This is a genomic window from Microbispora sp. H10670, from assembly GCF_014161385.1.
Taxonomy (GTDB): Bacteria; Actinomycetota; Actinomycetes; order Streptosporangiales; family Streptosporangiaceae; genus Microbispora; species Microbispora triticiradicis.
The window spans coordinates 1-55,187 of the sequence record NZ_JABBWW010000032.1 but is presented as its reverse complement, the minus strand read 5'-3'; the positions used below and the strand labels follow the sequence as shown (position 1 = coordinate 55,187).

Annotated in this window: 59 protein-coding genes and 1 pseudogene (1 of these 60 running past the window's edge); 28 read left to right on the top strand and 32 right to left on the bottom strand. The window is 72.0% G+C overall.

All coding sequences use genetic code 11. From position 1 onward, the window contains the following. From HHX33_RS30575 to HHX33_RS30560, 4 genes are all read right to left on the bottom strand, one after another. Positions 1-669 carry the 5' portion of a hypothetical protein gene (locus tag HHX33_RS30575; RefSeq protein WP_182877618.1) on the bottom strand. It extends 51 nt beyond the left edge of the window, so 669 of the gene's 720 nt are visible here — the first part of the coding sequence; its start codon is at positions 667-669; its stop codon lies beyond the left edge, outside the window. 298 nt (positions 670-967) lie between these two features. Further along, the gene (locus HHX33_RS30570; protein WP_182877617.1) at positions 968-2,032 is read right to left on the bottom strand and encodes an AI-2E family transporter; all 1,065 of its coding nucleotides are present in this window, start codon (positions 2,030-2,032) and stop codon (positions 968-970) included. A 352-nt stretch (positions 2,033-2,384) separates the two neighbouring features. Next, positions 2,385-3,326, bottom strand: a complete 942-nt coding sequence (locus tag HHX33_RS30565; protein ID WP_182877616.1) for a YihY/virulence factor BrkB family protein — start codon at positions 3,324-3,326, stop codon at positions 2,385-2,387. After that, positions 3,327-3,761, bottom strand: a complete 435-nt coding sequence (locus HHX33_RS30560; RefSeq protein ID WP_111697379.1) for a CBS domain-containing protein — start codon at positions 3,759-3,761, stop codon at positions 3,327-3,329. It lies immediately after the preceding gene. A 141-nt stretch (positions 3,762-3,902) separates the two neighbouring features. On the opposite strand from HHX33_RS30560, the gene fbp reads away from it, so the two are divergent. Beyond that, entirely contained in the window at positions 3,903-5,027 is a 1,125-nt protein-coding gene (gene fbp, locus HHX33_RS30555) for a fructose-1,6-bisphosphate aldolase/phosphatase (RefSeq protein ID WP_182877615.1), read from the top strand. Between the two features lie 16 nt (positions 5,028-5,043). Next, positions 5,044-5,256 (top strand): DUF1918 domain-containing protein, encoded by a 213-nt coding sequence (locus tag HHX33_RS30550; protein ID WP_182877614.1) that lies wholly within the window; start codon positions 5,044-5,046, stop codon positions 5,254-5,256. A gap of 4 nt (positions 5,257-5,260) precedes the next feature. Here HHX33_RS30550 and HHX33_RS30545 read toward each other — a convergent pair whose 3' ends face one another. After that, positions 5,261-5,896 (bottom strand): phosphoribosyltransferase, encoded by a 636-nt coding sequence (locus HHX33_RS30545; protein ID WP_310741594.1) that lies wholly within the window; start codon positions 5,894-5,896, stop codon positions 5,261-5,263. Positions 5,897-5,995: 99 nt separating this feature from the next. Here HHX33_RS30545 and HHX33_RS30540 point away from each other — a divergent pair, with 99 nt between their 5' ends. Then, complete coding sequence (locus tag HHX33_RS30540) at positions 5,996-7,030, top strand: LacI family DNA-binding transcriptional regulator (RefSeq protein WP_182877612.1); 1,035 nt, start codon at positions 5,996-5,998, stop codon at positions 7,028-7,030. A gap of 17 nt (positions 7,031-7,047) precedes the next feature. Here the strand turns inward: HHX33_RS30540 and HHX33_RS30535 are convergent, their stop codons facing one another. Beyond that, a complete protein-coding gene (locus HHX33_RS30535) occupies positions 7,048-8,046 on the bottom strand; it encodes a DUF418 domain-containing protein (protein WP_182877611.1) in 999 nt (332 codons plus the stop codon). 221 nt (positions 8,047-8,267) lie between these two features. On the opposite strand from HHX33_RS30535, the gene HHX33_RS30530 reads away from it, so the two are divergent. The 9 genes from HHX33_RS30530 (at position 8,268) to hypE (ending at position 14,308) form a co-directional block, all read left to right on the top strand. Beyond that, complete coding sequence (locus HHX33_RS30530; protein WP_310741593.1) at positions 8,268-9,440, top strand: histidine kinase; 1,173 nt, start codon at positions 8,268-8,270, stop codon at positions 9,438-9,440. Between the two features lie 35 nt (positions 9,441-9,475). After that, positions 9,476-10,099 carry a response regulator gene (locus tag HHX33_RS30525; protein ID WP_182877633.1) on the top strand — a complete coding sequence of 208 codons (624 nt, stop codon included), beginning with the start codon at positions 9,476-9,478 and terminating at the stop codon, positions 10,097-10,099. A gap of 75 nt (positions 10,100-10,174) precedes the next feature. Then, on the top strand, positions 10,175-10,447 hold the full coding sequence (locus HHX33_RS30520) for a GlsB/YeaQ/YmgE family stress response membrane protein (protein WP_182877609.1): 273 nt from the start codon (positions 10,175-10,177) through the stop codon (positions 10,445-10,447). Between the two features lie 145 nt (positions 10,448-10,592). Continuing rightward, positions 10,593-10,844 (top strand): HypC/HybG/HupF family hydrogenase formation chaperone, encoded by a 252-nt coding sequence (locus tag HHX33_RS30515; protein ID WP_182877608.1) that lies wholly within the window; start codon positions 10,593-10,595, stop codon positions 10,842-10,844. After that, positions 10,841-11,476, top strand: a complete 636-nt coding sequence (locus HHX33_RS30510; protein ID WP_182877607.1) for a hypothetical protein — start codon at positions 10,841-10,843, stop codon at positions 11,474-11,476. The genes HHX33_RS30515 and HHX33_RS30510 overlap by 4 nt, the downstream gene beginning before the upstream one ends. 5 nt (positions 11,477-11,481) lie before the next feature. Next, the gene (locus HHX33_RS30505; protein ID WP_182877606.1) at positions 11,482-11,874 is read left to right on the top strand and encodes a hydrogenase maturation nickel metallochaperone HypA; all 393 of its coding nucleotides are present in this window, start codon (positions 11,482-11,484) and stop codon (positions 11,872-11,874) included. Continuing rightward, complete coding sequence (locus HHX33_RS30500; protein ID WP_182877605.1) at positions 11,822-12,109, top strand: HypC/HybG/HupF family hydrogenase formation chaperone; 288 nt, start codon at positions 11,822-11,824, stop codon at positions 12,107-12,109. The genes HHX33_RS30505 and HHX33_RS30500 overlap by 53 nt, the downstream gene beginning before the upstream one ends. Positions 12,110-12,113: 4 nt before the next feature. Further along, on the top strand, positions 12,114-13,238 hold the full coding sequence (hypD, locus tag HHX33_RS30495; protein ID WP_182877604.1) for a hydrogenase formation protein HypD: 1,125 nt from the start codon (positions 12,114-12,116) through the stop codon (positions 13,236-13,238). Beyond that, a complete protein-coding gene (hypE, locus tag HHX33_RS30490; protein ID WP_310741591.1) occupies positions 13,235-14,308 on the top strand; it encodes a hydrogenase expression/formation protein HypE in 1,074 nt (357 codons plus the stop codon). The genes hypD and hypE overlap by 4 nt, the downstream gene beginning before the upstream one ends. Here the strand turns inward: hypE and hypF are convergent. The 6 genes from hypF to HHX33_RS30460 form a co-directional block, all read right to left on the bottom strand. Beyond that, on the bottom strand, positions 14,291-16,615 hold the full coding sequence (gene hypF, locus HHX33_RS30485; RefSeq protein WP_182877603.1) for a carbamoyltransferase HypF: 2,325 nt from the start codon (positions 16,613-16,615) through the stop codon (positions 14,291-14,293). The two genes, hypE and hypF, sit on opposite strands and share 18 nt — an antisense overlap. 24 nt (positions 16,616-16,639) lie before the next feature. Then, a complete protein-coding gene (locus HHX33_RS30480; protein WP_182877602.1) occupies positions 16,640-16,966 on the bottom strand; it encodes an STAS domain-containing protein in 327 nt (108 codons plus the stop codon). Beyond that, a complete protein-coding gene (locus tag HHX33_RS30475; RefSeq protein ID WP_182877601.1) occupies positions 16,966-18,036 on the bottom strand; it encodes a cobalamin B12-binding domain-containing protein in 1,071 nt (356 codons plus the stop codon). Before HHX33_RS30475 ends, HHX33_RS30480 begins: the two co-directional genes overlap by 1 nt. Before the next feature lie 74 nt (positions 18,037-18,110). Next, complete coding sequence (locus tag HHX33_RS30470) at positions 18,111-19,193, bottom strand: cobalamin B12-binding domain-containing protein (RefSeq protein WP_259403035.1); 1,083 nt, start codon at positions 19,191-19,193, stop codon at positions 18,111-18,113. Beyond that, on the bottom strand, positions 19,190-20,836 hold the full coding sequence (locus tag HHX33_RS37525; protein WP_182877600.1) for a PP2C family protein-serine/threonine phosphatase: 1,647 nt from the start codon (positions 20,834-20,836) through the stop codon (positions 19,190-19,192). The genes HHX33_RS30470 and HHX33_RS37525 overlap by 4 nt, the downstream gene beginning before the upstream one ends. 102 nt (positions 20,837-20,938) lie before the next feature. After that, positions 20,939-21,865: an ROK family protein gene (locus HHX33_RS30460; protein ID WP_182877599.1), complete on the bottom strand. Its 927-nt coding sequence runs from the start codon at positions 21,863-21,865 to the stop codon at positions 20,939-20,941. A 271-nt stretch (positions 21,866-22,136) separates the two neighbouring features. Here HHX33_RS30460 and HHX33_RS30455 point away from each other — a divergent pair, with 271 nt between their 5' ends. Then, positions 22,137-23,150, top strand: a complete 1,014-nt coding sequence (locus HHX33_RS30455; protein WP_182877630.1) for a sulfite exporter TauE/SafE family protein — start codon at positions 22,137-22,139, stop codon at positions 23,148-23,150. Positions 23,151-23,177: 27 nt separating this feature from the next. Here HHX33_RS30455 and HHX33_RS30450 read toward each other — a convergent pair whose 3' ends face one another. From HHX33_RS30450 to HHX33_RS30435, 4 genes are all read right to left on the bottom strand, one after another. Then, the gene (locus tag HHX33_RS30450) at positions 23,178-23,777 is read right to left on the bottom strand and encodes a TetR/AcrR family transcriptional regulator (protein WP_182877598.1); all 600 of its coding nucleotides are present in this window, start codon (positions 23,775-23,777) and stop codon (positions 23,178-23,180) included. After that, positions 23,774-24,583, bottom strand: coding sequence for an SDR family NAD(P)-dependent oxidoreductase (locus HHX33_RS30445; RefSeq protein WP_182877597.1), 810 nt, complete (start codon positions 24,581-24,583; stop codon positions 23,774-23,776). Before HHX33_RS30445 ends, HHX33_RS30450 begins: the two co-directional genes overlap by 4 nt. A gap of 68 nt (positions 24,584-24,651) precedes the next feature. Further along, complete coding sequence (locus HHX33_RS30440) at positions 24,652-25,617, bottom strand: LLM class F420-dependent oxidoreductase (protein WP_111697333.1); 966 nt, start codon at positions 25,615-25,617, stop codon at positions 24,652-24,654. A gap of 54 nt (positions 25,618-25,671) precedes the next feature. Continuing rightward, positions 25,672-26,769: an NADH:flavin oxidoreductase/NADH oxidase gene (locus HHX33_RS30435; RefSeq protein ID WP_182877596.1), complete on the bottom strand. Its 1,098-nt coding sequence runs from the start codon at positions 26,767-26,769 to the stop codon at positions 25,672-25,674. Positions 26,770-26,879: 110 nt separating this feature from the next. Between HHX33_RS30435 and HHX33_RS30430 the strand changes: the two genes are divergently transcribed. From HHX33_RS30430 to HHX33_RS30420, 3 genes are all read left to right on the top strand, one after another. Further along, on the top strand, positions 26,880-27,224 hold the full coding sequence (locus tag HHX33_RS30430) for an ArsR/SmtB family transcription factor (protein WP_182877595.1): 345 nt from the start codon (positions 26,880-26,882) through the stop codon (positions 27,222-27,224). Positions 27,225-27,316: 92 nt separating this feature from the next. Beyond that, a complete protein-coding gene (locus tag HHX33_RS30425; RefSeq protein ID WP_165900421.1) occupies positions 27,317-27,478 on the top strand; it encodes a hypothetical protein in 162 nt (53 codons plus the stop codon). A 45-nt stretch (positions 27,479-27,523) separates the two neighbouring features. Further along, a complete protein-coding gene (locus tag HHX33_RS30420; RefSeq protein WP_182877594.1) occupies positions 27,524-28,582 on the top strand; it encodes a sulfite oxidase in 1,059 nt (352 codons plus the stop codon). 153 nt (positions 28,583-28,735) lie between these two features. On the opposite strand, the gene HHX33_RS30415 is transcribed toward HHX33_RS30420, so the two are convergent. Next, positions 28,736-29,356: a hypothetical protein gene (locus tag HHX33_RS30415; protein WP_182877593.1), complete on the bottom strand. Its 621-nt coding sequence runs from the start codon at positions 29,354-29,356 to the stop codon at positions 28,736-28,738. Between the two features lie 73 nt (positions 29,357-29,429). Here HHX33_RS30415 and HHX33_RS30410 point away from each other — a divergent pair, with 73 nt between their 5' ends. After that, on the top strand, positions 29,430-31,562 hold the full coding sequence (locus HHX33_RS30410; protein ID WP_182877592.1) for a hypothetical protein: 2,133 nt from the start codon (positions 29,430-29,432) through the stop codon (positions 31,560-31,562). Between the two features lie 10 nt (positions 31,563-31,572). Here HHX33_RS30410 and HHX33_RS30405 read toward each other — a convergent pair whose 3' ends face one another. Then, a complete protein-coding gene (locus HHX33_RS30405; protein WP_182877591.1) occupies positions 31,573-32,562 on the bottom strand; it encodes a zinc-binding dehydrogenase in 990 nt (329 codons plus the stop codon). A 169-nt stretch (positions 32,563-32,731) separates the two neighbouring features. On the opposite strand from HHX33_RS30405, the gene HHX33_RS30400 reads away from it, so the two are divergent. The 3 genes from HHX33_RS30400 to HHX33_RS30390 all read left to right on the top strand — a co-directional run bounded on the left by HHX33_RS30400 (position 32,732) and on the right by HHX33_RS30390 (position 35,177). Beyond that, positions 32,732-33,547 carry an SAM-dependent methyltransferase gene (locus tag HHX33_RS30400; RefSeq protein WP_244301638.1) on the top strand — a complete coding sequence of 272 codons (816 nt, stop codon included), beginning with the start codon at positions 32,732-32,734 and terminating at the stop codon, positions 33,545-33,547. A gap of 100 nt (positions 33,548-33,647) precedes the next feature. After that, positions 33,648-33,923, top strand: a complete 276-nt coding sequence (locus HHX33_RS30395; protein ID WP_111697340.1) for an isoamylase early set domain-containing protein — start codon at positions 33,648-33,650, stop codon at positions 33,921-33,923. Positions 33,924-33,995: 72 nt separating this feature from the next. Then, positions 33,996-35,177 carry a zinc-dependent alcohol dehydrogenase gene (locus HHX33_RS30390; RefSeq protein WP_182877590.1) on the top strand — a complete coding sequence of 394 codons (1,182 nt, stop codon included), beginning with the start codon at positions 33,996-33,998 and terminating at the stop codon, positions 35,175-35,177. Here HHX33_RS30390 and HHX33_RS30385 read toward each other — a convergent pair. The 6 genes from HHX33_RS30385 to glnII form a co-directional block, all read right to left on the bottom strand. Continuing rightward, positions 35,167-35,994: a metal ABC transporter permease gene (locus HHX33_RS30385; RefSeq protein ID WP_182877589.1), complete on the bottom strand. Its 828-nt coding sequence runs from the start codon at positions 35,992-35,994 to the stop codon at positions 35,167-35,169. The genes HHX33_RS30390 and HHX33_RS30385 overlap by 11 nt on opposite strands. After that, entirely contained in the window at positions 35,991-36,890 is a 900-nt protein-coding gene (locus tag HHX33_RS30380; protein WP_182877588.1) for a metal ABC transporter permease, read from the bottom strand. Before HHX33_RS30380 ends, HHX33_RS30385 begins: the two co-directional genes overlap by 4 nt. Positions 36,891-36,903: 13 nt before the next feature. Next, positions 36,904-37,665, bottom strand: a complete 762-nt coding sequence (locus HHX33_RS30375; RefSeq protein WP_111697344.1) for a metal ABC transporter ATP-binding protein — start codon at positions 37,663-37,665, stop codon at positions 36,904-36,906. Further along, a complete protein-coding gene (locus tag HHX33_RS30370) occupies positions 37,662-38,603 on the bottom strand; it encodes a metal ABC transporter substrate-binding protein (protein ID WP_111697345.1) in 942 nt (313 codons plus the stop codon). Before HHX33_RS30370 ends, HHX33_RS30375 begins: the two co-directional genes overlap by 4 nt. 211 nt (positions 38,604-38,814) lie before the next feature. Continuing rightward, entirely contained in the window at positions 38,815-39,921 is a 1,107-nt protein-coding gene (locus HHX33_RS30365; protein WP_259403034.1) for a glycerophosphodiester phosphodiesterase, read from the bottom strand. Positions 39,922-40,041: 120 nt separating this feature from the next. After that, entirely contained in the window at positions 40,042-41,055 is a 1,014-nt protein-coding gene (gene glnII, locus HHX33_RS30360) for a glutamine synthetase (protein WP_111697347.1), read from the bottom strand. A gap of 222 nt (positions 41,056-41,277) precedes the next feature. Between glnII and HHX33_RS30355 the strand changes: the two genes are divergently transcribed. Further along, on the top strand, positions 41,278-41,832 hold the full coding sequence (locus tag HHX33_RS30355) for a hypothetical protein (protein WP_182877587.1): 555 nt from the start codon (positions 41,278-41,280) through the stop codon (positions 41,830-41,832). Between the two features lie 48 nt (positions 41,833-41,880). Here HHX33_RS30355 and HHX33_RS30350 read toward each other — a convergent pair whose 3' ends face one another. Next, complete coding sequence (locus tag HHX33_RS30350; RefSeq protein ID WP_182877586.1) at positions 41,881-42,669, bottom strand: DUF72 domain-containing protein; 789 nt, start codon at positions 42,667-42,669, stop codon at positions 41,881-41,883. 210 nt (positions 42,670-42,879) lie between these two features. Here HHX33_RS30350 and HHX33_RS30345 point away from each other — a divergent pair, with 210 nt between their 5' ends. From HHX33_RS30345 to HHX33_RS30325, 5 genes are all read left to right on the top strand, one after another. Beyond that, positions 42,880-43,425: a type 1 glutamine amidotransferase domain-containing protein gene (locus tag HHX33_RS30345; protein WP_182877585.1), complete on the top strand. Its 546-nt coding sequence runs from the start codon at positions 42,880-42,882 to the stop codon at positions 43,423-43,425. A 91-nt stretch (positions 43,426-43,516) separates the two neighbouring features. Further along, positions 43,517-44,395 (top strand): sugar kinase, encoded by an 879-nt coding sequence (locus HHX33_RS30340; protein WP_182877584.1) that lies wholly within the window; start codon positions 43,517-43,519, stop codon positions 44,393-44,395. 61 nt (positions 44,396-44,456) lie between these two features. Further along, the gene (locus tag HHX33_RS30335; RefSeq protein ID WP_182877583.1) at positions 44,457-45,263 is read left to right on the top strand and encodes an SAM-dependent methyltransferase; all 807 of its coding nucleotides are present in this window, start codon (positions 44,457-44,459) and stop codon (positions 45,261-45,263) included. Between the two features lie 102 nt (positions 45,264-45,365). Next, positions 45,366-46,283, top strand: coding sequence for a phosphotransferase (locus tag HHX33_RS30330; protein ID WP_182877582.1), 918 nt, complete (start codon positions 45,366-45,368; stop codon positions 46,281-46,283). An 11-nt stretch (positions 46,284-46,294) separates the two neighbouring features. Beyond that, positions 46,295-47,878, top strand: a complete 1,584-nt coding sequence (locus tag HHX33_RS30325) for an amino acid permease (protein ID WP_182877581.1) — start codon at positions 46,295-46,297, stop codon at positions 47,876-47,878. A 52-nt stretch (positions 47,879-47,930) separates the two neighbouring features. On the opposite strand, the gene HHX33_RS30320 is transcribed toward HHX33_RS30325, so the two are convergent. The 3 genes from HHX33_RS30320 to HHX33_RS30310 form a co-directional block, all read right to left on the bottom strand. Continuing rightward, on the bottom strand, positions 47,931-48,395 hold the full coding sequence (locus HHX33_RS30320) for a tetratricopeptide repeat protein (RefSeq protein ID WP_182877580.1): 465 nt from the start codon (positions 48,393-48,395) through the stop codon (positions 47,931-47,933). A 35-nt stretch (positions 48,396-48,430) separates the two neighbouring features. After that, positions 48,431-49,069 (bottom strand): lipoyl(octanoyl) transferase LipB, encoded by a 639-nt coding sequence (gene lipB, locus HHX33_RS30315; RefSeq protein ID WP_182877579.1) that lies wholly within the window; start codon positions 49,067-49,069, stop codon positions 48,431-48,433. Positions 49,070-49,138: 69 nt separating this feature from the next. Further along, a complete protein-coding gene (locus HHX33_RS30310; protein WP_111697358.1) occupies positions 49,139-49,354 on the bottom strand; it encodes a PspC domain-containing protein in 216 nt (71 codons plus the stop codon). Between the two features lie 172 nt (positions 49,355-49,526). Between HHX33_RS30310 and HHX33_RS30305 the strand changes: the two genes are divergently transcribed. Beyond that, positions 49,527-50,105 (top strand): hypothetical protein, encoded by a 579-nt coding sequence (locus HHX33_RS30305; RefSeq protein WP_111697359.1) that lies wholly within the window; start codon positions 49,527-49,529, stop codon positions 50,103-50,105. Positions 50,106-50,423: 318 nt separating this feature from the next. After that, positions 50,424-51,533, top strand: a pseudogene (gene rho, locus HHX33_RS30300) (transcription termination factor Rho); the annotation flags it as partial. Here rho and HHX33_RS30295 read toward each other — a convergent pair. From HHX33_RS30295 to deoC, 4 genes are read right to left on the bottom strand one after another with little or no spacing between them, the layout of a single operon-like run. After that, complete coding sequence (locus HHX33_RS30295; protein WP_111697361.1) at positions 51,530-52,405, bottom strand: aldehyde dehydrogenase family protein; 876 nt, start codon at positions 52,403-52,405, stop codon at positions 51,530-51,532. The pseudogene rho and the gene HHX33_RS30295 sit on opposite strands and share 4 nt — an antisense overlap. Beyond that, on the bottom strand, positions 52,398-52,637 hold the full coding sequence (locus HHX33_RS30290; protein ID WP_138459369.1) for a hypothetical protein: 240 nt from the start codon (positions 52,635-52,637) through the stop codon (positions 52,398-52,400). Before HHX33_RS30290 ends, HHX33_RS30295 begins: the two co-directional genes overlap by 8 nt. After that, on the bottom strand, positions 52,627-54,054 hold the full coding sequence (locus HHX33_RS30285) for an aldehyde dehydrogenase family protein (RefSeq protein WP_182877577.1): 1,428 nt from the start codon (positions 54,052-54,054) through the stop codon (positions 52,627-52,629). Before HHX33_RS30285 ends, HHX33_RS30290 begins: the two co-directional genes overlap by 11 nt. A 10-nt stretch (positions 54,055-54,064) precedes the next feature. Then, positions 54,065-55,003 carry a deoxyribose-phosphate aldolase gene (deoC, locus tag HHX33_RS30280; protein WP_182877576.1) on the bottom strand — a complete coding sequence of 313 codons (939 nt, stop codon included), beginning with the start codon at positions 55,001-55,003 and terminating at the stop codon, positions 54,065-54,067. Positions 55,004-55,187: the final 184 nt, after the last annotated feature.

Here is a 55,187-nt window from a genome sequence, read left to right as displayed (position 1 = left end):
CCCGGTGGCGGCGAGGCCGGCGCCCACGAGGCTGAGGCAGATGGACAGCACGCAGCCGTGGCCTCCACGCATCGGGCTGAGGATCGGTTTCTGCGGCTCCAGCCCGTACCAGAGGGACCGCGGCTCCAGGAGAAGAAACAGGATCGCGCCCACCTCACCCACCCAGAAGAGCCAGAACCAGGCCCATCTGTTGCCCCAGCGGGGCTGGCCCGCGCCCAGCATGGTGAGGAGAGCGGCGAGCCACGCGCCGCCGACGATCCAGGGCGCGCCGGGGAAGGGCACCTGGAAGGGCCATGACGGATAACGCGGGTTGTTCTGATTGCTGGTCCAGCGCCAGATGACCAACGGGTGCTGATCGGCGGCCTCGGATTCACGCACGAGTTCACGGCGGACGCGGGCCGCGTCCGTGACCCGATCGACGCTGTACCACAACAAAGGGCCGGTGGACCACCGTAACCGCACCGGATCGCCCTCGAAGAAGATCACGCACGTGACCTGATCCGCGCGCAGCGCCGCCTGGAGCTCGGCGACCGTGCTCTCACGCGGGAAAATGCTCAGAACGGTCAGAAAAGCGCCCCAGAGCAGGATGACAAGCAGCACGACGCGTATCCACAGGGCCGCGATCCGAAAGGGAACCCGCATGACCGGCGGCCCCTCCTGCGGATACACGTCCCTCCGATCGTCGAGGCCCGTACGGACGTCACTCCCGGACCACAGCGGCCAGGCTTCACCCGCCTCAAGGCGATGTCGGAGGGCGGCTACGGTGCCACGGCAACGGGCCGTTCGAGTGCCCGGCCGACGCGCCTTTCACAGACCCCGGCGCACAAACGCCGACGCACAAAACGCCGCCGCGCAGACACCGGTGAAAACCGCCGAGAGTGCCCATGCCGAAAGCGTACGTTCTCGTCACCCGGAGCGCGTGCGCCGTTCGGAACAGATATGAACGGAGACAATCGGATAAGACTTGCTACAACCGATCCTGGCGGGGCAGCACGACCTCGCGGGCGATCAGGAGCAGGGCGGCCGCCAGGGGGATCCCGAGCAGCGCTCCGACGATGCCGAGCAGGGCGCCGCCGAGCAGCGCCCCCAGGATGGTCGCCACGGGCGGTACGTCGACCGACGACTTGAAGACCTTCGGCGAGATCCAGTAGTTCTCCACCTGCTGGTAGACGATGAAGAACACGGCGCAGGCGATGCCCACCTGGACCGACACGAGGAAGCCCACCCCGGAGGCCACCACCGCGCCGATGACCGCGCCGGCCAGCGGGATCAGGTCGGTGACCGCGACGAAGATGGCCAGCGCCAGCGCGTACGGCACCTTCATCATGGACAGGAACAGGAAGGTCACCACTCCGGCGATCAACGAGATGATCAGGTTTCCGGCGACGTAGCCGCCGATCTGGTTGATGATCTCGTCGCCGAGCAGGCGGACCCGCGTACGGCGCGAGCGCGGCACGAACCGGTAGGCCGTCTCCTTGATGGAGTTGAGGGACCCGAGGAAGTAGAGCGTCAGCACGAGCACGGTGAACCCGCTGAACAGCGCACTGATCAGCACGCTCGCCACGCCCAGGAGGCCGCCGAACATCTGGGTGGCCAGCCTGTCGCCGGTCACGTACTGCTGGAGCTTGTCCAGGACCTGATAACGCTCGTCCACCGAGCGGATCAGCGGGTGGTTCTGCAGTTGCTGCACGTATTCCGGCAGGTGGCCGAAGAACCCGGACGTCTGCTCGGTCAGCGGCGGCACGACCGCGAGGCCGAAGGCGACGAAGAACGCGATCACCGATCCGAACACGATCGTGATCGCGACGCGGCGGGACAGGTTGCGGCGCTGGAGTGCCTCGACCGCGGGGTTGAGGCCGATGGCGAGGAACAACGACACCACGATCAGCACGAGCGCCGAACCCGCGCTGGCGATCGTCTGGACCAGCAGCCACGCGGTGAGCACGCCGAGGGCTCCGGTCAGGCCGAACATGAACGGGTTGCTCCGCAGAGGGCGCCCCGGCATGCCGAACGGCCGGTCGAGGGGCGTCATCGCGACTCCGTCGCCCGTGCCGTCGTCCGTACCTCCGCCGGTGCCACCGTCCGTGCCGGCGCTTGTGTCGGCGCGCGTGTCCCGGTCCGCTTCACCGCCGCCCTCACCGCCGCCCACGCCACCGGTGTCGGCAGCCGGCTCGGGCACCGGCCGGTCGGGGGACGGCCGGTCAGGAGACGTCGGAGAGTCGGCCGGCTCGAGTGTCCCTTCACTCTGACCAGGGAGTGAGGGGAAGACGCTGGAGATGCCGTTGCCTGGGGAACGACCGGTGTCGGGCACGCCTCCCCTACTGCCCAAACAATCTACGATTTATCGCGACAAATGCCGTGCAGTGCACCACCATCCCGACGCGTCAGGAACGGTCATTCGAGGGGCGGTCCGGGGCACGCTTGGGACTCGCCTCTCGCGCATGACGTTCGATCGCGCCGTTGATCTCCGCGCCGAACAGCACGACCAGCGAGGAGAGGTACAGCCAGAGCATGAGCACGACCACCGCGCCCAGAGCGCCGTACGTCTGGTCAAAGCGGCCGAAGCCGCTGACGAAGACCGACAGGCCCACCGAGACCAGCAGCAGGGCCGGTACGGCGAGCCCCACGCCCCAGCCGACCGTGTGCCACCCGGGGCGCCGTCCGGGTTCCAGCCGGGCGCCGGGGACATACCGGTAGAGCAGCGCCAGCCCCGCACCGAAGAGCAGGACGAGCATCAACCAGCGCCCGGCCGAGACGGCGGCGCGGGCGGCCGTGCCGAGCCCCAGGTGCCCCAGCACCACCGGGAACGCGGCCACGAGCGCCAGCAGGACGGACGTCCCGGCGATGGCCGCGACCGTGAGCAGCAGGGCCGTCAGCCGGGTACGGAGGAAGCCGCGCTCCCGCCGGCCGCTGTAGACCGCGTCGACGGCCCGGACCAGCGCCTGGACGGCACGGGACGACGCCCACAGCAGCGCAACGAGGCTGAGCGCCAGGGGCGCGCCGAAACCCTGGCGCCCGGCGCGCACCGCGTGGGTGAGCTGGGAGACGAGCAGCCGGCCGACGTCCGGGGGCAGCGGGCGGGTGAACGACGCCAGTTGCCCGGCCACCTGCCGGGGGTCGGCAACCAGCCCGTAGACCGCCACCACGACCATCAGACTCGGGAAGACCGACAGCGTTCCCCAGAAGGCGATGCCCGCGGCCAGCAGAGACAGGCGCTCCCGGGACGCCTCCTCCCGCACCCGCCGGATGATCTCCCGCCACTCCTCGGCCGGAGGCCACGCCCGCGCCCGCGCCCGCCCCGTGATCACGCCGTACCGGCGCCGCATCTAGTCGCTCTGCCGCTGCGGCTCGCTGATCTCCTTGACCACGGGCGTGAGCAGGTCGGCGGTGAGCTGATGCATCTGGAGGAGCAGGTCGTCGATGGTCAGCATGCCGACCACCCCCTCCTCCTCGTCCGCCACGGGCAGCCTGCGGAAGGAGTGGTGGCGGAAGGTGTCGAACGCCACCTCCACCTCGTCGCCGGGCCGCACCACGACGGGACGCTCCGACATCACCCGGCCGACGGGCGTGTCCGCGTCCTCCCCGCGGGCGAGTACGCGAAGGGTGAGGTCGCGGTCGGTCACGACGCCCGTGACGCCCTGCCCCTCCGAGACGACGACGCATCCGACGCCCGAGTAGTCCATGTGCCGTGCGACGTCCCGCACCGGGGTGACCGGCGGGACGACCACCACGGGCGTGGACATCACATCTCTGATCTTCATGGCGGCACTCCCCCCGCGCCCGCCCAGGGCCCTGTCCTCAGCCCACTCCTACCCGCCGTACGGAAGACCCGCCCTATTTGTGACCTAGTGCTCTTTTTATTCCCAAAAATACAGATAAGAGTGTATTTGGAGGTGATGACCATGATCACGCTGAGCGTCATCAAGGCCGACACCGGAGGCTTCGTCGGCCACTCCGCCGTGCACCCCCGATTGATCGCCGAGGCCAGGCGGGAGATCGAGCGGGCGAAGTCATCGGGGCTGCTCGTCGACGGCTACGTCGAAAGCTGCGGCGACGACATCTCGCTCATCATGACCCACACGTACGGCCCTGAGGCGGGGTTGATCCACTCCTTCGCCTGGGACACCTTCCAGGCGACCACCCACATCGCCAAGGATCTCGGCCTGTACGGCGCCGGGCAGGACCTGCTGTCGGACGCCTTCTCCGGCAACCTGCGCGGCATGGGCCCGGGCTACGCGGAGATGGAGTTCGAGGAGCGGCCGTCCGAGCCCGTGCTGTGTTTCCTCGCGGACAAGACCGAGCCGGGCGCGTGGAACCTGCCGCTCTACAAGATGTTCGCCGACCCGTCCAACACCGCCGGCCTGGTGATCGACGAGAAGATGCACGCCGGGTTCGCGTTCGAGGTGTACGACCTGTGCGAGGACCGCCGCATCGTCTTCGACTGCCCGGCCGAGCTGTACGACATGCTCATGTACATCGGCGCCCCGGCCCGCTACGTGGTCCACGACGTACGGTCCAAGACGCTGGGCACGACCGCGGCGGCGACCAGCACCCAGCGGCTGTCGCTGATCGCCGGGAGGTACGTCGGCAAGGACGATCCGGTCATGATCGTACGCTGCCAGTCGGGCCTGCCGACCGTCGGCGAGGCGCTGGAGCCGTTCGCCTTCGCGTACTCGGTGGCGGGCTGCATGCGCGGCTCGCACCACGCTCCGTTCATGCCGGTGCCCGTCGGGCAGGCGCACCCGTCCCGCTTCGACGGCCCGCCCCGGGTGGTCGCGCTGGGCTTCCAGATCAAGGACGGCAGGCTGGTCGGCCCGCGCGACATGTTCGACGACCCGGCCTTCGACGGCGCGCGCCGGCAGGCGACCGAGGTGATGGACTACCTGCGCCGCCACGGCCCCTTCGAGCCGCACCGGCTGCCGCTGGAAGACCTGGAATACACCACGACGGCCTCTCTCGCCAGGCGCCTGTCGCACCGCTGGACGCCGATCACGACCGAGGTCGCCACACCGGCAGGGTTGCGATGAGAGGACTGTGATCAGAATGAAGGCAGCGGTCGGCGACCGGCTGGTCGTCGAGAGCGTCCAACGGGGCAGGCTGGGTCGCGTCGGGATCGTGCTGGCGCTCTACCACACCGACGGCTCACCGCCCTACCTCGTGCGCTGGCTGGACGAGGAACGGGAGACGCTGTGCTTCTACCCGGGCCCCGACGCCCGGATAGAGCACTACCTGGAGTGGTGCCCGCAGAGCCCGTGAGGCGCTAAGCCCGGTGGAGGCATTCCATGACGTCCTCGTCGCTCGTCTGGGTGAAGTCCTCGTACCAGGCGCCGATGGCGTAGAAGTGGTCCGGGGTGTCCAGGCAGACGATCTCGTCGGCGTCCCCGCGCAGGCTCGCGATCGTCTCCGGCGCGCCCACGGGCACCGCCAGGACCACCGTGGACGCGCCGTGCGCGCGGGCGACCTGGCAGGCGGCGCGGGCCGTCCCGCCCGTCGCGATCCCGTCGTCCACCACGATCACGGTACGGCCGGCCAGGTCGACGGGCTCGCGGGCGCCGCGGAACCGGCGGGCACGGCGCTCCAGTTCGGCCCGCTCACGGCGTTCCACGGCCGCCATCTCGTCGTCGGTGAGCCGGGCGAGCCGTACGACGTCGGGGTTGACCACCCGCACCCCGCCCTCGCCGATGGCGCCGAACCCCAGTTCCGGCTGGTACGGCACGCCCAGCTTGCGTACGAGGATCACGTCCAGGGGGGCGCCGAGGGCCCGGGCGACCTGGAACGCCACGGGCACCCCACCTCGGGGCAGCCCGACGACGACCACGTCTCCCACGCCATCCTTCGCCTCACGGAGGTCACGCAAGCGCTCGCCGAGGAGGAGCCCGGCGTCACGACGATCCACGAACACGACATTCACCCCCAAAACCTGACGGTACGCGGCCTCTCGTGAGCGAGGAGAGCCGCGGGTGAGTCCTGATCGCCTGTCCTGCATACTGGGGCGGTGACCGCGACCGACCGGGCCCCCGGCGGGGAGCTTCCCCGGCACCGGCCGACTCTGGCCGAGATCGCCCATCTGGCGGGTGTGTCTCCGCCGACCGTGTCGAGGGTGCTCAACGGGCAGGCCGGGGTCGCCCTGGCCACCCGGCAGCGCGTGGAGGCGGTGCTCCGGGAGCACGGCTACCGGCGGCGCGACAGCGAGCCCGCCGCGATCCTGGAACTGGTCTTCCACGCCCTGGAGAGCCTGTGGGCGCTGGAGATCATCCAGGGCGTCGAGCAGGTCGCGCGGGAGCGCGGGCTCGCCGTGGTGCTGACCGAGATGCAGGGCAGGCTCACCCCCGGCAGGGCCTGGACCGAACAGGTGCTCGCCCGCCGTCCCACCGGGGTCGTGGCGGTCTTCTCCGAGCTCACCGTGCAGCAGCAGTCCCAGCTCGCCACCCGTTCGATCCCCCTGGTCGTGCTGGATCCGACCGGGGAGCCGCTGCACCAGACGCCGTCCGTCGGGGCCACCAACTGGAGCGGCGGGATGGCCGCCACCCGGCACCTGCTCGACCTGGGCCATCACCGCATCGCCATGCTGAGCGGGCCCACCCAGTGGCCGTGCTGCCGGGCCCGGCTCGACGGTTTCCGCGCCGCGATGGACGCGGCGGGCGTGTACGTGGACCCCGCGCTCCTGCGGATCAGCACCCTCTATGTGGAGGGCGGGTTACGCGACGGTGCCGAACTGCTGCGCCTGCCCGACCCGCCGACCGCCGTCTTCTGCGCCAACGACCTGCAGGCCCTCGGCGTGTACGAGGCCGCCAGACGGGCCGGGCTGCGCGTCCCGGAGGACCTCAGCGTGATCGGGTTCGACGACCTGTCGTTCACCCAGTGGGCCGGGCCGCCCATGACGACCGTACGGCAGCCGCTTGTGCAGATGGGGGCCACCGCCGCGCGGATGGTCCTCCACCTCGCCGACGGCGAGCCGCTCGAACAGCACCGCGTCGAACTCGCCACCACCCTCGTCGTACGGGAGAGCACCGCGCCGCCCCGTTCCTGACCTTTCTACGGCTCCGTTCACGGCCGGCGGCCCCAGGTGGCCCACCGCCACAGCCACTCCAGCGGGCCGTACCGGTGCGTGCGCAGCCAGAGAACGGACCACAGCCACTGGACGGCGAGGATGGCGGCCGAGGTCAGTGCCACTCTCGCCGAGGACCAGGCCTCCGGTGAGCACCCGCAGAGGCGGGCGGCGAGCAGGACGAGGACGGTCGCGGTCAGGTAGTTGGTCAGCGCCATCCGGCCGAGCGGCGCGAAGACGGCCGTCAGCGCCGTCCGGAGCGGCGTCCGCAGCAGCACGAGCAGGGCGCAGACGTAGACCCCCGCGAGCAGCAGCCCGGAGAGGGCGAGCGCCCGCCCGAATCCGGGGTCGTCGCCCTCCTGACCGGCCGACCACCACAGGGCGGGCGCCGCCGCGGCCGCGAAGGCCAGTCCGAGCAGCGCCGGCACCCGGGTGGACCGCTCGATCCGGGCCGTCACGCCGTATCTGGTCAGCGCGGATCCCAGCAGGAACAGTCCGGCGACCAGGGTGAACCTCTCCCCGCCGAGGAACAGCGCCACCGCGACGAGCACGGGGGCGAGCCCGGCGACCACCCGGCGCGGCAGCCAGGTCGAGGGCAGCAGCACCAGCAGGCCGATGACGGCGTACGTGCTGAGGATGTCGCCGGGCCAGAGCAGGAGGAAGTGCGCCAGCCCGGCCGCGAGCAGCACGAGGAGCCGGCGCAGCAGGATCACCCTCGGGCGGGCGGCCCGGGCGGCGGCCGACTCCAGCAGCAGCGAGAACCCGACGCCGAACAGCAGCGAGAAGATCGGGAAGAAGCGCTGCTCGACGAGCAGGCCCATCCAGGCGTCGTCGGGGGTCGCGGGGGCGGCCGCCCGCAGGACGTCTCCGGTGTGGGCGATGGGTTTGACGTTGGCGAGCAGGATCCCGCACAGCGCGAAACCGCGCACCACGTCGAGCGCGGTGATGCGCTCGCGTCGCGTTCCGCGGGCTGCGGGAGGTTCCGTGAGAGCTTCCATGAAAGCCGCATCCTGCGCGGACCCGTACGCCTCCGGCATCGGCCGCAAGCGGGAATCGGGCGGCACGGGACCATACTTTCGGCTGGTTCTGCGCGGCCCGCCCATCTCGTAACCTCGGCCCTGTGTTTACTGAGGGCACTCGTAACCTCGGCCCTGTGTTTACTGAGGGCACTCGTAACCTCGGCCCTGTGTTTACTGAGGGCGCTGCAGCCGGGGGCCGGGTGCGGAGATGGGCGGCCGACGCCGGGCTGGGCGCCGTGTTCGCCGTGGTCCTGGCCTTCTGGGCCTCTCTCATCGCCGACAGCTGGGGCGGGGGCTACTGGCGCTTCGACTGCGCCGCCGGCGCCGCGGTCTGTGTCATCGCCCTGTTCCGGCGGCGCGACCGGGCATGGGCGGCGGTGGCGGGCCTGGCCGTGGCGGCGACCGCCGTCCTGGCCGCCAGGTTCGCCGATCTGCCCGCCGAACCGGGTCCCGGGATGGCCCTCGGCCTGGCCGTGCTGGTCGCCGCGGCGGTCAGGAGACTGCCGGTCCGTACGGCCTGCGGCGTGGCGGCCGGCGGGCTGGCCGTGGCCGTCGGCAGCCTGCTCACCGCGCACACGTCCGCCGCCGGGGTGCCGTCGGTCACCGCGATGAACGTCGCGGCCTGGGCCGCCGCCGTCGTGGCCGGGCTGAGCCCGCGACTGCTCGACGCCCGCAGGCGGGCCGTCGCGGAGGCGGTGCGCCAGGCCGAACGGCTGGCGCTGGCCCGGGAGTTGCACGACGTCGTCGCCCACCACGTCACCGGCATCGTGGTGCAGGCGCAGGCCGCCCGGCTCGTCGCGCGGCGGAGCCCGGAGAAGGCGGGCGACGCCCTGGGCCAGATCGAGGCGGCCGGGTCCGACGCACTGGCCGCGATGCGTCGCGTCGTCGGCCTGCTGCGCGTCGCCGGGGCGGACGGCCCCGACGCCGGTCCGGGTGTCGCCGAGCCCGGCCGCCTCGGCGACCTGGTCGGGCGGTTCGAGGCCGGGGGTCGCCCGGTGCGCCTGCGGCTGCCGCGCGAGGAGGAGACGGCGGCGTGGCCGCCCGAGGTGGCCTCGACGGTCTACCGGGTGGTGCAGGAGTCGCTGACCAACATCGCGCGCCACGCGCCGCGGGCCCGCGAGGTCACGGTCAGCGTGGAGCGGGACCGGGACGTCGTCGTCGTGGAGGTCGCCGACGACGCTCCGCCTGGGTCGCAGGGGGGATCGCGCGGAGGGTACGGCCTGCTCGGGATGCGTGAGCGGGTCGAGGCGCTCGGCGGCACGTTGCGGGCCGGGCCGCGCCCCGGATCCGGCTGGTCGGTGCTCGCCACCCTGCCTGCCCCACTGCCCGCCGCCCTGCCCGGCCCCCGCCAAGAGTCCCGGCGCGACGCGTGACGACGATCAGGGTCCTGGTGGCCGACGACCAGGCGATGGTACGCGGCGGCCTGCGGCTCATCCTGGAGGACCAGCCCGACATCGAGGTGGTCGCCGAGGCGGCCGACGGCGCCGAGGCCGTCGAGCTGGCCCGGCGGCTGCGGCCGGACGTGTGCCTGGTCGACGTGCGGATGCCCCGGCTCGACGGCATCGAGGTCACCCGTCTCCTGGCCGGCCCGGGGGTCCCCGAGCCGCTCAAGGTGGTCGTGGTCACCACCTTCGACCTGGACGAGTACGTGTACGGCGCGCTGCGGGCGGGCGCGGTGGGCTTCGTGCTGAAGGACTGCGGCCCCGCCCTGCTGGTGGAGGCAGTGCGGGCCGCGGAGGCCGGGGACGCCCTCGTCTCCCCCTCGGTCACGCTGCGGCTGCTGCGCCACCTCACCACCAACTGGACCACCCACCCGGCCACCCGTCTGGAACATCCCCTCTCGAACCGGGAGATCGAGGTCGTCCACGCTGTCGCGCGGGGCCGTACCAACCAGGAGATCGCCGCGGAGCTGTTCATCTCGCTCAGCACGGTCAAGACCCATGTGTCGGGCATCCAGGCCAAGCTCGGGGTGCGCAACCGCGTCGAGATCGCCGCATGGGCCTGGGAGAACCGACTCATAGGACGTACGTGACACAACAGCCCAAAATGTGTCAAATCACCCGGAACGGGCAGGAGGTGGGCAGCAGAACTAGAGAAGGGTGGCAGCATGGCCGTAAGCGGCATCATCTCCGCCATAATCATCGGACTCATCATCGGCGCTCTCGGCCGACTGGTCGTGCCCGGGCGTCAGGCCATCCCGATCTGGCTGACCATGGTGATCGGCGTCGTCGCCGCCCTCATCGGCACGGCGATCGCGCGAGGCCTCGGAGTGGCGACCACCCCCGGCATCGACTGGCTGGAACTGATCATCCAGGTGGCGCTGGCGGCCCTGGGCGTCGTCGCCGCCGTGGCCGTCTTCCGGCGCGGAAGCGTCGGATAGGCCCTCTCCGACGGCCCCGGCACATGCCGGGGCCGTCGGCGCGTTCCCGGACTTCACCGACCTTTACGTAATCACCGACTTCCTTTGAATTCGCCCGGCCCGGGGCGGCGTACGGTCGTCTTTCGGGGGCGTTTCGGGGGTCGTGATGAACTGCCGTGATGAGACGTGTGTCACCTGCTCGGACGAGGCGGTCGCGGTCACCGTCGTACGGCTCCTCGACGCCGGCCTCGCGCTCGCCGACACCGGCCGCGGCCGGGAGGTGGTGAGCGTCGCCCTGGTGGACGTCCGGCCGGGCGACGTCGTGCTGGTCCACGCCAAGGAGGCCATCGCCGTGGTCCCCAATGGCGTGGTGTCGGGTGGTGTGGTGTCAGGTGAGCCCGGAGGGAGGCGCTCGTGAAAGAGGCGGGCCCGATGACGGCGCCGGTGGAGCACCGCATGCGCTGGCAGTTCGGCGTGCTCGCGCCGCCGGGCTTCCCCGGCGAGCCGTCGGCCGGCGTGACCGAGTGTCTCCTTGAGGCGGACCCGGACGCGACGATCGACCTGCGGCTGCGGTTCCTGCACGTCAGGTGCAGGACCGTGGAGCGGGAGGAGGACGACGGCTACTGGCCGGTGCCGAAGCTGACCGTCGCCGGGCACGACTACCTCGGCTTCGACGAGGCCGTCGAGCGGGAGACCCGGGCCGTCATCCCCCTGACGGGCGGGCGGCGCACGATCGAGGTCCACGTGCCCGGGGGCCGGGAGATCGAGCCGATCCTCTCCCCGAGCGGTGAGCGCACGGGCCGCGTCATCTGCGAGCACCAGCCGATCCACGCGGAGCTGCGGGTCTCCGCCGAGCGGCTGGCCGATCCGTACGGGCTGGTCAGGTTGAGGGTGGAGGTGCACAACACGGCCCGCTGGGAGCGTGCGGACGCGCCGCGCGAGGAGGCCCTGCGGCACTCGCTGGTCGCGGCTCACCTGCTGATCGGCATCAGCGGAGGAGCGTTCGGCCCGGGCCCTGTCGACGAGGGCCCGCAGGTCAGGGGGGTGTGACGGCGATGCACGAGTTCGGGATCGCCGAGGCCGTTCTGGACGCCGTGGAGCACCGCGCGAAGGGCAGGCGGGTACGGCGGGCCCAGGTGCGGGCGGGCGCCCTGCTCCGCATCTCCCCCGCGGTCCTGAAGCAGGCGTTCGGCCTCGCCGCCACCGGCACGGTGGCCGAGGGGGCGACGCTCGACCTGGTCGTCGAGCCCGTCCGGCTCGTCTGCCGGGGCTGCGGGCACAACGCCCTGTGCGACAACCCGATGACGATCTGCGGCAAGTGCGGGGGCATCGACATCGACGCCGAGGGCGGGGACCGCCTCGTCCTGGAGTCGGTCCAGATCGTGGAGGCGGCCCATGTGCCTCGGGATTCCGGGCGAGATCGTGGAGATCCCGTCCGATCGGCCTGACCTCGCCACGGTCGACGTGAGCGGGGTCCGCCGGGCCGTCAACATCGACCTGCTCGACGGTCAGCCGCTGCGGCCCGGCGACTGGGTCCTCATCCACGTCGGTTTCGCCCTGTCGAAGATCGACGAGGACGAGGCCAGGGCCGCGCTGGAGTTCCTGGAAAGCATCGGCCAGGCGTACGAGGACGAACTCGCGGCGCTGCGCGACTCGGGCCCGGACGCGGGCGCGGAGGGGTGACATCATGCGCTTCGTCGACGAGTACCGCGACGCGGACAAGGCACGGGCGCTGTCGGCCGCGATCGCGGGCCTGTGCGAGCCGGGCCGGACCTACACGTTCATGGAGGTGTGCGGCGGCCACACGCACACCATCTACAAGCACGGGCTGGAGGACCACCTGCCCGAGTCGATCAGGCTGGTGCACGGTCCCGGCTGCCCGGTGTGCGTGATCCCGATGGGCCGGGTGGACGACGCGATCCACATCGCCGAGCGGCCCGGCGTCATCATGACCTCGTTCGGGGACATGATGCGGGTGCCCGGCGGCCGGGGGTCGTTCCTCGACGCCGCCGCCCGGGGCGCCGACATCCGCATGGTCTACTCCCCGCTGGACGCGCTGAAGATCGCCCGGCGTCACCCGGACCGGCAGGTGGTCTTCATGGCCATCGGGTTCGAGACCACCACGCCGTCGACCGCCGTGACCGTGCTGCGGGCGGCGGCCGAGGGCGTGCGGAACTTCTCGGTCATGTGCAACCACGTAATGATCATTCCGGCGATCACCGCGATCCTGGACTCCCCCGGCCTGCGTCTCGACGGGTTCGTCGGGCCCGGCCACGTGTCCACGGTCATCGGCTGCCGGCCGTACGGCTTCGTCGCCCGTGACTACGGCAAGCCGCTGGTCGTGGCGGGTTTCGAGCCGCTCGACATCCTCCAGGCGATCCACATGCTGCTGCTCCAGATCTCCGAGGGGAGATCGGAGGTCGAGAACCAGTACGCCAGGGTCGTCCCGTGGGCGGGCAACCCCAGGGCGCTGCGGGTCGTCGACGAGGTGATGGAGCCGCGGCCGCGCTTCGAGTGGCGCGGCCTCGGGTTCATCCCCTGCTCCGCCCTGCGCGTCCGGGAGAAGTACGCGGCGTACGACGCGGAGCGGCTGTTCGGCGTGCCCGGCGGCCGGGTGGCCGACCCGAAGGCGTGCCAGTGCGGCGAGGTCCTCAAGGGCGCGCTCAAGCCGTGGGAGTGCAAGGTGTTCGGCACGGCCTGCACCCCCGAGACGCCGATCGGCACGTGCATGGTGTCGTCCGAGGGCGCCTGCGCGGCCTACTACAACTTCGGCCGCTTCTCACGGCGGCGGATGCGGGAGGCGTCGAGGTGACGAGCCGCGAGGAGCGGGTGCTCGAACGCGTCGACCGGGCGCGGCGGCGGAAGGCCCGGGTGCGTGAGGAGCACATCACGATGGCCCACGGCGCGGGCGGCAGGGCGACGCAGACGCTGATCGAGGCGGTCTTCCTCGACGCGTTCCGCAACCCGCTGCTGGAACCGCTGGAGGACGGCGCGGTGTTCGACGCCGCCGGTGCGAGGTTCGCGTTCACCACCGACTCCTACGTGGTCTCGCCGCTGTTCTTCCCCGGCGGCGACATCGGCGACCTCGCGGTCAACGGGACCGTCAACGACCTGGCCGTGTGCGGGGCGAGGCCGCTGTATCTGTCCGCCGGGTTCGTGCTGGAGGAGGGCTTCCCGGTCGAGGACCTGCGGCGGGTCGCCGCCTCGATGGCCCGGGCCGCCGCCGCGGCGGACGTGGCGATCGTGACCGGGGACACCAAGGTGGTGCAGCGCGGCAAGGCCGACGGCTGCTACGTCACCACCGCCGGGGTGGGCCTGCTCGACCGGGGCACGCGGCTCGGCGTCGCGCGCGCCCGTCCCGGCGACGCCGTGCTCGTGTCCGGCCCGATCGGGGAGCACGGTGTGACGATCATGCTGGCCCGGGGCGGGCTGGACATCGAGGCCGACGTCACGTCGGACACCGCCCCGCTGAACGGGCTGATCGCCGCGCTTCTCCAGGCCACAGGGGCCGTGCGGTGCCTGCGGGACGCGACCCGGGGCGGCGTCGCGACGATACTCAACGAGATCGCCCGCGCCTCCGGCGTCGCCGTCGTCGTCGACGAGGACGCCGTGCCGGTCCGGCCGGTCGTACGCGGGGCCTGCGAGCTGCTCGGGATCGACCCGCTCTACGTCGCCTGTGAGGGCCGGGCCGTCGTGGTCGTGGCCGGGGACGCGGCGCGGGACGCGCTCGCCGCCCTGCGCGCCCACCCGCTCGGCGCGGGCGCCGCGATCGTCGGCCGCGTCGCGGACGATCCCCCGGGCCTGGTGCTGCTCAGGACCGCCTTCGGCGGCACCCGGATCGTCGACGTGCTGGTCGGCGATCCCCTACCGAGGATCTGCTAGCCGGTCGCGGGCGGCGGCCACGGCGGCCTGGCCGAGGCTGACGCCGCCGTCGTTCGGGGGGACGCGATGGTGGGTCAGCACGGTGAAGCGGCGTTCCTCCAGCAGGGTGACGGCCCGGTCGAGCAGGAGCAGGTTCTGGAAGACGCCGCCGGAGAGCGCCACCGCCGACAGGCCGGTGGTCTCCCGCAGGTGGTCGCAGCCTTCGGCGACGACGCGGGCGAGAGTGTTGTGGAAGCGGGCGGCCACCACCTCGCGCGCGACGCCCGACCGCAGGTCGTCGGCCGCCGCGCGGACCAGGTCCACGCCCGGCATCCTGAACGGCGCCTTGAACGGCCCTTCACCGACGGTGAGACGGCACGCGTACGCGTCGTCCACCCGGGGATCGGCGATCTGCTCCAGTTCGACGGCCGCCTGTCCCTCGTAGGTGATCTCGTCGCGCGTTCCCACGAGCGCGGCGACCGCGTCGAACAGCCGGCCCGCGCTGGACGTGCGCGGCGCGTTCACGCCCTGCCGGGCCATCGCGGTCACCACCGCCCACCGGCCGGCGTTGCGGCGTACGACACCGAGATCGCCGGGGACGGCGCCCTCGTAGGCGAGGTCGAGGTAGGCCGCCGCCATCCGCCAGGGCTGCCGGATCGCCGCCGCGCCTCCCGGCATCGGCACCGTCGCGAGGTGGCCGGCCCGCTCGAACCCGGCGAGGTCGGCGACGAGGAACTCCCCGCCCCACAGCGTGCCGTCGAGGCCGTATCCGAGGCCGTCGAAGGCCACCCCGATCACCGGTCCGGCGACGCCGTTGTCGGCCAGGCAGGACGCGACGTGGGCGTGGTGATGCTGCACGCCGACGAGGTCCGCGTCCCGGTCGAGGGCCCGATCGAGGGCGTACTTCGTGGACAGGTAGTCGGGGTGCAGATCGTGCGCGACCACCTCGGGCGCCACGTCGAACAGCCGCATGAAGTGGGTGACGCCCTCGGTGAACGACCTGAGGGTCTCGTGGTTCTCCAGGTCGCCGATGTGCTGGGACACGAAGGCCCGGTCGCCCCTGGCCAGGCAGAAGGTGTGCTTGAGCTCCGCCCCGCAGGCGAGCACGGGCCGCGGGGCGCCCCCGGCGAGCGGCAGCGGGTGGGGCGCGTAGCCCCGGGACCTCCTGATCGGCAACGCCCGCCCCCGGAAGACGCGCACGACCGAGTCGTCCGTACGGACGTGGATGGGCCGGTCGTGGGTCAGAAAGGCGTCGGCGACGCCGCCGAGCCGCTCCCGGACCTCCTCGTCCCGGTGGACGATCGGCTCGTCGGAGACGTTCCCGCTGGTCAGCACGATCGGCTCGGCCAGCGCCCGGAGCAGCAGGTGATGCAGCGGGGTGTAGGGCAGCAGCACGCCCAGCCACCGGTTCCCCGGCGCCACGGAAGGGGCGACTTTCGCGGCCGGCAGGCGGCGCAGCAGCACGACGGGCCGGGCGGGGCCGGTCAGCAGGTGTTCCTCGGCCGCGTCCACCTCGCACAGGCGCCGCGCCTCGGCGAGGTCGCCCGCCATCACCGCGAAGGGCTTGTCCTCGCGGTGCTTGCGGGCCCGCAGCGCCGCGACCGCGCTCTCGTCCCCCGCGAGCGCCGCCAGGTGGAAACCGCCGAGCCCCTTCACCGCCAGCACCCCGCCGTCCCGGAGCAGCCGTACGGCCCCCTCCAGCGGGTCTCCCCCTGGTTCGGCGGTCCGTCCGGCGCCGCCGGGGAGCAGTCGCAGCCGGGGCCCGCAGGCGGGGCAGCACACCGGCTGGGCGTGGAAGCGCCGGTCGGCGGGGTCGTGGTACTCCCGGGCGCAGTCCGGGCACATGCGGAAGGCGGCCATCGTGGTGTTCGCCCGGTCGTAGGGCACGTCACGGACGATCGTGAAGCGCGGGCCGCAGCAGGTGCAGTTGGTGAAGGCGTAGCCGTACCTGCGGCCGGCCGGGTCGGCGACGTCGCGAAGGCACGCGTCGCAGGTGGCCACGTCGGGGGAGACGAGCGCGCGCCGGTCCCCACGGCTGAGACTCCGGCTGAGGCTCGGCGCGATGACGAAGTCGCGGCGGCCGGTCACGGCGGCCGGGCCGGTGCTGATCCGGTCGATCACCGCGAGCGGCGGCGGGTCGCCGGCCAGCGCGGCCAGGAACTCCTCGACGAGCGCGCCGCCGCCCTCGATCTCGATGAACACCCCGCGCTCGTCGTTGCCGACCAGCCCGGCGAGGCCCAGCCGCGTGGCGAGGCCGTACACGAAGGGCCGGAAGCCGACCCCCTGCACGATCCCCTCGACCCGGACGGCGACGGCACGCCTGCTCACGGGCCCATTGTCTCAGGCGGCGGTTCAGTCGGGCAGGTCGAAGACGTCGTCGAGGGCGATGACCCGCAGCAGATGGCGCAGGTAGGCGGTCAGCGCGACGATCCGGAAGGCCGCTCCGAGTGCCTCGGCTCTCCGGTAGAGGTTCATCACGACGGCGATGCCCGAGGAGTCGACGAACCTCAGCCCGGCCAGGTCGAGCTCGATCATCCGCGGGTTGTCCGCGAGCACCTTGTCCGCCTCTTCGGCCGCCTCGTCCACGGTGGTGTAGTCGAGCTCGCCGGTCAGCACCAGGCGCGCGGTGCCTGGCTCGGGGGTGACGTACTCGACCAGTAACGGCGGCGTGTCCTGCATCAGGGGCTCGTCTCTTCGGGTTCGGGGTGATCGGGGGCGCCGTGGGCCACGCCCGCCGCTCTCATACCCTCGGCGAGGAACGCCCGGGTGCGAGGGCAGTCTGTCAGCTCACCGCGCAGGACGGCCAATCCGAGCACGACGGACTCGCTCGGCACTCCGCGCGCGGCCAGCACCATGCAGGCCCAGGTGACGAAGTCCGTGAAAACCGACACGTCGCCGAGATACAGCGCGGCGCCGAGGAAGTCGGCGACGTACCCGAGATCCTCCGTCATCTGCTCCATCTGCCAGGGGCCGTAGTCCCGCATGGGCGGGTAGGAGGCGGCGAGCAGCTCAAGCGCCCGCGGCAGCAGCTCGCCCCGGCGCCGGGCGAGGCAGGCGTACTCGCCGTCGGCCGGCAGCTCGGCGCCGTTCTCACCGGCGAGCGGCAGCGGCCCGGTGTCGAGCAGGTCGGCCGCGATGTCGGCGGCCGGGGCCCAGGCGTCCGCGCCGAGCAGGCGGGCGATCCGGTCGTCGGCGCCGAACGCGGCCCCGCCCACCAGGACGGGGACGCCGGCGGCCCGGCAGGCGCCGACGGCCCGGTGCGCGCGGGGCAGCCACACGGGCAGCGTGCAGCCGAGCGCCACGAGCTCGGGGCCGGCCTGCCCGATCCATTCGACCAGATGGGGCGCGGGCACACTGGCGCCGAGGAAGTCGGCCCGCCATCCGTGCAGGCGCAGCACCTCGGCCAGGAGGCGGGTGGGCAGCGCGTGATTCTCTCTCTCCACGCAGGCGACCACGACCCGCCCGCGGGTGGGGGGCGGGCTCACCCTGCGGGCGACGGCGGCGACGACCCGCTCGCTGACCGCGGACGCCGCGTGCTCCTGGGCGACGGACCACCGGTTGACCGCCCAGAGCCGGCCGACCCGGCGCTGGGCCGGACCGATCACCCGCAGCAGCACGTCCTGCGCGGAAACGCCCTCGTCGAGCATCCCGAAGACCAGGTCGACGGCGCCGGACTCGTCGGCCTCCTCGATCTCCCGCAGATAGCGGACGATCTCGCTCGTGAAGCCGGCCGCCGGGGCGCTCACCATCGCACGTCCACCGGCCGAGGGGGGAGCCGCCGGGGTCTTCCCACGTCACGCCCCCTTCAGCTGAGTCGTCTCTCTCACGTTACCTGTGGGGGTGAGCCGCCGGACGGGCGGGCGGCGGTCACCGCCTCTATGCCCTCGGCCAGCAGCGCGCGGGCGCGCGGGCAGTCGGCCAGCACGTCCCGGAAGAGCCGCAGCCCGAGCACCACCGACTCGGCGGGCACCTTCCGGGCCGACAGCACCTCGCAGGTCCACGTGACGAAGTCGGTGAACAGGCTCGCGTCGTGGACGTAGAGCGCGGCGGCGAGGAAGTCGGCGATGTGCCCGAGGTCCTCCGCGGTGTGCTCAAGCTGCCGCTCGCTGTATCCGCCCATCGGGGCGTACGACTCCCTGAGCAGGTCCAGCACCCTGGCCAGCACCTCGGCGCGGTGCCGGGTCAGGTATCCGTACTCCTCGTCGCCCAGGTGGACCGCCCCGTCACTGCCGGCGGCGAACGACGGCAGCCCGGCGGCGAGCCGGTCGGCCGCCGCGTCGGCGGTGGGCGCCCACGCGTCCGCGCCCAGCAGGCGGGCGAAGCGGCCGTCGACGCCGAAGGCGGCCCCGCCCGCGAGCACCGGGACGCCCACGGCGCGGCAGGCGGCGATCGTGGCGTGCGCCCGGGGCAGCCGCGTCGCGATCATGCAGCCGAGCGCCACCACGTCGGGGCCCGTCTGGTGCAGGTGCGTGATCAGGTGCGGGCCCGGCACGCTCGCCCCCAGGAAGTCGACCCGCCATCCCCGCAGCCGCAGCACCTCGGCCAGCATGCGGGTGGGCAGCGCGTGATACTCACCGTCGGCGCAGGCCACCGTCACCCGGCCGCGCGTCGGTCTGGGCCGCACCCGCCCGGCGATCGCCGCGACGGCCCGCTCGCTGACCGCGGTGGCCCCGTGCTCGCGGGCCACCGACCAGTCGCCGGCCGCCCACAGCTCACCCACCCTGCGCTGGCCCGCGGCGACGACCCGCAGCAGCACGTCCTCGGCGGGGACGCCCTCGTCGATCAGGCCCAGGACGAGATCGACCGCGCCGTACTCGTCGGCCTCGCCGATCAGTTTCAGGTAGCGCTCCACCGCGGTCCCGGCGCCGGTGCCCGCCGGTCCGCCCGTCATCCCTGCCTGGGTCATCCGGTCGTCTCCGCCCACATGGTCGTGGCGCCCGGCGTGGCATCCGCCGGCGTGCCGGTCGCCGGGTCGTACCCGCCCGCCCGTACGGCGAGGAGGGCGCGGTCGTCCTGCTGGCCGCCCGCGAGCCACTCACTGCTGATCTGCTCCAGCCGCTCCACCAGCGCGTCGACCGGCATGCCGGCGCAGCTCGCCAGGGCCTCCTTGAGCCGTTCCTCGCCGAACATCTCCCGCCTGGTCGGGCCGCCGAAGGCCTCGGTGATGCCGTCGCTGTACAGCAGGCACACCTCGCCGGGAGCCAGGTCGACCGTGGCCGGCCGCACCACGGTCTTCTTCAGCGCGCCGAGGAGGGAGCCGCGGGCGGGCGCCTCCTCCACAGTGCCGTCCCGGCGCAGCACCAGCGGCGGCGGATGGCCCGCCACGGCCAGATCCACCAGCACGTGCTCGTCGGGGGCGACCCGGAGCGCCGCGAGGACCAGCGTGACGTAGGAGTTCGGCGCCGGCGAGGCGAGCAGCGACCGGTTCAGCAGTTCGAGCAGCTGGACCGGGCGGCTTTCCAGCAGCAGTAGCGCGCGCAGGCTCTGCCTGACCTGCCCGGCCAGTACGGCCGCGCGGGCGCCCTTGCCGCAGACGTCACCCAGGATGATCAGAGGCGGCCGTTCCACGATGCCGATCCCGCTGTCGTGACCGGCGCCGGTCTCGGACATGTAGACGTCGTAGAAGTCTCCGCCCACGGCGCCGGCCTGCTGGGAGGACCGGAGCCTCCCGGCGAGGCGCATGCCCTCGACCTCCGGCAGGTCGGGCGGCAGCAGGTCGTCGATCAGGATGGCGTTCACCGCGCTCTGCTCCCGGAACAGCGAGGCCGCCGAGAGCGCCGCGCCCGCCCGGGACGCGAGGTCGCGCACCATCGCCAGGGCCTCGTCGTCGAACGGAGGCCGGCCGGCGCGGCGGACCAGCGCCATCGCCCCCGCGGGGACGCCGTTGCCGGGCAGCGGGAAGACCAGCAGGTCACCGGCCGGGCCGAACCCCTCCGGCAGCAGCCAGTCGGGCATGGCGCCCGCGTCCTGCCGCCCGCCCGAGCCGTGCGTCAGGCCCGCGAGCGCGTCGGTCAGGCCCGGCACCCGCAGCGCCGTCGAGAGCGGCATGACGCCCTCCTCCGATCCGGGGTGCCCGGCGACGGCCCGGATCCACTCGACCCGGCGGTTGGTGGCGGGCGGCAGCACCACGACCGCCAGGTCGCACAGGAACTCGGTGCCCAGATCCACGGCGGCGCGGGCGCATCGGCGCGGGTGGAGCGACGCGAACAGGCGGCGCGCGGCCTCCAGCAGGAACTCGGCGCGGCGCGGCAGGGACGGCGCCTCACTCAGGTAGAGGGCACGGTGGTCGCCGGCCGCCTCCGTCCGCACCCGGATCACCCGGCCGCCGTACGTCACCGTGCTCGATCCGGCCGGGTCCAGCTGTGGGGGAACCGGCCTGCCCGGGACGATCTCCGGCGCCAGCCGGGCCGCCGCCGCGTTGGCCAGCAGCACGACGCCGCCTGCGTCGCACAACACGATTCCCTCGTCGCTGCCGTCCAGCAGCGCCGCCATGTCGCCGGGCGTCGCCCGCGCGGCTCCCGCGTTCGTGGAGCCGGTGGCGCCTCTCACCCGTGCGTTCTCCTCATGGCCCTCGGTCCTCGGATGCGTCGTCTTTGCCAGACTACCTTCGGCCCCGACGGCCTGATCCGCGCCCCTTGACCACGGGACGGGTCAAGCGACGCCCTGGAGCAGGACCAGGGCGGCGGCGCCGAACAGCCCGGCGTCGCGGCCCAGTGAGGTCGGCTCCACCCGCAGGCGGCGCAGGAAGCCGAGCCCGGTGTTCCGCCCGATCGCCCGCCTGAGCGGGTCGAACAGGATCGGTCCCGCCGCGGCCACGCCCCCTCCGATGACGACGTCGTCGAGATCGAACAGGGCGGACGCCGTGAGGACGGCGGTGGCCAGCGCGCCGCCCGCGCGCTCGAAGGCGCGGACGGCGGTGGGATGACCGGCGCGGGCGTCGGCGGCCAGAGCGCGGGCGTCCGCGCCGGTCCAGCCGTTCGCGGCGGCCCAGCGCACCATGCCGGGCCCGCTGGCGATGGTCTCGACGCATCCGACGCCGCCGCAGGGGCACGGCTCCCCGCCGGGATCGACGGTGATGTGGCCGATGTGGCCGGCGTTGCCGGTCGGGCCGACGTACGGCACGCCGTCCAGCACGAGACCGCCGCCCACGCCGGTGGACACGACCATGCCGAGCATCGCCCGGCTCCGCCCGGTGGGCCCATCGGGGATGGGGCCGGTGAGCCCGCGCCACCACTCGCCGAGCGCCATGCACTGGGCGTCGCCCGCGAGCCGTACGGGACGGCCGGGCAGCGTCTCACCGAGCGCGTCGACCAGCGGAAAGTCACGCCAGGCGGGGATGTTCACCGGACTGACCGTGCCGCGGCGGGGGTCGAGCGGACCGGCGGAGCCGACCCCGATCCCGTCGAGGCGGTCGGGCGCCACCCGCTCGGTGATCCGGCGAACGACCTCCGACAGCGTCCGGCCGGCCGACTCCGGGCCGCGCAGCGGCACCTCGGTGCGGGCCAGCATCTCGCCGTCGGGCGCGACCGCCGCGGCGGCGAACTTCGTGCCGCCGATGTCCACCGCGAGCACGGTCATCGCCGCGTCCCCGGTCTCTCCACCACGGTCGCTCCCGTCGCTTAACCGGATAAGGCCACGCAACGGTAGTCGCTTGACGACCGCCGCGTCAACGCTCCGTCACCGGCACGCGGACGGCCACCGACGAACCGGTTCAGCGGTGAATATCCGGCCCCGCGGACATCGGCGGGGCGGGGGCGGGAAGGGCCGCGAGGGGAACCGGCCTGATGAACAGGGCTTTCCATAATTCCGATCGATTTGGTAGGGTTCGCTGGTGCATTTCGACTACACCATGGCGATCGGCTCCTTTCTGGTCGCCGTCGTCGTCGGCCTGACGGGGATGGGCGGGGGCGCCCTCATGACGCCCATGCTCGTGACGTTCTTCGGCGTGCCGCCCCTCGCCGCCGTCTCCAGCGACCTCGTCGCCGCCGCCGTGATGAAGCCGGTGGGCAGCCTCGTGCACCTGCGCCGGGGCACGGTCAACCTGAGGCTCGTCGCCTGGCTGTGCGCGGGCTCGGTCCCGGCGGCGTTCTGCGGCGTGCTCATCGCCCGCGCCCTCGGCACCGGCGAGGGCGTGCAGAGCGTGATCCAGAAGGGCCTCGGCATCGCGCTGCTCATCGCCGCGGCGGGCCTGGCCGTCCGCGGCTACCTCGCGATGCGCGACCGCGCCGAGGGCCGCACCCCCGAGACCGGCCGCCGCACCGCCGTCCCCGGCGAGCCGGCCGCGACCGAGATGCCCTCGGTCACCGTACGGCCGCTGCCGACCGCGCTGGTGGGGGCCGTCGGCGGGCTCGTCGTAGGCATCACCTCGGTCGGTTCGGGCTCCCTGATCATCGTGGCCCTGCTCGCGCTCTACCCCGCGCTGAAGGCCAACCAGCTCGTCGGGACCGACCTGGTCCAGGCCGTGCCGCTGGTCATGTCGGCCGCGCTCGGCCACCTGCTCTTCGGCGAGTTCACGCTGTCGGTCACGGTCGCGCTGCTGGCGGGCTCGATCCCCGGCGTCTACCTCGGCTCGCGCATCTCCTCCCGCGCCCCCGGCGGCCTGATCCGCCGCGCCCTGGCCTTCGTGCTGCTCGCCTCGGCGCTGAAGATGTTCGGCGTCGGCAACGCGCAGACCGTCTGGGCCCTGCTCGCCGTGCTGCTGCTCGCCCCGGCCTTCTGGATGGTCCTGCGCGTGCGCTGCGGCCTGCCGCCGCTGCCCTGGACGCGTACGGCGGCCTCCTCAGCGGGCGCCTCACCGGACTCCTCACCGGACTCCTCACCGGACTCCTCGGACAGAGACTCCGACCGGATCTCCGCGCAGTAGGGCCAGCGCCGGCGCCGGCGGCCCGGCTCAGGAGGCGGGCGGGTGGCGGCGCAGGGACTGCCAGACGGGCTCGGGCAGCAGCCGGGCGGCCTCGTCGAGGTCCGCCTCCGGCGCACCGGCGATCCACCGGCGCGTGACCTCGGCCACCGGGCCGATCAGCAGTATCTCGATCACCGGCACGGGCAGGCCGGCGATCGCCCCCGACGCGACGTGCGGGCGCAGCCACGCCACCAGCGCGTCCAGGCGCGGCGTCTTCGCGGCGGCCGCCGCGCCGGGCTCCACGTGCCCGAGGTACGGCGAGGCGTGGATGAACCTCGCCTTGGCCGGGTGCTCCCGTACGAAGCCGAGGTAGGCGACGACGATCGCGCGCACCCCCGCGCGGGGGTCGTCCACCCCCTCCAGGGCCTCGACCAGTGCGTCCAGCAGATCGGCCATGCACGCGGAGTAGAGCGCGGTCGCGAGGCCGGGGAAGCTGCCGAAGTGGTGGTAGAGGCTGCCCACGCTGATCCCGCCACGCGCGGTGACCGCCCGCATCGTGAAGCCCTGCGGGCCGTCGTCGGCGTACACGGCGAGGGCGGTGTCGAGCAGCCGCCGCGCCGTCTCCTCGCCGCGCCGCTGCCGGGTCACGCCGTCCCGGTGAGGGTCGCGGCCTGCCTCCACAGCGCCTCCGCGAGCGCGGCGTCCCGGGCGACGGGGGCGAGCGGGGTCTCCTCGTCGATCTCGAAGTAGCGGCCGGTGCCGCCCGAGGCGTCGAGGGCGAGCCGCACGACGGGCCGCGCGCCGGCCTCCGGGGTGTCCCAGGTGCGCTTGACCGCCTTCAGCACCAGCCCGAGCGGGCCGCCCCTGGCCCCGAGGTCGGTCCGGATCACGCCCGGGTGGACCGCGTCGATCGTCACCCCGGCATCCTGCCACCGCCGTGCGAACAGCGGCACCATCATGAGGTTGCACAGCTTGGTGTCCGCGTAGGTGCGGATGGGGTGGAAGTCCAGCCCGGTCGCGGTCCGGCCCGGGTCCGCCCGGCCCTTGACGTACAGGCCCGCGCTGACCTGGACCACCCGCGTGCCGCTCTCGCGCAGCCGCTCCTCCAGCAGGTGGTTGAGCAGGAACGGCGCGAAGTGGTTGACCGCGAACGCGCGCTCGATGCCGTCCGCGGTGATCTCGCGGCGGGCCGGCCAGACGCCCGCGTTGTGCACCAGCACGTCGAGGCGCGGGCAGGCGTCCAGCAGGGCGCGGGCCGCCTCCCGCACCGACGCGATCTCGCCCAGGTCGGCGGCGACCAGCACGGCGTCGCCCGGCAGGGCCGCCCGCGCCGCCTCTCCCCGTACGGGATCGCGGGCGACGATCACGACCCGGTACCCCTCCTCGGCGAGGCGGGCCGCGACCGCCTGCCCGATCCCGCGGGAACCCCCGGTGACCACAGCCGTACGCGTCATGGGAGCGACTCTAATTAGAGAATCTCTCTAGAGCAAATCTCTAATTCCGAGCCGTCAGAGCGAGCCCATCAAAGCGAGCGCAGCGCGGGGAGCAGCTCCTTCTCCGACCACTCGAAGAACTCCCGCTGGCGCTCCCGGCCCACCTGGACGAGCGCGAGGTGGGTGAACCCGGCGTCGGTGTACTGCCGCACCGCCTCGACCACGGCGTCCACGTCGGCGCCGCAGGGCACCTTCTCGGCCACGTCCTCGGGCCGTACGGTCTCGGTCGCGGCGGCGAAGTTGACCGGGGCGGGCAGCTCGGACATGACCTTCCAGCCGGTCACCGCCCAGCGCCACATCCGGTGCGCCCGCTCGACGGCGGCGTCCCGGTCGGGGTCGTAGCAGACGGCGAGCTGGCCGTACACCGGCTTGCCCTCGCCGCCCGACGCGGCGAACTTCTCCACCAGCGAGCCGTCCGGGTCGGTCGCGATGAGGCCGTCGCCGAGCTCGGCCGCGATGTCCGCCGACTGGCCGCCGGACGCCGCGATCGCGATGGGCACCGGGCGCTCCGGCAGATCGAAGACCCGGGCGGAGTCGATGTCGAAGTACTCGCCCCGGTAGTTGCGGTAGCCACCCTGGAACAGCTCCCTGATGACCTCGATGGCCTCGCGGAACATCTCGTGCCGGGTGTTGACCGGCGGCCACCCGTGCCCCACGACGTGCTCGTTCAGGTTCTCGCCCGCCCCGAGCCCGAGCGTGAACCGCCCGTCACTGAGCACCCCGACCGTGGCCGCCTTCTGGGCCACCACCGCCGGGTGGTACCGCATGATCGGGCAGGTGACGTACGTCATCAGCGGCAGCCGTTCGGTGGCCTGCGCCACCGCGCCGAGCACCGACCAGGCGTACGGGGAGTGCCCCATCTCGTCCAGCCAGGGGAAGTAGTGGTCGGAGATGACGGCGTAGTCGAAACCGGCCCGCTCGGCCGTGACCGCGTCCTCCACCAGCTCCTTCGCCGGGCTCTGCTCGGACATGAGTGTGAAACCGATCTCTGCCATACGCGACCCCTACCCACGTCCGTCCAGGTCAGACGGACCGCCCAGACGGGCCGCTCAGACGGCCCGGTGGTACTGGTGGGGCCATCGGCCGGCGGCGCCCAGCTCCCGGGCCGCGCGGTTCGGCCAGTAGGGGTCGCGCAGCAGCTCACGGCCGAGCATCACCGCGTCGGCCCGCCCGGAGGCGACGATCTCCTCCGCCTGGCGCGGCTCGGTGACGAGCCCGACGGCCGAGACGCGCAGGTCTGTCTCCTCGCGCACCCGGGCCGCGAACGGCACCTGGTAGCCGGGACCGGTCGCGATGCGCGCCCGCGGCGCGTTGCCGCCGGACGACACGTCCAGCAGGTCGACGCCGTGGGAGAGCAGTTCCTTGGCCAGCCGCACGGTGTCGTCCGCCGTCCAGCCCTCGCGGGGGTCCTCGGGGTTCTCGCTGAGCCAGTCGGTCGCCGAGACGCGGAACAACACCGGGAGCTCCTCGGGCCACTCCGCGCGCACCGCGTCGACCACCTCCAGGGCGAAGCGGGCGCGGTTCTCGAAGGAACCGCCGTACGCGTCGGTGCGGTGGTTGGTGAACGGCGACAGGAACTGGTGGATCAGGTAGCCGTGGGCGCCGTGGACCTCCACCACCTTGAAGCCCGCCGCGAGCGCCCGGCGCGCCGCCGCCGCGAAGGCGCCGACGAGCCGCCGGATGTCCGCCTCGTCCAGCTCGTGGGGCACCGGGTGGCCCTCGTCGAACGGGGTCGGGCCGGGCCCGACCGGCCGCCAGCCGTGCTCCTCCGGGCCGACCGGCGCGCCGCCGCGCCACGGCCGGTCCGTCGACGCCTTGCGGCCGGCGTGGGCGAGCTGGACGCCGGGCACCGCGCCGTGCTCGGTCAGGAAGCGGGTGACGCGGCCGAACGCCTCCTGCTGCCGTTCGTTCCACAGTCCCAGGTCGGCGGGGCTGATCCGGCCCTCCGGGGACACGGCGGTGGCCTCGGTCATGATCAGGCCGGCCCCGCCCACCGCCCTCGATCCGAGGTGGGTGAGATGCCAGTCGGTGGGCACGCCCTGCTCCGGACCCTCCACCGCCGCGGAGTACTGGCACATCGGCGACATCCAGGCACGGTTGGGGATGGTCAGGTCGCGCAGGGTCAGGGGCTCGAACAACGCGCTCACGGCCGCGCTCCTCTCGTCGTCGGGACACTAGTACGATAACCGTCGTAGTACGCCATCTGTCAAACTACGATGGTCCTCGTACAATGAGGGGTTCGCGAAGGGAGCCGCCGATGCCGTCCACCACCCCTCAACTCCGGACGCTCGACCATCCGGACCGGGCCGAGATCCGGCTCGAAGACGTGCTGCACGCGTTGTCCGATCCCGCCCGCCTCCAGGTGGTGCACTTCCTCGCGGGCGGAGGCGAGGCGTCCTGCTCGGCGATCGACCTCGCCGTCAGCAAGTCGACCAGCACCCACCACTTCCGGGTCCTGCGCGAGGCGGGGGTGATCAGGCAGGTCTACCGCGGCACCGCCAAGATGAGCTGCCTGCGCCGGGAGGACCTCGACGCCCTCTTCCCCGGCCTGCTGGACTCCGTGCTCCGCGCGTACGAGACGCGGTGCGTCCAGCGTACGTAACCGTCCAAATCGCCTTGACCAGTTACCGACTTTGCGTTACCTTGGTAACTGCCTAAGAAAATAAAGACAGTTACAACGGCGTTGGGGCGGCAATGATGTTCTACGACTACTCCCTGGCCACCGAGCGGGTCACCGAGCTGCACCGCGCGGCGGACCACGCCCGCGTCGCGAGCCGCATGGCCGCGGCCCGGCGCTGGTCGCGCCTCGCGTCCTGGGCCGAGCGCCAGGCCCGGCGGGCGGGCGACCTGGGCTGACGCCCGCCGTCCGCGCCGGGCCGCCGACAGTGTGAGGAGGCGCGGATGCGGGCATGCGGCGTCCCCGGCACGGCGGTGGTGAAACCGACTCCCGCCGCCCTGATGGAGGACGCGGGCACCGGCCTCGACTACGGCACCCGGCCCGACCGCCTGCCCGGCCTGCTCACCCCGAACGACCGGTTCTTCGTCCGCAGTCACGCGCCGACCCCCCGCCTCGACCCCCGCATCTGGACGCTGCGCGTCGAGGGCGCCGGCGTGCGGCGAGCCGTCGACTACACCTACGACGACCTGTGGCACCGGTTCCCGCTCGTGTCGGTCGTCCGTACGCTGGAGTGCGCCGGCAACCGGCGCGCCCTGTTCGCCGCCGAGTGCGGGCGCCGCTTCGACGGGGTCCAGTGGGGCCGCGGCGCGATCGGCACCGCCGAGTGGACCGGCGTCCCGCTGCGCGACCTGCTCGAACCCGCCGGGCTCACCGGCACCGCGGTCGAGGTCATGCCCGAAGGACTCGACGAGGGCCGCGCACGCCGTCCGATGCCCCTCGCCAAGGCGCTGGCCCCCGACACCCTGCTCGCGCTCGCCATGAACGGCGAGATCCTGCCGCCGGACCACGGCTTCCCCGCCCGCGTGGTGGTCTCGGGCTGGCTCGGCGCCGCCAGCGTCAAGTGGGTGGGCCGGATCGAGGTGTCCGACCACCCCCTGCACGTGGCGTGGAACACCGACGACTACGTGCTCGTGACTCCCGGCGGGCCCGCCGTGCCCATCACCTCCACCCCCGTCGCGAGCCTGGTCGAGCTGCCCTGGCCGGCCCGGCTGCGGCCCGGCCCGCGCCTGGTCCGCGGCCGGGCGTACGCCGGGGAGGACCGGGTGGCGGCGGTCGACTACCGGATCGACGACGGCCCCTGGCGGCCGGCCGGCCTCGACGGGCCGGATCTCCCCGGCGTCTGGACCCGGTGGCGCTTCACCTGGGATCCCACCCCGGGGGCGCACGTCGTGCGTGTGCGCGCCACCGACGAGCACGGCCGCTCCCAGCCGGACGCCACCCCCTGGAACGCCCTCGGCTACTGCCACAACTCGGTGCTCCCCCACCCCGTCCTCGTGGCCTGAGGCAGTTACGGATTCAGAAGCCGGAGCCGTTGACGTGGACCGGTCCAGGGTCGAGCATGAGCGACGCCGCTTCGGTCATACGTACGTCCGCATGCATGAGATCCAGGAGGAACCATGTCGAGCATGTCGAGTGAGTCGTCCACGGAAGCGGCGTTACCGAAGGCCTGGCAGGCGTTCGTCACCAAGCCCGGCGAGGACACCGCCAAGGCGGTGGCCAAGGAGCTGGGAGAGGACGCGAACCCCGGAGTGCTCGGGTCCATACGGCTCATGGCCAAGACCCTGGCCCAGCGCTCCGCGAACGAGCGCAGCGCGATGTCCCGGCTCATCGCCGCACAGCTCATGGGCGACGTCGCCCGCGCGTTCATGAAGGCGACCGCCGCGGTCCGTCTCGCCCATCTGGTGCAGGAGGCGCCGAAGGAGCAGCCGGTGCCGCGGCACGACGACCCGCACGGCGACGACCTGGTCTACACGCTCGACCTCCTGCCGCCGGACAGGCCCAGGAAGCTCCCCGAGAAGACCGAGAAGGGCCGCGACTGGCAGACGCTCGACGCGCTCGACCTCGCCCCGGGAGGCAAGGCCCCGGACAAGGTCACCGTCGACCTGGTCAAGCTCGCGCAGCGCGTCGACGACGCCCGCGACGCCACGTCCATGAGCCGCCTGCGGGAGGCGCTGAAGCTCGTCGACACCATCTCCGGCGGCAGGTTCGCGTACTCGAAGGATCGCCGCGGCGAGATCGGCAAGAAGGTGCCGGTGAAGGGGACGACGCAGGAGCACCTCGTCGAGCAGATCGGTTTCCGCGCCGAGCCGGCGCGACGCACCCGCCGGCCTGTCGGCCCAGAACGATCTCGTGGCCTCCTACTGGCGCACGAACTTCCGCGAGAAGGTGACCCGCTTCGTGGAGAGGCTGCAGGTGAGCCTGACGTTCGGCCCGGGCGACATCCTGGTCAACAGCCCGCGCGTGCTGCGCAGGCTCAAGATGGTGCTGCCCCCGAAGGTGTGGGCCGATCTCTCGATCACACCGCTCATCGGGACCTCGGGCATCAGCGTGCTGAGCGGCGCCGGCAAGCACAGCGGAGTCGACTGGAACAAGCTCCTGTACGAGCTCGGCGCGACGCCCTCCGCCTACCAGCTCTACGAGCTCATGGACAGGGAGAAGACGTCGCCGGAGCCGGACTTCACGGTCGACACAGAGGCCGACCTCGTGAAGCTCATCACCGGCAGCGCGTTCTCCCGGCTGCAGGAGATCGCGCGGGGGAAGAGCGAGATCGCGCCGGTGTGCGCGATGATCGAGCATCTTGTGCTGGGGCTCGCCGACAAGCTCGGCCCCGACCGCTACGACACGCTGACCGCCAACGCCCTGGGCTCACTGAGCCGGCTCCTCGACATCGTCGTGGAGAACATGGGGAACCCCACCGTGGCGATGCGCGCGGCCGACCTGATGATGGACGAGATCGCCATCGTCGTCGCCGTGGCCAGGTACTACACGGGAACCGACTACCGGACGACGATGCGGGACACCCTGCTGGAGCGGGCGCCGAGCCTCGGGGCGACGGCCGGGGACATCGAAATCGACAGCTGCCTCATGACGAGCGGCATGGACGCCATCGCCACCGCGCTCTACATCGCGCTGTCGGCGCGGGGCCACGAGGAGGTCTCGCGGTCGACCGAGACGATCGACTACTACGAGACCGGGGAGCTGCTCGACCGGCTCAAGAAGGGCGAGAGGGCGACGCCGCACAAGGACGTCCTGGTCGCGGCGCTGAACCCGAGCACGCCCGCCTTCGCGCCGTCCCCCGCCAAACTTGTGGAGGACGTGCTGCGGAGCGTCAAGACGCACAAGAAGGGCGAGTCGCCGTTCGCGCTGATACTCGACACCACCATCGAGATCGCCCCCGGAACCGGCGGCAGGACCCAGATCGAGATCGTGCTCGACGGCCTCAAGGACGCCGTCGCCGCCGGCGCGCTGGAGGTCTTCCTGTGCAAGAGCTTCCAGAAGTACGCCTCGCTCGGCACCGGCAAGGTGGCCGCCGGCAATCTCACGATGCTGTCGGCGAAGGACAACCTCGAGTCCGCGTACGCACGGGCCGAGGCGCTGCTGCAGGACCTCGATCTCGACCTCGCGGGACACGATGAGTCGCAGCTCGTGGTGCACATGCTCAGCCACGGGCACCGCGACGAGCTGGCGCTGATGCGCAGCGCCGCCGGGAACGCCAAGTTCGTGGACGAGTTCTGCTGGCCGATCGACCGTTCGGACCTCCGGCAGGGGACGTCGTACGTGGACGGCATTCCCCTGATCCTGCGCACGACCCCCACCGGCGACGCCGACGCGCTGTTCAAGAATCTCGCCCTCATCGACAAGCGCGGCAGCTTCTCGTTCCTGCGCACGTCCTACGTCGACGAAATCCCGAGCGCCGGCGGGGTTCCGGGTCAGTATGTGCGCATCAACACCGGCCACGAGTCGAAAGCGGCCATGGTCGAGTACTTCTACGCGTTCGGCCACCTGGCGACCAGCACGCCCCCCGGCTCGGAGCCGAGCGAGACACCGGTCAATCTGCGCGCGCTGACGATCGCTCCGGTGCAGATGCACCTGAAAGCGCTGGACGCCGCCAAGGACACCGATGCCTTGACCGCGCGGTACCTGAACAACATCCTCGCCTCGTACTGCGCGTTCGCGCTCCAGAATGTGGCGGACAGGGCCAGTGTGGCGCCGCTGCTCGTCGACTTCTTCGTGAATTCGACGGGCGGCGTCACGATCGAGACCCAGCGCTATCTCGCCGGCGAACTGCTCACGTTCACGCGGGACCAGGGGGAGGTCGATTCGGACCGCGCCGTCCTCACGGCGCTGTACAACGCCGCGGTGGTCCTCCCCGCCTGGCGGCGCACTCCCCTCGCCCGGGGGCTCTTGTCCGTGCTCGGCGAGATCGGCATGTCGGAGGAGGCGCAGCGGCTGCGCACCTTCCTCGAGTGGGCCCGCAAGTGACAGTGCACCCTCATGGGACCAGGACAACCTTGCCGACGGTGGCGCGGGTCTCCAGCGCCGTGTGCGCGGCGGCGGCGTCCTTGAGCGGGAAGCTCTGCACCAGCGGCGTCAGCGCGCCCGACGCGGCGGCGGCGAGCGCCCGCTCCTCCAGGCCCCGCAGGCCGCCCGGCCGCTTCAGCACCCGCGGGCCGACGGCCACCGCCGCGGTGATCCCTCGCGCGTACAGGTCCTCGGTGGTCAGCCTGGTCGGCCCGCCCGCCGCGTCGGCCCAGCCGAACAGCACGAGCCTGCCGCCGACGCCGAGCAGTTCCAGGGTCTGCCTGCCGAGGTCCCCGCCGACGCCGTCCAGCGCCAGCGTCACCTCCTGGTCGCCGAGGGCGGCCCGGACCGCCTCGGGCCAGCCGGGGGCGGTGTAGTCCACGGCGTGGGCCGCGCCCAGGCCGAGCACCCGGTGCGTCTTCGCCACGCCGCCGGCCAGCCCGACGACGGTGGCGCCGGCCCGCACCGCCGCCTGGACGAGGAGGGCGCCGACGCCGCCCGCCGCCGCCGTCACGAGGACGACGTCGTCCGCCCGGATCTCCGCCACGTCGAGGATCCCCATGGTGGTCCGGCCGGTGCCGATCATCGCCACCGCCTCGCCGAAGCCCAGGCCGTCCGGGATCTCGTGGATCGCGGCCGCGTCCCGTACGGCCAGTTCGGCGTAGCCGCCGGGGGCCATGCCCAGGTGGGCGACCACCCGCCTGCCGACCAGGGCGGGGTCGGTCTCCGGCCCGGCCGCGTCGACGATCCCGGCGACCTCCCGGCCCGGGATCGTCGGCAGGTCGGGCACCGGGATCGGGCCCCCGCCGTACTTCCCGGCCCGCAGCACGGTGTCGACCAGGTGGACCCCGGCCGCCCGTACGGCGACGCGGACCTGGCCGTGACCGGGCTCGGGATCGGCGACCTCCTCGTAGACGAGGTTGCCGGCAGGGCCGAAGGCGTGCAGTCGGACCGCGTACATGCGGCTGTCTCCCCTCCGCGAACAACTGAGCAGGTCCGTTATAGATCGGCCCTAACCCCCGGCGACATCGGACGATGGTCCTAGGCCGTACGGGCGTTGGGTTTTCCCCAAGGCGGCCTTTATGATCGCTGCGAGTCACCTTCGCTACCGCCGGTCAGGGAGACGACACGTGGCCGATGACGCGCCGCCGCCGGGCATCGACGCGAGCGTCCCCAACCCCGCCCGCATGTACGACTACTTCCTCGGCGGGAAGAACAACTACGCGGCCGACCGGGAGGCGGCGGAGCGGGTCCTGCGGGTCGCGCCCGAGGCCCGCATGCTGGCCCGCCGCAACCGCGCCTTCCTGCGCCGCGCCGTACGCCACCTGGTGACCGAGGCCGGCATCCGGCAGTTCGTGGACATCGGCACCGGGCTGCCCGCCCAGGGCGGCGTCCACGAGGTGGCCCACGAACTGGATCCCACCGTGCGGGTGGCGTACGTGGACCACGACCCGGTCGTGCTCGCGCACGCCAGGGCCCTGCTGTCCGGCGCCGGCTCCACCGTCACGGTGCGGGGCGACCTGCGGCGGCCCGAGGAGATCCTCGCCGATCCCGGGCTGCGGTCGCTGATCGACCTGTCGCAGCCGGTCGCGATCCTGCTCGTGGCCGTGGTGCACTTCCTGTCCGAGGCCGACAAGCCGGCCGAGCTCGTGGCCAGGCTGCGGGACGCCGTCGTCCCCGGGAGTCACCTCGTGCTGTCCCACGTCACGGACGAGGAGCGGGGCGGCGCGGCCCGGGAGGGGGCGGCCGTCTACCGGGGTTCGGACGCGGGCGTCACCCTGCGGAGCCGCGATCAGATCCAGGAACTGTTCGACGGCTGCGAAGTCCTCGATCCCGGCCTCGTCCCGCTGGACGACTGGCGGCCCGACGACGAGAATCCGCTTGCCCGGCAGGCCCGGCGCAACCTGCCCACCTGGTTCCTCTGTGGGGTCGGCCGAATTCCCTGAAAAAGCCGTGAATATTGTGTTACGTCCTTCCTGTACTGGTTTCTTCCTTTAGGTGCGATACGCGAAGATATGCGTCATCGCATTGGATGGGAGGAGACGCATGCTGAAGCGCAACAGGCTGTTCGGTCCGAAGACCCGGGTGACCTTCACGCTGCCCGTCGACCAGCCCCTGGGGACGGTCAGCGTGGTCGGCGACTTCAACGACTGGCTGCCCGGCCGCCACGAACTGCTGCGGCGCAGGAACGGCACCCGTACCGTGTCGGTGATCCTCCCGCCCGGCGCGCACCGGTTCCGCTACCTCGCGACGGGCGGCGTGTGGTTCGACGACGAGGGCGCCGACCACGTGGACGAGCAGGGCAGCGTGCTCCACCTCTGAGCCGTTTCCTCTTCCATAACTCGGGCATACGGGAACGATCGTGACACCCAGGCCCTTCTGGAAGGGGAAACCATGAAGGCACTCACCTGGCACGGCAAGCGCGACGTGCGGGTGGAGGAGGTACCGGACCCGGCGATCAAGGAACCCACCGACGCGATCATCCGGGTCACCACGACCGCCATCTGCGGCTCCGACCTCCACCTGTACGAGGTGCTCGGCCCGTTCATAGGAGAGGGCGACATCCTCGGCCACGAGCCGATGGGGATCGTGGAGGAGGTCGGCGCGGAGGTCACCCACATCGCCCCCGGTGACCGCGTCGTGATCCCGTTCAACATCTCGTGCGGCCACTGCTACATGTGCGACCGGGCGCTGTTCGCCCAGTGCGAGACCACCCAGGTCCGCGAGTACGACACCGGCGCCGCGCTGTTCGGCTACACCAAGCTGTACGGCGAGGTGCCCGGCGGCCAGGCGGAGTATCTCCGCGTGCCGCAGGCCCACTTCGGGCCGATCAAGGTGCCGGAGGGGCCGCCGGACGAGAGGTTCGTCTACCTCTCCGACGTGCTGCCCACCTCCTGGCAGGCGGTCGAGTGGGCGGAGATCCCCGACGGCGGCAGCGTCACGGTCTTCGGCCTCGGCCCGATCGGGCAGATGTCCGCCCGCATCGCCCGCCACCGCGGCTACCGGGTGATCGCCGTGGACCTCGTGCCCGAGCGTCTGGAGATGGCCCGCAGGCACGGCATCGAGGTGATCGACGCGGGCGACACCGACGACGTGCCCGAGGTGGTCCGGTCGATGACCGGCGGCCGGGGCACCGACTCGGCCATCGACGCGGTCGGCATGGAGGCGCACGGCTACACCGTCGGCAAGTTCGCCCAGACGGTCACCGGGATGCTGCCCGACAAGGCGGCCGCCGCCATGATGACCCGCGCCGGCCTCGACCGGCTCGCCGCCCTCCAGGACGCCGTCGAGACCGTGCGGCGCGGCGGCACGATCTCCATCAGCGGCGTGTACGGCGGGATGACCGATCCCCTGCCGATGCTGCGGATGTTCGACAAGGGGATCACGCTGCGGATGGGCCAGGCCCACGTCAAGCGGTGGATCGACGACCTCATGCCGCTGGTGACCGGCGACGGCGACCCGCTGGGGGTCGAGGACCTGGCGACCCACCGCCTGCCGCTCGACCAGGCCCCACACGGCTACGAGATCTTCCAGAAGAAGGAGGACGGCGCCATCAAGGTCCTGCTCACGCCCTGACCGGCACGGCCCGTCTCGTCCGGCCGCGTACGGCGGTGGCGAGGAAGACCGTCCCGAACACCAGGCCGACGAGCAGGGCGATCGACGCCCCGGTCGCGACGTTCCACACGGTGGAGACCCACACGCCCGCCAGCGCGCAGGCGACCCCGATCGCCGCGGCGATCGGGAACAGCAGCGCGATCCTGTCGCTGAGCAGGCGTGCGGTCGCGGCCGGGCCGACGATCAACGCGACGGCGAGGATCGTCCCCAGGGCGGGCACGCTGGCGACGACGGTCACCTCGACGACCGCCAGCAGGGCGAAGTCGAGCAGCACGGTGGGCAGCCCGAGCGCCGCGGCCCCCACCGGGTCGAAGGACGCGAGCAGCAGTTCCTTGCCCACCAGGGCCAGCAGGAGCAGCACGCCGACCGTGACGGCGGCGGTCGCCGCGAGGTCGCCCGTGCTCACCGCGAGGACGTCGCCCACCGTGTACGCCGCGAGGTCGCGGGTGAACCCGTCCTGCGACGACACCAGCACGACCCCCAGGGCGAAGCCGCCCGACAGGGCGATGCCGGTCGCCGTGGTGAAGTCCTGCCCGCGGCCCCGGCTGAAGACCAGCACGGCGGCGACCACCAGCAGCCCGAAGAGTCCCCCGCCGAGATAGAGGTTCACCCCCAGCATGGCCGCGACCACGATGCCCGGGAACGTCGCGTGGGTGAGGGCCATCGTGAAGAACGGCAGCCGCCGGGCGACGACGAACACCCCGGTCACCCCGCCGAGCACGCCGACCAGGACCGCCTCGACGAGGGCCCGGTGAACGGTGGAGTCGAGCCAGCTCACGCCGCCTCCAGGACGTCGAGGTCGTCCGGCGCGGTGCGGCGGCGTGCCCGGCCGAGCCCCGCACGCCGGCGGGCGAACGCGGCGGCGTGGGCCAGACCGTACAACCCGACCAGGACGAGCACCACGGTCGCCCCGGAGGCGAGCCGGAGGCCGTACCCGATCGACGCCTCGTAGCTCGCGACCAGCCCGAGCCATCCGGCGGCGGCGCCGAGGAGCGCGGCGAGCGGCACGATCACCACGAGCCGGTCCGACAGGCTGCGGGCCGCCGCGGCCGGCACGACCAGCAGCGCGATCACGAGGATCGTGCCGACCGCCTTGACCGCGGCCACGACGACCAGGGCGACCGCGACGTTCACCACGAGGTCGAGCAGGCCGACGCGGACCCCCGCCGCGCGGGCGCCCACGGGATCGAAGGCCCGCAGCAGCAGCGGCCGCCGCAGCACCGCCAGCAGTGCCACGACCAGCACCGTCACGACGGCGGTCTGCGCCAGTTGCTCCTCGGTGACGGTGAGCACCCGGCCGAACAGGAACGCGGTGAGGTCGGAGGTGAACCCCGTCTGCCGCGACACCAGCACGACGCCGACCGCGAACAGCGTCGTCAGCAGCACGGCGAGCGCGGCGTCCTCGCTCACCCTGCGGCGGGCGGTGAGCAGCGTGAGCAGGACCGCGGTGACGACCCCGGCGGCGAGCGCGCCCCAGAAGACGCCGCCGTCGCCCGCCATGAGGTGGCCGATGACCACTCCGGGGAAGACGGTGTGCGTCAGGGTGTCGCTGACGAAGGCCAGGCGGCGCAGCAGCACCAGCACGCCGACGGTGCCCGCGAGCGCGCCGAGGACGACCAGCTCGGCCAGCGCCCGCGCCATGAACGGAAGCTGGAACGGCTCGAAGAAGATCATGATCGCGCCACCCTCACGTCTGGGTCACGATCACGCGGTCGCCGCGCAGTTCGAGCGCGTGCCCGCCGTACGTCGCGCGCAGCCGCTCGGGCGTCAGCACGTCGCCGGTCGGGCCGAAGCCGAACTGGTGCCGGTTGAGCAGGCACACCTCGTCGCACGCCAGGTGCGCGATGGCGAGGTCGTGGGTGCTGACGACGACCGAGGCGCCCTGCTCCTTGAGCGAGCCGATCGCCTCCAGCAGCGCGTGCTGGCTGACCGCGTCGACGCCGTTGAACGGCTCGTCGAGCAGCAGCATCCGGGGTCCGGCGGCGATGGCCCGGGCCAGCAGCACCCGCTGGCGCTGCCCGCCCGACAGCGTGCCGAACCGGTCGCGGGCCCGCGCGGCCAGCCCGACCCGCTCCAGGGCCCCGGCCACCTCGGCCCGGTCGGCGGCGGACGGACGGCGCAGCCAGCCGATCCGGCGGTAGCGGCCCATCATCACCACCTGCTCGACCGACACCGGGAAGTCGGGGTCGAGCGTGTCGGCCTGCGGCACGTACGCGACGTCGCGGCGGGCCTGCGCCGGGGTCGTGCCCAGCACCTCGATCCGGCCGCGTACGACCGGAACCAGCCCGAGCAACGCCTTGATCAGCGTCGACTTGCCCGCGCCGTTCGGGCCGATCAGCGCCACGGCCTCGCCCTCGTGGACGACGCCGTCCAGTTCCTCCAGCACGGGGACGTCGCCGTAGGCCACGCTCGCCCGGTCGATCACCAGGGTCGGCGCGCGCTCACTCATGTGGACGTCCCCCTCAACGCGTTGACGATGGTGTCGGTATTGTGCTCCTCCATCTGGAGATAGGTAGCACCGGCCGACCCCTCGGGGCCGAGCGAGTCGCCGTACAACGCGTCCTCGCCCGCCACGACCGTCACCCCGGCCTCGCGGCCGATCGCCTCGGCGGTCTTGGGCGGCAGCGACGCCTCCGAGAAGATCGCGACCGTCCCGGTCGCCCTGATCTCGGCGACGAGATCGGACACCTGCTTGGCCGACAGTTCGGCGGAGGTGTCGAAGCTCGGGATGATCGACCCGACGAAGGTCAGCTTGTATCGGTCGAGGTAGTAGCCGAAGGCGTCGTGGTTCGTCACCAGCTTGCGCCGGTCGGCCGGGATCGAGCCGATCTTCCTGGCGATCTCGGCGTCGAGCGCGTCCAGCTTCGCGTCGTATTCCGCCAGGTTGGCCTGGTACGCCGCGGCGTCAGCCGGGTCGGCGGCGGCGAACGCCTTGCCGATCGTGGCGGCCATCGTCTTGACGTTCAGCGGGTTGTGCCAGATGTGCGGATCGCCCGCGCCCTCCTCGCCGTCACCCCCGCGAACCGGCACACCCTGCGAGGCGTCGACCACCCGGCCGTCGAAGCCGGCGGCCCGGATCGTGTCGTCGAGCCACTTCTCCAGGCCCACGCCGTTCTTCACGAGCACGTCGGCCTCCGCGATGGCCTGCATGTCCGCGGGCGACGGCTCGTAGTCGTGCGGATCGACGTTCGGCCGGAGCAGCTGGTGGACGGCGACCCGGTCACCGCCCAGGTTGCGGGCGAAGTCCGCGACCTGGGTGGTGGTCGCGACCACCTTCAGCGGCAGCGACGGGTCGTCGGGGGTCTCAGGCTCCGCGCCGCCGCACCCCGCGGCGAACAGGACGAGCAGCGCGGCGGACGACAGGGTTCGGGCAAGCGGCGAGAGCACGAGAGATCCTCAAGTCGGCGTATCAGGGGAGGCATCCCACTCAACTGTCCCGCAAATGAAAATCATTGTCAACTTAGGACATCTAGGCCGTGCTTCCCGCTCACCATCGGGGCGCTCACGTCCGCCATCTTCCTTCGTCGCTCGTTCCTCGCTCCTCAGTCCAGACCGGCGGCGCGCCCCTCCGGATCGCTCGGTGTTTCCCGCTGGACGTCTAGCGGCGGATGCGGGCGGCGAGGACGGCGCGGGCCGTGCCGGGGTTGTCGGCGAAGACGCCGTCGACGCCGAGGTCGAGCAGGCGCGACAGCCAGCCCGTCACGTCGCCGGTCGTCCGCGCGTACGCCGGGTTCGCCGGGTCCCCGAGCCGGAAGTCGGCCGGAAGCTGGGAGTTCTCGTCGCGGACCGTCCACACGTGCACGTCCAGGCCCGCCCGGTGGGCGTCGCGCACGAGCGTCGTCGGCGCGAGCAGGCGCCCGTCGGGGCCTGTGGGGACCACCCGAGAGGTCGCCGCGCCGATCCCGTCGGCGTACGTCGCGATCTCCTTGAGACCGGCGGGCGTCCCCATCCCGTCGTAGGTGAGCGGGTCGCCCGCCGCCACCCGGTCGTACGGCGCGCCGGACCCGTTGACCAGCTGGATCAGCGGCAGGCGGGTCTTTCCGCTCAGCTCGCGCAGGTTGGCCGTCTCGAACGACTGGATGAACACCGGGTCGCGCCGGTCACGCCAGCCGTGCCGGCCGAGCACCTCCAGCAGCGGCTCCTCCAGCGACAGCCCGATGGAGTCGAAGTAGGAGGGGTGCTTGGTCTCCGGGTACACGCCCACGCCGCGCCGCCGCGCCAGCTCCACGACCTCGTCGAAGGTCGGGATCTGGGCCAGGCCGTCCAGGGCCGCGTTGTCCGGGCGCAGGTCGGGGATGCGCTCGGTGGCCCGCAGCGTACGCAGTTCGGCCAGCGTGAAGTCCTCGGTGAACCAGCCGGTGACCGGCACGCCGTCGATGGTCTTGGTGGTCCGGCGGGCGGCGAACTCGGGATGGTTCTCCACGTCGGTGGTCCCCGAGATCTCGTTCTCGTGCCGGGCCACCAGGACGTGGTCCCTGGTGGAGACGAGGTCGGGCTCGATGTAGTCGGCCCCGAGCGCGATGGCCGTCTCGTACGACAGCAGTGTGTGCTCGGGCCGCAGAGCGCTGGCGCCCCGGTGCCCGATGACGACGGGCTGACGCTCCCGCCCGGCGGCGGCGGGTTCCGGCTGGTGTGACACAGCGGCCACCGTACCGGCGGCGAGGACGGACAGGACGACGACGGCGGATCTGCGGATCATGGTCATGTCCGGGACGCTAGGCGGGTCAGGCGTACCCGACGTGACCTTCGCGTGCCTTCCCCGGGAAACGCGTACGGCCCCCGGGTGACCCGGGAGCCGTACGAAGAGACGCGGTGAGACGCCGGATCAGACCTGGCCGGCCTTCTCCAGGGCCGAGCAGCAGGTGTCGGTGATCAGACGGGTGACCAGGTAGGGGTCGACGTTGGCGTTGGGGCGCCGGTCCTCGATGTACCCGCACTTGTCGACCTCGACCTGCCACGGGATGCGGACCGAGGCGCCGCGGTCGGAGACGCCGTAGCTGAACTTGTCCCACGGAGCGGTCTCGTGGTGGCCGGTCAGGCGGTCCTCGATGCCGTGGCCGTAGTGCTTGACGTGCTCCACCGCGTTGTCGGCCAGCGCCTCGCAGGCGGTGATGATCGGCTCGTAGCCCTCACGCATGGCTTTGGTGGAGAAGTTGGTGTGCGCGCCGGCGCCGTTCCAGTCGCCCTTGACCGGCTTGGGGTCGAGCGTCGCGGCGACGTCGAACTCCTCGGCGGTGCGGTAGAGCAGCCAGCGGGCGACCCACATGTGGTCGCCGACCTCCAGCGGACCCCCCGGGCCCACCTGGAACTCCCACTGGCCGGGCATGACCTCGGCGTTGATGCCGGAGATCTTCAGGCCGGCGGCGAGGCAGCGGTCGAGGTGCAGCTCGACGATGTCGCGGCCGAAGACCTCGTCGGCGCCGACGCCGCAGTAGTAGCCGCCCTGCGGGGCCGGGAAGCCGCCCAGCGGGAAGCCGAGCGGGCGGCCCTCCTTGAAGAAGGTGTACTCCTGCTCGATGCCGAACCACGGCTCCTGCGCGGCGAACCGCTCGTCCACCTCGGCGAGCGCGGCGCGGGTGTTGGTGGCGTGCGGGGTCATGTCGGTGTGCAGGACCTCGCACATGACCAGAACGTGGTCGCCGCCGCGGATCGGGTCCGGGCAGATGAAGACGGGCTTGAGCACCAGGTCGGAGGAGTGACCGGTGGCCTGGTTGGTGCTGGACCCGTCGAAGCCCCACAGCCCCGGCTCGGCGCCGTCGGCGAGGACCTTCGTCTTGGAACGGAGCTTCGCGGTCGGCTCCGTGCCGTCGATCCAGATGTACTCGGCCTTGTAGGTCACGTCGATCCCTTTCGAAGCGAGGCGGCCTGGCGTTCGTCCGCCACGCTTGAGAGTGCCGTTCTGGCATTTCGTAACCTTTGCCCGTTTGTAACCAGGGTGTTAACGCGTGTTCTTTGCTTGACAAACCGCTGCTCCGTTGTGACCGGGAGCACATGATCCGCGCCTTTGGGGGCAGACGGAGTGCGTCCACGAATCGCACACCGCACCAGGGAGTGACGGCAGATGGTCTTACTGGGCCTGCTTCTGGTCCTGATCGCGGCGGCTGCGGTGATCGAGGTGTCGGTCAACGACACCGCGAACACCCTGCCGGTCACGATCCTTGACCGCACCTTCAACCTCAGCCCGTTCGAGTTCTTCATCGCCGGCGTGGTGACCGCCGCCGTGTTCGTCGTCGGCCTGATGCTCATCACCGGCGGCCTGCGCCGCGGGGCCGTCAGGCGTCGCAAGGCGCGCGAGGCGCGCCTCGCCGAGCGGGACCGCGTCTCCCGTCTGGAGGCCGAGAAGCGCGAGCTGGAGCGCCGTCTCCAGTCGTCTCCGGCGACCACCCCCGCCACCGAGACCGAGGCCGAGGCCGAGCGGGACGGCGTGGCTCCGGTGACCGCGGCCTACCCCAAGGTCGACCGGGACCGGGACGGCGTCGACGACAGGGCCGAGAACCGGGCCGCCGAGCGGGCCGAGCGGGACACCGCACCGCACCGCCTCTCCGTGCCCCGGCAGTCGTCGCCGGACCAGCTGGTCGCGGGTGGCAGGCACGCGGCCGACGACCGGCACGCCTGACCGGCGTGTCCGGGCGGCGGCGGCCCGCCCCCTCAGCGGGCGACACACCTATGAGGGGGCGGGCTGCAGCCGGTGGGCCTCGCCGCCCAGACCCGCGGGAGGCCGCACCCTGGTCACCTCCCGCCCCCGCGCGCACACGATCTCCGCGAAGGTGACGGCGTTGCGTACGGCGGCTCCGCCCGGGTCGTTGTTGAAGTAGACGTAGGCGTCCGGCACATCGCCCAGCCGGTCGGCCCAGCTGCGCAGCGCGCGCCGCCCGTACGCCGGCCAGGGGTCGGCCCGGCCCTCGTGGAAGCGCAGGTAGACCCAGCTCGTGGTGCGCCACAGGGGCCCCGCAGGCCGTCCGAGCCGGTCGGCCCAGCACAGGGCGGCCCCGAACTCCGTCAGCAGATCGCGGATCTCGGCCGTCCACCACGAGGCGTGCCGCGGCTCGACCGCGACCCGCACCGAGGACGGGAACCGGGCCAGGCAGGCCCGCAGCCGTACGGCGTCGGCCTGCAGGGTCGGCGGCAACTGGAGCAGGATGGGCCCCAGCTTGGGGCCGAGGCCCTCGGCCACGCCCATCAGCCGGTCCACCGGCTCCTCCGGGTCCTTCAGCCGCTTGATGTGGGTGAGGAAGCGGCTGGCCTTGACCGCCATGACGAAGTCCGGCGGGGTGCGCTCCCGCCACGACTCGAACGTCTCCCGCTTCGGCAGCCGGTAGAAGGCGTTGTTGTTCTCGACCGTGGCGAAGATCGCGCCGTACCTTTCCAGCCACAGCCGCTGCGGCACTCCCCGGTAGACGAGATCGCGCCAGTCGGCGTACTGCCATCCCGATGTCCCCACCAGCACGGGCATGTCCGCTTCCTACCCCGCGAACGGCATAGATCGCGGATCGCCGGGCACGCGTAGCCAAAAACAAGCAAAACGCGAGCGAAGCGGGAAACACCGAGCGAGCCGGAGGGGCGCGCCGCCGATCTGGACCGAGGAGCGAGGGACGAGCGACGAGGGAAGACGGCGGATGTGAGCGCCCCGCCGAGCGAAGCGGAAACACAGAGAGGAAGCACGATGATTCAGGGCAAGACGATCGCATTCCTCGTCGCCCCCGAGGGGATCGAGCAGGTCGAGCTCACCGAGCCGTGGAAGGCCGTCGAGCAGGCGGGCGGCACGCCGAAACTGATCTCCACCCAGCAGGGCCGGGTGCAGGCCTTCAACCACCTCGACAAGGCCGACACGTTCCCCGTGGACGCCGTGGCGGGAGACGTCGCCGCGTCGGACTTCGACGGGCTGGTCCTCCCCGGCGGAGTGGCCAACCCCGACTTCCTGCGGACGAAGCCGGAGGCCGTACGGTTCGTCAAGGAGTTCTTCGACGCGGGCAAGCCGGTCGCGGCCATCTGCCACGCGCCGTGGGCGCTGGTGGAGGCCGACGTGGTGCGCGAGCGCACGCTCACCTCGTGGCCGAGCCTGCGGACCGACCTGCGCAACGCCGGGGCGACCTGGGTGGACAAGGAGGTCGTGGTCTGCACCGGAGGCCCGAACACGCTGGTGACCAGCCGCAAGCCGGACGACCTCAAGGCGTTCTGCCAGGCCGCCGTGGACGCGTTCGGCGGCTGAGCCCCCGCGCGGCGCGGGATCGTTCCAGAGCCCTTTCCGAGCGGATCACGGTCTGCCATGCTTTTCCGGTGCTACCCCCTGGACGCAGTGCATGACCGAGGTATTCACGCTCGGAGAGGCGTTGGCCGTCGTCTCGGCCGACCGGCTCCGGCATGACGCGAGCACCCGCCTCGACGTGGAGGGACCCGAGCTGACGACGGCGGTCGGCCTGGCCCGGCTCGACCACTCGGTGAGCTGGCTGGGCCGGGTCAGCGCCGACGAACTGGGCGTCCGCACGATGACCGTCCTGCGCGGCGAGGGCGTGGACGTCTCGTCCGTACGGGTCGATCCGACGGCGTCCACCGGTCTCGTCGTCCGCCAGCGGCGCATCGGCCGGTCGTCGCACGCGGCGTACTACCGCGGCGGCTCGGCGGGATCCCGCCTGACGACCGGGGACGTGCCCGGCGAGGCCGTCCAGTCCGCCCGGATCCTCCATGTCACCGGCGTCACCGTCGGGCTGAGCGGCTACGCCTACAGCGCCGTCCACCACGCGGCGAAGCTCGCCAAGGACGCCGGCGTGCTCGTCTCCGTCGACGTCAACCACCGCCCGCACCTGTGGGACAGCGTGGAGGAGGCACGGCAGGGCCTGACCGAGCTGGCCGCCTGCGCCGACGTGCTCTTCGCGACCCAGGACGAGCTCGGGCTCGTGGAACCGGTGCTCGCGTCGATCCCCGAGCTGGTCGTGACCCGGGGCGCCAAGGGCGCCAGCGCCACCGTGGAGGGCCTGCGTTACGACACCCAGGCCGCCCCCGTGACGTCCGTCGACCCCTCCGAGGTCGGCGGCGCGTTCGTGGCGGGCTATCTCAGCGCGATCCTCGACGGGCTCCACCCCTCGGACCGGCTCAAACGCGGCATCTCCGTGGCCGCCTTCTCCGTGGCCAGCCCGAGCTCGTGGCAGGGCCTCCCGACCCGCGGCGAGCTTCCGCCGTAAGTGTCCGCGATATCCCGATCAAGACCGGTACCATCCTTGCTGTACGACGAGGAGGGGTGCCGTGGACGAGCAGAGGGCACCGGCGGGCGTTGATCCGTTCGCACCCAGCGTCGCCCGGATGTACGACTACTACCTGGGCGGCAAGGACAACTTCGCGGTGGACCGCGAGGCCGCCCAGAAGATCATCGAGATCCTGCCCAACCTTCCGGACATCGCCCGGGAGAACCGGCAGTTCCTGATCCGGACCGTCACCCACCTCGCGCGGCAGGGCATCCGGCAGTTCCTCGACATCGGCGCCGGGCTTCCCACGCAGCGCAACGTCCACCAGGTCGCCCAGGAGCTGGCCCCGGAGTCGCGCGTCGTCTACGTGGACAACGACCCCATCGTCCTGGTCCACGCCCGGGCGCTCCTCGCCGAGAACGAGCGGGTGATCGCGGTCGGCGCGGACATGCGCGACGCCGAGGCGCTCGTGGACCGTCCGGAGGTCCGCGCGCACCTCGACTTCTCCCAGCCGGTCGCCGTCCTCCTGCTCGGGGTGCTGCACTTCGTCCCCGACGACGAGGAGGCCCTGAAGATCGTCACAGCGCTCCGGGCCCCGCTGGCGCCGGGCGGCTACCTGGTGGTCTCGCACGGCTCGCTCGGCGAACTGAGCGAGGACCAGGAGGAGGAGGGCCGCAAGGTCTTCAGCCGCACCTCGGTCCCCGGCACCACCTCCCGGTCGCGGGAGCAGATCCTCGCCTTCTTCGACGGACTCGACCTGGTCGAGCCGGGAGTGGTGCCGCTGCAGGAGTGGCGGCCCGACGCCGACTACGTCTCCGTACGGGAGGGCAAGGCCGGCGCGCTCGGCGGCGTGGGCCGCGTGCGCTGACCCTCGTCAGGGACGCGGGACGTTGCGACATTGGTACCGTCCCGTAACACCCCGCCCGGAGAATCGAAGCAATGGTCTGAAGGCAGACCAAAGGAGCCGGGCATGCCAGATCCCGTCGGTGACGTGCGGGATGTCGTCGCGGGCTGGGCCGGACGGCCGCTGACGTTCACCAGGATCACGGGCGGGCTCAGCCACCACGTCGCCAGGATCGACAGCGCGGACGGCGAGCGCTGGATCCTGCGGGTGCTCGACCCGCGCATCACCGAGGCCGGTCTCGGCATCCCGCTGGACCAGGAGATCGCCAACACGGTCGCCGCGGCGGCGGCCGGAGTCGGCCCCCGGGTCGTGCACGTGCTGCCGGGGGCCCTCGTGCTGGAGTACGTCGAGGGCGTCACGCTCGACGTCCCGGCCGTGGCGGCGCGGATCGAGGAGGTGGCGGCCGCCTGCCGCCGCCTGCACGCCGGGCCCCGGTTCGGCAACGACTTCTCCATCTTCCGCACGCTCCGGGACTACCTGGCCCGGTGCCGGGCCCACGACCTGGCCCTGCCCGCCGGGTTCGAGGACGTGCTGCCTCTGGCGTACGAGGTCGAGGCGGCGCTGGCCCGCCGCCCGCTGCCGTCCGTCCCCTGCCACAACGACCTGATCTGCGGCAACCTCATCGCCACCGGTGACGGCGTCCGCATCGTGGACTACCAGCTGTCCGGCAACAACGACCCCTGCTTCGAGCTGGGCGACATCGCCGCCGAGGCCGGTTTCGACCCCGGCCAGGTCGTACGGCTGACGCGGGCCTACTTCGGCGACGACGAGCACGTCCCCCGCGTGCGGCTGAACCTGATCATGGCCAACCTCACCTGGACCCTCTGGTTCGTCGTCCACCAGGGGCTGGTCCGCTCCGGGGCCATGCCCGGATTCGACTACTCCGCCGAGGCCGCCGGCAAGTTCACCCAAGCCGTACGCGACCTCGGGGATCCCAGCTTCGGACGCCTGCTCGACGGCGTCCGGAAACCCCGCACCGGTTAGAGGAGGCCTCAGTGGCGCAAGCCCTCGACGACGACGCCAAACGACTGGCGGAACTCGGCTACAAGCAGGAACTGGCCCGCACGTGGAGCGGGTTCTCCAACTTCGCGATCTCCTTCTCCATCATCTCGATCCTGGCCGGCTGTTTCACCACCTTCAGCCAGGCCTGGAACAACGGCGGGCCCCTGGCGATCTCCGTCGGCTGGCCGCTGATCTCGGCGTTCATCCTGATCATCGGGTTCTGCATGGCGGAGCTGGTCTCCGCCTACCCCACGGCGGGCGGCATCTACTGGTGGGCCGCCAAGCTGGGCAGGCCGGTCCACGGCTGGTTCACCGGCTGGCTGAACCTGATCGGGCTGATCGCGGTCACGGCGTCGGTCGACTACGGCTGCGCGACGTTCCTCAACATCGTGGTCGGCCGGTTCAGCGACTCCTGGGCGAACGGCAACGCGCTGCACCAGACCTTCCTGCTGTTCGCGATCGTCCTGGTGCTGCACGCGCTGATCAACATCTTCAGCCACCGCCTGATCTCGCTGCTGCAGAACATCTCGGTGTGGTGGCACGTGTTCGGCGCGGCGGCCGTCGTGCTGATCCTGGTCTTCGGCCCGTCGAAGCACCAGAGCGTGGGCTTCCTGTTCGAGACGTTCAACCACTCCGGCTTCGGCGGCGGCGACTCCGGGCCCGCCTTCTGGCTGTACGTGCTGCCGCTGGGCTTCCTGCTCACGCAGTACACGATCACCGGCTTCGACGCCTGCGCGCACGTGTCGGAGGAGACGCACGGCGCGGCCCGCGCCGCGGCCAAGGGTCTCTGGCAGTCGATCTTCTACTCGGCGATCGGCGGCTGGATCCTGCTGCTGGCGTTCCTGTTCGCCGCCACGAACGTGGACGCCGTCAACGCCGAGGGCGGCTTCGTCGGGGCGATCTTCACCTCGTCGCTGTCGTCCACCCTCGCCACCGTCGTCTTCGGCATCTCCACGATCGGGCAGTTCTTCTGCGGGATGAGCTGCGTGACGTCGATGTCCCGGATGACGTACGCCTTCTCCCGGGACGGCGCGGTGCCGGGCTGGCGGCTGTGGTCGAAGGTGGACCGCAACCGCACGCCGGTGAACGCGATCGTCGGCGGCTGCGCCGTCGCGCTGCTGATCACGCTGCCCGCGTTGTACGCCCCCGAGGGCTCCGCGACGCCGGTGGCGTTCCTGGCGGTGGTGTCCATCGCGGTCATCGGGCTCTACCTCGCGTTCCTCATCCCGATCTGGCTGCGGCTGCGCGCCGGCGACTCCTTCCAGACCGGCCCGTGGACGCTGGGCCGCAAGTACCGGGCACTCTGCTGGATCGCCGTCATCGAGATCGCGATCATCTCGGTCTACTTCGTCCTGCCCATCTCACCCGCGGGCGTGCCCGGCGACCCCGGCTTCACCTGGACGTCGGTCAACTACGCCCCCATCGCCGTGGGCGCCGTGCTCATCGGCATCGCCCTGTGGTGGCGCCTGTCGGCCAGGCACTGGTTCACCGGCCCCCGCCGCACCGTCGACACCGTGGACGGCGTGGACGGCATGGACGGTGTCGGCGGCGTGGACGAACCCGAGCCCGTCGCGTAACCCGGCGAACCCTCCGTGCGGCCCGCCCCGGGGCGGGCCGTACGGGACGTGGTCAGGTGGCCTCACCCAGCTGTTCGGCCAGTCGCTCCAGACCGCCCCTGATGAGCCGCCCATACCCGTCGTCGCCAAGCGCGCCGATCTCCGCCCGCGCCTGCCGGAGGTGCTCACGAGCGCGATCGAGATCGCCCAGCTTGCGGTAACAATCGGCCAGGTTCAGGTGCAGCGACGGATACAGGCCCGCCACCGAAAGCGGCACCCCGGCCTCGGCCACCCGCTCGTCGGTGACGAGATCGGCGGCGGCGAGCGCCCGCAGATCCCACATCAGCTCCTGATGGACGTCGTCCTGCACGTCGGCCATCGAGTGGGCGAGGACGCAGACATGCAGCGGGTCGCCCTGCTCACCGCCGATGTCATCCCAGATCCGCGCGAACAGGTCGCGAGCGGCTTCACGCTGACCCTGACCGTGATGCAACTCCACCGCCTGGCCGATGCGGGCCATCGTCGGGTCGGCGGCCATGAGCCACTCCTTCACACCCAATCCGGACTCGGAGCTCAGGAGGACTCGAAGGCGGTGGCGACGGCTCGGCGGGTCTCCTCCATGGAGGCCCGGCCGAGCTCATGGGCGATCGACGTCATCTCCACGTCCGGCATCCCGCAGGGAATCGCGAGGTTCCACGGCGTGAGGTCGCCCTCCACATTGAGGGCGAAGCCGTGGCTCGTGACCGACCGGCTCGCCCGCATGCCGATGGACACGATCTTGCGGCCGGTGTCCCTGGTCCACACGCCGGTCAGCAGCTCCGACCCCGGCGGGGTGTCGCGCCGCTCGGCGGGGACGCCGAGCGCGGCCAGCGCCTCCACCAGGCGCAGCTCGACCTCGCGGATGTAGTCGACCACGCCCTCGCCGGTGCCCAGCTTCACGACGAGGTAGCCCACGAGCTGTCCGGGGCCGTGGTAGGTGAGCTGACCGCCGCGGCCGGTCGGCACCACGGGGATGCCGGCGGCCGGGTCGGGCAGATGGGACTCCAGGGTGCGCTTCCCGATGGTGAAGACCGGCGGATGACTCAGCAGCCACAGTGTGTCGGGCCGCGCGTCGTCCTGCCGTTCCTCGACCAGGGCGGCCATGCGTTCCATGGCCTTCTCGTAGTCGACCAGGTCGTCCTGGATCAGCGTCAGGGGCCGTCGCCGCATCATCGCTCACCTCTCCCGATGTGAGCATATTCCGATGTGGACCATAGACGCGCCAGAGCGGCCCCGCGCCGCCTACCTGCGGTCGTACGAGTAGTCGTAGGCCGCTGTGGACGCGGCCGGGGCCTTGGGGAAGATCACCCACATGATGATGTAGGCCACGAACTGGGGGCCGGGCAGGAGGCAGGACAACAGGAACAACACGCGGATGACGGTCGGCGAGGTGCCCCACCGCTCCGCGAGCCCGCCGCAGACGCCGGCGATCATCTTGTGCTGTCTCGATCGGTACATCGTCGGTTCCTTTCGTCATCCGATACAACGGACCGTTCGACACGTCACGTTCCGCGAGGAACCCTGATAAAACCCTGACCCTCCCTGATTCGGCGATTCAGGGCTCCGGGCCGGTGATCTTCTCGTGGAAGGGGGCATATACGGAGCCAAAAGACCGTCGTGGGAGTTACACATGGATATAGCGACTCTGCAGGGGCAGACCCGGCTGTACCTGCGGCAGAAGATCACCATGATGGTGAACAGGTACGTCGTCCATGTGGCCGGTCCCGGCGGTTCCGAGGGCGAGCTGGTGGGCTTCGCCGAGCAGAAGCGGATGGCGCTCAAGGAGCAGGTGACGCTCTACACCGACGAGTCGCGGGAGACGGTCCTCGCCGGTTTCAAGGCGCGCAAGGTGCTCGACATCGCCGGGGAGTACGACGTCGTGGACCACGCCGGAACGTCTATCGGCACCTTCCGCAAGAACTTCGGCCAGTCGCTGCTCCGCTCGACCTGGCATCTCCAGCAGCCGGGTCTGCCGACGCTGACCGGCCACGAGCGGAACCTCGTGGTCGCGCTGCTGCGCCGGTTCGCCGACTCACTGGAGTGGCTGCCGTACCACTTCGACTTCAGCATCGGCGCCTCGATCGCGTTCTCGGTCGACCGCCGCTGGGGCCTGCGCGACCGGTATGCCATCGAGATCCACGACCCGCGCCTCGACCGCCGCCTGGTCATCGCCATGGCCGTGGCCCTCGACGCGCTCCAGGCAAGGTGAGGGAATCACCGGAACGGCCGCGACTGTTATAGTCGGCGGTAGCCGTATGGTTCTGGCTCCGTTCGAGCCCATACGCGCACCGCATATCTTCCGTCGGCGACCAGCCGACACGAGACCTCCCGCGCGATCCGTGATCTTGCGATCCGTGATCTGACGGGTGCGATCCTGTCCGTTCTTCGGAGCGCGGCGTCCCACGATCCGCTTCCAGCGGAGAACCCCATTGCGTGCGTGTGAGTCCCAAGGGGGACCCCGCACATTCCCGGACCGAGGAGTCCTATGACCACCACCACTCTCACCGTTCCCAAGCCGCGCTCCTCCCGCCCGCGGCGGGCCCCGGCCGCCGCCTCCGCGACCGTGGCCACCGAGGTCGGCGGTCTTCTCGACTTCGCCGGCCGGAACGCGGTGATCCGCTCCCGCGGCTACCTGCCCGGGCCGAAGGACGTGGCCGTCCCCGCCGCGCTCGTGGCGCGGTACGGCCTGCGCCGCGGCGACCTGGTCAGGGGCGCCGGGGAGAACGGCCGACTCGCCTCCGTCGTCTCGCTGAACGGCGCCCCCGTCGACACCGGTGAGGCCAGGCCCGACTTCGCCGACCTCGTGCCGATCCATCCCGACGAGCGGCTGCGCCTGGAGACGGCTCCGAACGTCCTGGCCACCCGCGTCATCGACCTGTTCGCCCCGGTCGGCAAGGGGCAGCGCGGCCTGATCGTCGCCCCGCCGAAGGCCGGCAAGACGATGTTCCTCAAGGCCGTCGCGAACGCGATCACGGCAAACCACCCCGAGTGCCACCTCATCGTCGTCCTGGTGGACGAGCGGCCCGAGGAGGTCACCGACATGCGCGAGTCGGTCCGGGCCGAGGTGGTCGCCTCGACCTTCGACCGCCCGCCGCAGGACCACATCGCGGCGGCCGAGCTGGCCGTCGAGCGGGCCAAGCGGCTGGTGGAGACCGGCCGGGACGTGGTCGTGCTCATGGACTCGATCACCCGCCTCGGCCGGGCGTACAACATGGCCGCGCCGAGCGGCGGGCGGGTGCTGACCGGCGGCATGGACGCGCGGGCCCTGCACCAGCCCAAGAAGGTGCTCGGCGCCGCCCGCAACATCGCCGGCGGCGGCTCGCTGACGATCCTCGCGACCGCGCTGGTCGAGACCGGCTCGAAGATGGACGACAACCTCTTCGAGGAGTTCAAGAGCACCGGCAACATGGAGCTCAAGCTGAGCCGGAGCCTCGCCGACCGCCGCGTCTTCCCCGCCGTCGACGTCGTCGCGTCCGGCACCCGCCGGGAGGAGCTGCTGCTCCACGCCGCCGAACTGCCGCTGATCTGGCGGCTGCGGCGGGCGTTGCAGGACCAGGAGTCGTTCGAGCGCTTCCTCGGCTCGCTGAAGAACACCGGCTCGAACGCCGAACTCCTCCTGGCCCTGGCGAAGAACTAGACCCCGATGGGGTGCCAGACGGTCTTGGTCTCCAGGAACGCCGTCATCCGCTCGATGCCGGGGTCGGCGAGCCAGTCCACGCGGCCGGCCGGGGGCCGGAGCACCCGCTTGAGGTTCTCGGCGGCGAGTTCCTCGCAGGTGACGGCCAGATCGGGGTCCGCGCCCGTCAGGTCGATGCCGTTGACGTCCATGTGGCCCGCGAGCCAGGGAGCGATCTCGGCGGACGAGCCGGTGAGGATGTTCACCACCCCGCCGGGAAGGTCGGAGGTCGCCAGCACCTCGGCCAGCGTGATCGCCGGGAGCGGCGCCCGCTCGGAGGCCGCGACCACGCACGTGTTCCCGGTCACGATCACCGGCGCGATCACGCTGACCAGGCCCAGCAGCGGGCCCATCGGCGGGGCGACCACGGCCACCACGCCGGTCGGCTCCGGGCTCGACAGGTTGAAGTACGGCCCGGCGACGGGGTTGGCCGACCCCAGGACCGCCCCGATCTTGTCGGACCAGCCCGCGTACCAGACCAGCCGGTCGACCGCCGCGTCCACCAGTTCGCCGGCTTTCTTCGCGGAGACGCCGTCGGCGTCGACGACCTCGGCGACGAACTGCGCGCGCCGGCCCTCCAGCATCTCGGCGATCCGGTACAGGATCTGGCCCCTGTTGTACGCCGTGGCGCCCGACCACCCGGAGAACGCCTTCCGGGCGGCCGATACGGCGTCCCTGGCGTCCTTGCGCGAGGCCCTGGCGGCGTTCGCGAGGAAGTCTCCCTTGGAGGAGGTCACGGCATACGACCTTCCGCTCTCCGAACGCGGGAACGCGCCGCCGACGAACAGCTTGTACGTCTTGCGCACGGCCAGCCGCGCGGCCTGCTCACTCATCGAAGGTTCCAATCTCGAGCGGACGGGCGGGCTGGTAGGTCTGGCCGCACCGGCACACGCCGCCGCGGTGCGCGAACCACCCGTGCCGTACGGCGAAGCGGCGGGAGCGGCGGGCCCGGGAGAAGCCCTCTCCGGCTCCCGCGTCGGCCCGGCGGGCCAGGCGGCCGCGGCGTCCGTCGTCGCAGCGGGCGTGCGGCCGGGCCGCGTGACGGTCACATCGGTCATACCGCAAGGTAGGCCTCCAGACCGTGCCGCCCGCCCTCGCGGCCGTACCCCGACTCCTTGAAGCCGCCGAACGGCGAGGCGGGGTCGAACCGGTTGAACGTGTTGGACCAGACGACGCCCGCCCGCAGCCGGGACGCCATCCACAGCATGAGCGAGCCCTTCTCGGTCCACACGCCCGCCGACAGCCCGTACGGCGTGTTGTTGGCCTTCTCCACCGCCTCGGCGGGCGTGCGGAACGTCAGCACCGACAGCACCGGCCCGAAGATCTCCTCGCGGGCGATCCGGTGCGACTGGGCGACGCCGGTGAACAGGGTGGGCGGGAACCAGTACCCGCGGTCGGGGATCGGGCAGGCGGGCGACCAGCGCTCGGCGCCCTCCGCCTCCCCGGCCTCCGACAGCTCGCGGATCTTCGCGAGCTGCTCGGCCGAGTTGATCGCGCCGATGTCGGTGTTCTTGTCCAGCGGGTCGCCGAGCCTGAGCGTGCCGAGACGCCGCTTGAGCGCCTCCAGCAGGTCGGCGGCGACCGACTCCTGCACCAGCAGCCGCGACCCGGCGCAGCACACGTGGCCCTGGTTGAAGAAGATGCCGTTGACGACGCCCTCGACGGCCTGGTCGATCGGGGCGTCCTCGAACACGATGTTGGCGGCCTTGCCGCCGAGTTCCAGCGTGAGCTTCTTGCGGGTGCCCGCGAGGCTCCTCGCGATGTGGCGGCCGACCTCGGTGGAGCCGGTGAAGGCGACCTTGTCCACGCCGGGGTGGGCGACGAGCGCGGCGCCCGTCTCGCCCGCGCCGGTGACGATGTTGACGACCCCCGGCGGCAGGTCGGCCTGCCGGCAGATCTCGGCGAAGGCGAGCGCGGTCAGCGGCGTGGTCTCGGCGGGCTTGAGCACGACCGTGTTGCCGCAGGCCAGCGCGGGCGCGATCTTCCAGGCCAGCATGAGCAGCGGGAAGTTCCACGGGATGACCTGCCCGGCCACCCCCAGCGGCCGGGGGTTCTCACCGAACCCGGCGTACGACAGCTTGTCGGCCCAGCCGGCGTAGTAGAAGAAGTGGGCGGCGACCAGCGGGAGGTCCACGTCGCGCGACTCGCGGATCGGCTTGCCGTTGTCGAGCGTCTCCAGCACGGCCAGCTCACGCGACCGCTCCTGGATGATCCGGGCGATCCGGAACAGGTACTTGGCCCGCTCGGCGCCCGGCATGCCCGACCAGAGGGGGAAGGCCTTGGCGGCGGCCCCCACGGCGCGGTCGACGTCGGCCTCCCCCGCCCACGCGACCTCCGCGAGCACCTCCTCGGTGGCCGGGTTGACGGTCTTGTGCCGCTCCTCGCCCTGCGGCTCGACCCACTCGCCGTTGATGAAAAGGCCGTACGACGGCCGGATGTCGACGATGTCCCGCGACTCGGGCGCGGGTGCGTATTCGAACATGACTCAGCCCTCAGTCGAGCGTGAAGTAGTCGGGACCCGCGTACCGGCCGGTGGCCATCTTCTGCCGCTGCATGAGCAGGTCGTTCAGCAGCGAGGAGGCGCCCAGGCGGAACCAGTCGGGGTGCAGCCAGTCGGGCCCCGCGGTCTCGTTCACGAGCACCAGATACTTGATCGCGTCCTTGGTGGTGCGGATGCCGCCCGCGGGCTTCACGCCCACCTGACGGCCGGTCGCGGCGCGGAAGTCGCGCACGGCCTCCAGCATCACGAGCGTCACCGGGAGGGTCGCGGCCGGCGACACCTTGCCGGTCGAGGTCTTGACGAAGTCCGCTCCGGCGATCATCGCCAGCCAGGAGGCCCGCCGCACGTTGTCGTACGTCGCGAGCTCCCCGGTCTCCAGGATCACCTTCAGATGACTGTCGGCACATGCCTCCTTCGTCGCGACGATCTCCTCGTACACCTTGAGGTAGTCGCCGGCGAGGAACGCGCCGCGGTCGATGACCATGTCGATCTCGGACGCGCCCGCGGCCACCGCGAGGGAGGTCTCGGTGACCTTGACCTCCAGGGAGGACCGTCCGCTGGGGAACGACGTGGCGACCGACGCCACCTTCACCCCCGAACCCGCGAGGGCGGTCACGGCGGTCGCGACCAGGTCGGGATAGACGCAGACCGCGGCGACCGGCGGCACGGAGGCGTCGGCGGGGTCGGGCCGGACGGCCTTGGCGCACATCGCCCTGACCTTGCCGGGGGTGTCGGCGCCTTCCAGGGTCGTCAGGTCGACCATTCCGATGGCCATGTCGACGGCCTGTTTCTTGGCGGTCGTCTTGATGGATCGCGTGCCCAGCATCGCGGCGCGGGCGTCCGCGCCGACCCGGTCGACCCCGGGAAGGCCGTGCAGGAACGCCCGCAGCGTCGAATTTGAGGAGGCGACCTCCGCGAGCGGAGTAGTCATAGTTGGCACGGAACCAGCATCGCCGACCACGGCGAATGATTCCAAACCCGGGGACCCTGAACCGCGCCGAGTTTCGTGGAGGCCGGGTTAGCTGGCTGGGGTGAGGATAGCCGGGTCGGTTTGTGTTTGGTAGTGGGTCTCGAATTCGGCTGGTGGGAGGTCGTTGCAGGCGCTGTGGAGGCGC

Coding starts and splice junctions, on each gene's coding strand:
- HHX33_RS30445 (WP_182877597.1), bottom strand. CDS start 24,583: ATGACGCGTACGGCTGTGGTCACCGGGGGTTCCCGCGGGATCGGGCAG.
- HHX33_RS30350 (WP_182877586.1), bottom strand. CDS start 42,669: ATGCCCGTGCTGGTGGGGACATCGGGATGGCAGTACGCCGACTGGCGC.
- HHX33_RS30285 (WP_182877577.1), bottom strand. CDS start 54,054: ATGTTCGAATACGCACCCGCGCCCGAGTCGCGGGACATCGTCGACATC.
- HHX33_RS30560 (WP_111697379.1), bottom strand. CDS start 3,761: ATGAAGATCAGAGATGTGATGTCCACGCCCGTGGTGGTCGTCCCGCCG.
- HHX33_RS30550 (WP_182877614.1), top strand. CDS start 5,044: ATGAAGGCAGCGGTCGGCGACCGGCTGGTCGTCGAGAGCGTCCAACGG.
- HHX33_RS30565 (WP_182877616.1), bottom strand. CDS start 3,326: ATGCGGCGCCGGTACGGCGTGATCACGGGGCGGGCGCGGGCGCGGGCG.
- HHX33_RS30535 (WP_182877611.1), bottom strand. CDS start 8,046: ATGGAAGCTCTCACGGAACCTCCCGCAGCCCGCGGAACGCGACGCGAG.
- HHX33_RS30460 (WP_182877599.1), bottom strand. CDS start 21,865: ATGACCGTGCTCGCGGTGGACATCGGCGGCACGAAGTTCGCCGCCGCG.
- HHX33_RS30520 (WP_182877609.1), top strand. CDS start 10,175: ATGGCCGTAAGCGGCATCATCTCCGCCATAATCATCGGACTCATCATC.
- HHX33_RS30515 (WP_182877608.1), top strand. CDS start 10,593: ATGAACTGCCGTGATGAGACGTGTGTCACCTGCTCGGACGAGGCGGTC.
- HHX33_RS30405 (WP_182877591.1), bottom strand. CDS start 32,562: ATGTACGCGGTCCGACTGCACGCCTTCGGCCCTGCCGGCAACCTCGTC.
- HHX33_RS30365 (WP_259403034.1), bottom strand. CDS start 39,921: ATGACCATGATCCGCAGATCCGCCGTCGTCGTCCTGTCCGTCCTCGCC.
- HHX33_RS30430 (WP_182877595.1), top strand. CDS start 26,880: ATGCCGTCCACCACCCCTCAACTCCGGACGCTCGACCATCCGGACCGG.
- HHX33_RS30425 (WP_165900421.1), top strand. CDS start 27,317: ATGATGTTCTACGACTACTCCCTGGCCACCGAGCGGGTCACCGAGCTG.
- HHX33_RS30500 (WP_182877605.1), top strand. CDS start 11,822: ATGTGCCTCGGGATTCCGGGCGAGATCGTGGAGATCCCGTCCGATCGG.
- HHX33_RS30455 (WP_182877630.1), top strand. CDS start 22,137: ATGGCGATCGGCTCCTTTCTGGTCGCCGTCGTCGTCGGCCTGACGGGG.
- HHX33_RS30340 (WP_182877584.1), top strand. CDS start 43,517: ATGACCGAGGTATTCACGCTCGGAGAGGCGTTGGCCGTCGTCTCGGCC.
- HHX33_RS30525 (WP_182877633.1), top strand. CDS start 9,476: ATGGTACGCGGCGGCCTGCGGCTCATCCTGGAGGACCAGCCCGACATC.
- HHX33_RS30470 (WP_259403035.1), bottom strand. CDS start 19,193: ATGACCCAGGCAGGGATGACGGGCGGACCGGCGGGCACCGGCGCCGGG.
- lipB (WP_182877579.1), bottom strand. CDS start 49,069: ATGATGCGGCGACGGCCCCTGACGCTGATCCAGGACGACCTGGTCGAC.
- HHX33_RS30305 (WP_111697359.1), top strand. CDS start 49,527: ATGGATATAGCGACTCTGCAGGGGCAGACCCGGCTGTACCTGCGGCAG.
- HHX33_RS30395 (WP_111697340.1), top strand. CDS start 33,648: ATGCTGAAGCGCAACAGGCTGTTCGGTCCGAAGACCCGGGTGACCTTC.
- HHX33_RS30310 (WP_111697358.1), bottom strand. CDS start 49,354: ATGTACCGATCGAGACAGCACAAGATGATCGCCGGCGTCTGCGGCGGG.
- HHX33_RS30380 (WP_182877588.1), bottom strand. CDS start 36,890: ATGATCTTCTTCGAGCCGTTCCAGCTTCCGTTCATGGCGCGGGCGCTG.
- HHX33_RS30345 (WP_182877585.1), top strand. CDS start 42,880: ATGATTCAGGGCAAGACGATCGCATTCCTCGTCGCCCCCGAGGGGATC.
- fbp (WP_182877615.1), top strand. CDS start 3,903: ATGATCACGCTGAGCGTCATCAAGGCCGACACCGGAGGCTTCGTCGGC.
- deoC (WP_182877576.1), bottom strand. CDS start 55,003: ATGACTACTCCGCTCGCGGAGGTCGCCTCCTCAAATTCGACGCTGCGG.
- HHX33_RS30320 (WP_182877580.1), bottom strand. CDS start 48,395: ATGGCCGCCGACCCGACGATGGCCCGCATCGGCCAGGCGGTGGAGTTG.
- HHX33_RS30505 (WP_182877606.1), top strand. CDS start 11,482: ATGCACGAGTTCGGGATCGCCGAGGCCGTTCTGGACGCCGTGGAGCAC.
- HHX33_RS30355 (WP_182877587.1), top strand. CDS start 41,278: ATGGTCTTACTGGGCCTGCTTCTGGTCCTGATCGCGGCGGCTGCGGTG.
- HHX33_RS30295 (WP_111697361.1), bottom strand. CDS start 52,405: ATGAGTGAGCAGGCCGCGCGGCTGGCCGTGCGCAAGACGTACAAGCTG.
- HHX33_RS30440 (WP_111697333.1), bottom strand. CDS start 25,617: ATGGCAGAGATCGGTTTCACACTCATGTCCGAGCAGAGCCCGGCGAAG.
- HHX33_RS30420 (WP_182877594.1), top strand. CDS start 27,524: ATGCGGGCATGCGGCGTCCCCGGCACGGCGGTGGTGAAACCGACTCCC.
- HHX33_RS30480 (WP_182877602.1), bottom strand. CDS start 16,966: ATGCAGGACACGCCGCCGTTACTGGTCGAGTACGTCACCCCCGAGCCA.
- HHX33_RS30375 (WP_111697344.1), bottom strand. CDS start 37,665: ATGAGTGAGCGCGCGCCGACCCTGGTGATCGACCGGGCGAGCGTGGCC.
- HHX33_RS30330 (WP_182877582.1), top strand. CDS start 45,366: ATGCCAGATCCCGTCGGTGACGTGCGGGATGTCGTCGCGGGCTGGGCC.
- HHX33_RS30570 (WP_182877617.1), bottom strand. CDS start 2,032: ATGACGCCCCTCGACCGGCCGTTCGGCATGCCGGGGCGCCCTCTGCGG.
- HHX33_RS30475 (WP_182877601.1), bottom strand. CDS start 18,036: ATGGTGAGCGCCCCGGCGGCCGGCTTCACGAGCGAGATCGTCCGCTAT.
- hypD (WP_182877604.1), top strand. CDS start 12,114: ATGCGCTTCGTCGACGAGTACCGCGACGCGGACAAGGCACGGGCGCTG.
- HHX33_RS30390 (WP_182877590.1), top strand. CDS start 33,996: ATGAAGGCACTCACCTGGCACGGCAAGCGCGACGTGCGGGTGGAGGAG.